Origin of the sequence: Burkholderia sp. Ac-20344 (genome assembly GCF_017104975.1) — a bacterium.
Lineage (GTDB): Bacteria > Pseudomonadota > Gammaproteobacteria > Burkholderiales > Burkholderiaceae > Burkholderia.
The window spans coordinates 1-51,353 of the sequence record NZ_JAAGPP010000035.1 but is presented as its reverse complement, the minus strand read 5'-3'; the positions used below and the strand labels follow the sequence as shown (position 1 = coordinate 51,353).

The 51,353-nt window shown below is 64.1% G+C and carries 77 protein-coding genes (1 of these 77 running past the window's edge); 38 read left to right on the top strand and 39 right to left on the bottom strand.

Annotation, left to right across the window (positions count from 1 at the left end; translation table 11 throughout):
* Positions 1-283, top strand: the 3' portion of a protein-coding gene (locus G3N64_RS14130; protein WP_205784504.1) for a hypothetical protein. 131 nt of this gene lie to the left of the window's left edge; 283 of the gene's 414 nt are visible here — the last part of the coding sequence; its start codon lies beyond the left edge, outside the window; its stop codon occupies positions 281-283.
* On the opposite strand, the gene G3N64_RS14125 is transcribed toward G3N64_RS14130, so the two are convergent.
* The 36 genes from G3N64_RS14125 to G3N64_RS39725 form a co-directional block, all read right to left on the bottom strand.
* Positions 280-1,245 (bottom strand): hypothetical protein, encoded by a 966-nt coding sequence (locus tag G3N64_RS14125; protein WP_205784503.1) that lies wholly within the window; start codon positions 1,243-1,245, stop codon positions 280-282. The genes G3N64_RS14130 and G3N64_RS14125 overlap by 4 nt on opposite strands.
* Entirely contained in the window at positions 1,245-1,559 is a 315-nt protein-coding gene (locus G3N64_RS14120; protein ID WP_205784502.1) for a hypothetical protein, read from the bottom strand. Before G3N64_RS14120 ends, G3N64_RS14125 begins: the two co-directional genes overlap by 1 nt.
* Complete coding sequence (locus G3N64_RS14115; protein ID WP_205784501.1) at positions 1,559-2,164, bottom strand: phage baseplate protein; 606 nt, start codon at positions 2,162-2,164, stop codon at positions 1,559-1,561. The genes G3N64_RS14120 and G3N64_RS14115 overlap by 1 nt, the downstream gene beginning before the upstream one ends.
* Positions 2,161-3,984: a glucosaminidase domain-containing protein gene (locus G3N64_RS14110; protein WP_205784500.1), complete on the bottom strand. Its 1,824-nt coding sequence runs from the start codon at positions 3,982-3,984 to the stop codon at positions 2,161-2,163. The genes G3N64_RS14115 and G3N64_RS14110 overlap by 4 nt, the downstream gene beginning before the upstream one ends.
* Before the next feature lie 174 nt (positions 3,985-4,158).
* Positions 4,159-4,611 carry a phage tail assembly chaperone gene (locus G3N64_RS14105; RefSeq protein ID WP_205784499.1) on the bottom strand — a complete coding sequence of 151 codons (453 nt, stop codon included), beginning with the start codon at positions 4,609-4,611 and terminating at the stop codon, positions 4,159-4,161.
* Positions 4,612-4,613: 2 nt separating this feature from the next.
* Positions 4,614-5,054 (bottom strand): phage protein, encoded by a 441-nt coding sequence (locus tag G3N64_RS14100; protein WP_205784498.1) that lies wholly within the window; start codon positions 5,052-5,054, stop codon positions 4,614-4,616.
* Between the two features lie 15 nt (positions 5,055-5,069).
* The gene (locus G3N64_RS14095; protein ID WP_205784497.1) at positions 5,070-6,881 is read right to left on the bottom strand and encodes a DUF3383 domain-containing protein; all 1,812 of its coding nucleotides are present in this window, start codon (positions 6,879-6,881) and stop codon (positions 5,070-5,072) included.
* Positions 6,882-6,890: 9 nt separating this feature from the next.
* A complete protein-coding gene (locus G3N64_RS14090; protein WP_205784496.1) occupies positions 6,891-7,481 on the bottom strand; it encodes a hypothetical protein in 591 nt (196 codons plus the stop codon).
* Positions 7,482-7,485: 4 nt separating this feature from the next.
* Entirely contained in the window at positions 7,486-7,857 is a 372-nt protein-coding gene (locus G3N64_RS14085) for a hypothetical protein (RefSeq protein WP_205784495.1), read from the bottom strand.
* Positions 7,858-7,860: 3 nt separating this feature from the next.
* The gene (locus tag G3N64_RS14080; protein ID WP_205784494.1) at positions 7,861-8,343 is read right to left on the bottom strand and encodes a hypothetical protein; all 483 of its coding nucleotides are present in this window, start codon (positions 8,341-8,343) and stop codon (positions 7,861-7,863) included.
* Positions 8,344-8,371: 28 nt separating this feature from the next.
* Entirely contained in the window at positions 8,372-8,752 is a 381-nt protein-coding gene (locus tag G3N64_RS14075; protein WP_205784493.1) for a DUF4054 domain-containing protein, read from the bottom strand.
* 63 nt (positions 8,753-8,815) lie between these two features.
* Positions 8,816-9,283, bottom strand: coding sequence for a hypothetical protein (locus G3N64_RS14070; RefSeq protein ID WP_205784492.1), 468 nt, complete (start codon positions 9,281-9,283; stop codon positions 8,816-8,818).
* A 1-nt stretch (position 9,284) separates the two neighbouring features.
* Complete coding sequence (locus tag G3N64_RS14065; RefSeq protein ID WP_205784491.1) at positions 9,285-10,376, bottom strand: DUF2184 domain-containing protein; 1,092 nt, start codon at positions 10,374-10,376, stop codon at positions 9,285-9,287.
* Between the two features lie 69 nt (positions 10,377-10,445).
* Positions 10,446-10,952, bottom strand: a complete 507-nt coding sequence (locus tag G3N64_RS14060; protein ID WP_205784490.1) for a hypothetical protein — start codon at positions 10,950-10,952, stop codon at positions 10,446-10,448.
* Positions 10,953-10,961: 9 nt separating this feature from the next.
* Positions 10,962-12,404 carry a DUF2213 domain-containing protein gene (locus G3N64_RS14055; protein ID WP_205784489.1) on the bottom strand — a complete coding sequence of 481 codons (1,443 nt, stop codon included), beginning with the start codon at positions 12,402-12,404 and terminating at the stop codon, positions 10,962-10,964.
* A 171-nt stretch (positions 12,405-12,575) separates the two neighbouring features.
* A complete protein-coding gene (locus G3N64_RS14050) occupies positions 12,576-12,860 on the bottom strand; it encodes a DUF6527 family protein (RefSeq protein WP_241020957.1) in 285 nt (94 codons plus the stop codon).
* Positions 12,861-12,870: 10 nt separating this feature from the next.
* Positions 12,871-13,626, bottom strand: coding sequence for a phage minor head protein (locus G3N64_RS14045; RefSeq protein WP_205784487.1), 756 nt, complete (start codon positions 13,624-13,626; stop codon positions 12,871-12,873).
* Entirely contained in the window at positions 13,626-13,838 is a 213-nt protein-coding gene (locus tag G3N64_RS14040; RefSeq protein ID WP_205784486.1) for a hypothetical protein, read from the bottom strand. The genes G3N64_RS14045 and G3N64_RS14040 overlap by 1 nt, the downstream gene beginning before the upstream one ends.
* Positions 13,839-13,870: 32 nt before the next feature.
* Positions 13,871-15,337, bottom strand: coding sequence for a DUF1073 domain-containing protein (locus tag G3N64_RS14035; RefSeq protein WP_205784485.1), 1,467 nt, complete (start codon positions 15,335-15,337; stop codon positions 13,871-13,873).
* 20 nt (positions 15,338-15,357) lie between these two features.
* Positions 15,358-16,911, bottom strand: coding sequence for a phage terminase large subunit (gene terL, locus G3N64_RS14030; RefSeq protein WP_205784484.1), 1,554 nt, complete (start codon positions 16,909-16,911; stop codon positions 15,358-15,360).
* Positions 16,862-17,341: a DUF2280 domain-containing protein gene (locus G3N64_RS14025; protein WP_205784483.1), complete on the bottom strand. Its 480-nt coding sequence runs from the start codon at positions 17,339-17,341 to the stop codon at positions 16,862-16,864. The genes terL and G3N64_RS14025 overlap by 50 nt, the downstream gene beginning before the upstream one ends.
* A gap of 20 nt (positions 17,342-17,361) precedes the next feature.
* Positions 17,362-18,021 (bottom strand): putative metallopeptidase, encoded by a 660-nt coding sequence (locus G3N64_RS14020; RefSeq protein WP_205784482.1) that lies wholly within the window; start codon positions 18,019-18,021, stop codon positions 17,362-17,364.
* Between the two features lie 129 nt (positions 18,022-18,150).
* Entirely contained in the window at positions 18,151-18,759 is a 609-nt protein-coding gene (locus G3N64_RS14015; RefSeq protein ID WP_205784481.1) for a sigma-70 family RNA polymerase sigma factor, read from the bottom strand.
* Positions 18,760-18,806: 47 nt separating this feature from the next.
* Positions 18,807-19,088: a hypothetical protein gene (locus G3N64_RS14010; protein WP_241020956.1), complete on the bottom strand. Its 282-nt coding sequence runs from the start codon at positions 19,086-19,088 to the stop codon at positions 18,807-18,809.
* A 56-nt stretch (positions 19,089-19,144) separates the two neighbouring features.
* Positions 19,145-19,615, bottom strand: coding sequence for a RusA family crossover junction endodeoxyribonuclease (locus G3N64_RS14005; RefSeq protein WP_205784479.1), 471 nt, complete (start codon positions 19,613-19,615; stop codon positions 19,145-19,147).
* On the bottom strand, positions 19,612-19,866 hold the full coding sequence (locus tag G3N64_RS14000) for a hypothetical protein (RefSeq protein ID WP_059638727.1): 255 nt from the start codon (positions 19,864-19,866) through the stop codon (positions 19,612-19,614). The genes G3N64_RS14005 and G3N64_RS14000 overlap by 4 nt, the downstream gene beginning before the upstream one ends.
* 11 nt (positions 19,867-19,877) lie before the next feature.
* Complete coding sequence (locus G3N64_RS13995; protein ID WP_205784478.1) at positions 19,878-20,135, bottom strand: hypothetical protein; 258 nt, start codon at positions 20,133-20,135, stop codon at positions 19,878-19,880.
* Complete coding sequence (locus G3N64_RS13990; RefSeq protein WP_205784477.1) at positions 20,132-21,241, bottom strand: DUF1376 domain-containing protein; 1,110 nt, start codon at positions 21,239-21,241, stop codon at positions 20,132-20,134. Before G3N64_RS13990 ends, G3N64_RS13995 begins: the two co-directional genes overlap by 4 nt.
* A complete protein-coding gene (locus G3N64_RS13985) occupies positions 21,238-21,708 on the bottom strand; it encodes an XF1762 family protein (protein WP_205784476.1) in 471 nt (156 codons plus the stop codon). The genes G3N64_RS13990 and G3N64_RS13985 overlap by 4 nt, the downstream gene beginning before the upstream one ends.
* Complete coding sequence (locus G3N64_RS13980; RefSeq protein WP_205784475.1) at positions 21,705-22,826, bottom strand: site-specific DNA-methyltransferase; 1,122 nt, start codon at positions 22,824-22,826, stop codon at positions 21,705-21,707. Before G3N64_RS13980 ends, G3N64_RS13985 begins: the two co-directional genes overlap by 4 nt.
* Positions 22,823-23,692 (bottom strand): hypothetical protein, encoded by an 870-nt coding sequence (locus G3N64_RS13975; RefSeq protein ID WP_205784474.1) that lies wholly within the window; start codon positions 23,690-23,692, stop codon positions 22,823-22,825. The genes G3N64_RS13980 and G3N64_RS13975 overlap by 4 nt, the downstream gene beginning before the upstream one ends.
* Entirely contained in the window at positions 23,689-23,991 is a 303-nt protein-coding gene (locus G3N64_RS13970) for a hypothetical protein (protein ID WP_205784473.1), read from the bottom strand. Before G3N64_RS13970 ends, G3N64_RS13975 begins: the two co-directional genes overlap by 4 nt.
* Entirely contained in the window at positions 23,988-24,215 is a 228-nt protein-coding gene (locus G3N64_RS13965; RefSeq protein WP_205784472.1) for a hypothetical protein, read from the bottom strand. Before G3N64_RS13965 ends, G3N64_RS13970 begins: the two co-directional genes overlap by 4 nt.
* Positions 24,209-24,826 (bottom strand): helix-turn-helix transcriptional regulator, encoded by a 618-nt coding sequence (locus tag G3N64_RS13960; protein ID WP_205784471.1) that lies wholly within the window; start codon positions 24,824-24,826, stop codon positions 24,209-24,211. Before G3N64_RS13960 ends, G3N64_RS13965 begins: the two co-directional genes overlap by 7 nt.
* Positions 24,826-25,059: a hypothetical protein gene (locus G3N64_RS13955; RefSeq protein ID WP_205784470.1), complete on the bottom strand. Its 234-nt coding sequence runs from the start codon at positions 25,057-25,059 to the stop codon at positions 24,826-24,828. Before G3N64_RS13955 ends, G3N64_RS13960 begins: the two co-directional genes overlap by 1 nt.
* Complete coding sequence (locus G3N64_RS39725; RefSeq protein WP_241020955.1) at positions 25,056-25,361, bottom strand: hypothetical protein; 306 nt, start codon at positions 25,359-25,361, stop codon at positions 25,056-25,058. Before G3N64_RS39725 ends, G3N64_RS13955 begins: the two co-directional genes overlap by 4 nt.
* A 14-nt stretch (positions 25,362-25,375) precedes the next feature.
* On the opposite strand from G3N64_RS39725, the gene G3N64_RS13945 reads away from it, so the two are divergent.
* The gene (locus G3N64_RS13945) at positions 25,376-25,663 is read left to right on the top strand and encodes a hypothetical protein (protein WP_205784469.1); all 288 of its coding nucleotides are present in this window, start codon (positions 25,376-25,378) and stop codon (positions 25,661-25,663) included.
* 39 nt (positions 25,664-25,702) lie between these two features.
* On the opposite strand, the gene G3N64_RS13940 is transcribed toward G3N64_RS13945, so the two are convergent.
* The gene (locus G3N64_RS13940) at positions 25,703-25,957 is read right to left on the bottom strand and encodes a YdaS family helix-turn-helix protein (RefSeq protein WP_205784468.1); all 255 of its coding nucleotides are present in this window, start codon (positions 25,955-25,957) and stop codon (positions 25,703-25,705) included.
* Positions 25,958-26,041: 84 nt separating this feature from the next.
* Here G3N64_RS13940 and G3N64_RS13935 point away from each other — a divergent pair, with 84 nt between their 5' ends.
* From G3N64_RS13935 to G3N64_RS13795, 30 genes are all read left to right on the top strand, one after another.
* Complete coding sequence (locus G3N64_RS13935; RefSeq protein WP_175974595.1) at positions 26,042-26,386, top strand: helix-turn-helix domain-containing protein; 345 nt, start codon at positions 26,042-26,044, stop codon at positions 26,384-26,386.
* 1,115 nt (positions 26,387-27,501) lie between these two features.
* Positions 27,502-27,924, top strand: a complete 423-nt coding sequence (locus G3N64_RS13930) for a hypothetical protein (RefSeq protein WP_205784467.1) — start codon at positions 27,502-27,504, stop codon at positions 27,922-27,924.
* Between the two features lies 1 nt (position 27,925).
* On the top strand, positions 27,926-28,048 hold the full coding sequence (locus G3N64_RS40190; RefSeq protein WP_277399106.1) for a hypothetical protein: 123 nt from the start codon (positions 27,926-27,928) through the stop codon (positions 28,046-28,048).
* A gap of 25 nt (positions 28,049-28,073) precedes the next feature.
* Positions 28,074-28,418, top strand: coding sequence for a hypothetical protein (locus tag G3N64_RS13925; RefSeq protein WP_205784466.1), 345 nt, complete (start codon positions 28,074-28,076; stop codon positions 28,416-28,418).
* On the top strand, positions 28,415-28,756 hold the full coding sequence (locus tag G3N64_RS13920) for a hypothetical protein (protein WP_205784518.1): 342 nt from the start codon (positions 28,415-28,417) through the stop codon (positions 28,754-28,756). Before G3N64_RS13925 ends, G3N64_RS13920 begins: the two co-directional genes overlap by 4 nt.
* On the top strand, positions 28,753-29,136 hold the full coding sequence (locus tag G3N64_RS13915) for a hypothetical protein (RefSeq protein WP_205784465.1): 384 nt from the start codon (positions 28,753-28,755) through the stop codon (positions 29,134-29,136). Before G3N64_RS13920 ends, G3N64_RS13915 begins: the two co-directional genes overlap by 4 nt.
* Positions 29,136-29,312 (top strand): hypothetical protein, encoded by a 177-nt coding sequence (locus tag G3N64_RS13910; RefSeq protein ID WP_205784464.1) that lies wholly within the window; start codon positions 29,136-29,138, stop codon positions 29,310-29,312. The genes G3N64_RS13915 and G3N64_RS13910 overlap by 1 nt, the downstream gene beginning before the upstream one ends.
* Complete coding sequence (locus tag G3N64_RS13905; protein ID WP_205784463.1) at positions 29,309-29,458, top strand: hypothetical protein; 150 nt, start codon at positions 29,309-29,311, stop codon at positions 29,456-29,458. The genes G3N64_RS13910 and G3N64_RS13905 overlap by 4 nt, the downstream gene beginning before the upstream one ends.
* Positions 29,455-29,598 carry a hypothetical protein gene (locus tag G3N64_RS13900; protein WP_164531162.1) on the top strand — a complete coding sequence of 48 codons (144 nt, stop codon included), beginning with the start codon at positions 29,455-29,457 and terminating at the stop codon, positions 29,596-29,598. The genes G3N64_RS13905 and G3N64_RS13900 overlap by 4 nt, the downstream gene beginning before the upstream one ends.
* A gap of 132 nt (positions 29,599-29,730) precedes the next feature.
* Positions 29,731-30,030 (top strand): KTSC domain-containing protein, encoded by a 300-nt coding sequence (locus tag G3N64_RS13895; protein ID WP_205784462.1) that lies wholly within the window; start codon positions 29,731-29,733, stop codon positions 30,028-30,030.
* A complete protein-coding gene (locus tag G3N64_RS13890; RefSeq protein WP_205784461.1) occupies positions 30,027-30,836 on the top strand; it encodes a PD-(D/E)XK nuclease family protein in 810 nt (269 codons plus the stop codon). Before G3N64_RS13895 ends, G3N64_RS13890 begins: the two co-directional genes overlap by 4 nt.
* 15 nt (positions 30,837-30,851) lie before the next feature.
* Entirely contained in the window at positions 30,852-32,147 is a 1,296-nt protein-coding gene (locus G3N64_RS13885; protein WP_205784460.1) for a hypothetical protein, read from the top strand.
* 30 nt (positions 32,148-32,177) lie between these two features.
* On the top strand, positions 32,178-33,062 hold the full coding sequence (locus G3N64_RS13880) for a DNA translocase FtsK (protein WP_205784459.1): 885 nt from the start codon (positions 32,178-32,180) through the stop codon (positions 33,060-33,062).
* Positions 33,059-34,828, top strand: coding sequence for an AAA family ATPase (locus tag G3N64_RS13875; RefSeq protein WP_205784458.1), 1,770 nt, complete (start codon positions 33,059-33,061; stop codon positions 34,826-34,828). The genes G3N64_RS13880 and G3N64_RS13875 overlap by 4 nt, the downstream gene beginning before the upstream one ends.
* Positions 34,825-35,505 carry a 1-pyrroline-5-carboxylate dehydrogenase gene (locus tag G3N64_RS13870; protein WP_205784457.1) on the top strand — a complete coding sequence of 227 codons (681 nt, stop codon included), beginning with the start codon at positions 34,825-34,827 and terminating at the stop codon, positions 35,503-35,505. The genes G3N64_RS13875 and G3N64_RS13870 overlap by 4 nt, the downstream gene beginning before the upstream one ends.
* A gap of 86 nt (positions 35,506-35,591) precedes the next feature.
* The gene (locus tag G3N64_RS13865; protein WP_205784456.1) at positions 35,592-35,951 is read left to right on the top strand and encodes a DUF1566 domain-containing protein; all 360 of its coding nucleotides are present in this window, start codon (positions 35,592-35,594) and stop codon (positions 35,949-35,951) included.
* A gap of 55 nt (positions 35,952-36,006) precedes the next feature.
* The gene (locus tag G3N64_RS13860) at positions 36,007-36,498 is read left to right on the top strand and encodes a DUF1566 domain-containing protein (protein ID WP_205784455.1); all 492 of its coding nucleotides are present in this window, start codon (positions 36,007-36,009) and stop codon (positions 36,496-36,498) included.
* Positions 36,499-36,512: 14 nt separating this feature from the next.
* Positions 36,513-36,893 (top strand): four helix bundle protein, encoded by a 381-nt coding sequence (locus tag G3N64_RS13855; RefSeq protein ID WP_205784454.1) that lies wholly within the window; start codon positions 36,513-36,515, stop codon positions 36,891-36,893.
* A gap of 136 nt (positions 36,894-37,029) precedes the next feature.
* Positions 37,030-38,235, top strand: coding sequence for an RNA-directed DNA polymerase (locus tag G3N64_RS13850; protein ID WP_241020962.1), 1,206 nt, complete (start codon positions 37,030-37,032; stop codon positions 38,233-38,235).
* A 26-nt stretch (positions 38,236-38,261) separates the two neighbouring features.
* Positions 38,262-38,567: a hypothetical protein gene (locus G3N64_RS13845; RefSeq protein ID WP_205784453.1), complete on the top strand. Its 306-nt coding sequence runs from the start codon at positions 38,262-38,264 to the stop codon at positions 38,565-38,567.
* Entirely contained in the window at positions 38,567-38,761 is a 195-nt protein-coding gene (locus tag G3N64_RS13840) for a hypothetical protein (protein ID WP_205784452.1), read from the top strand. The genes G3N64_RS13845 and G3N64_RS13840 overlap by 1 nt, the downstream gene beginning before the upstream one ends.
* Position 38,762: 1 nt before the next feature.
* Positions 38,763-39,245 carry a hypothetical protein gene (locus tag G3N64_RS13835; protein ID WP_205784451.1) on the top strand — a complete coding sequence of 161 codons (483 nt, stop codon included), beginning with the start codon at positions 38,763-38,765 and terminating at the stop codon, positions 39,243-39,245.
* Between the two features lie 102 nt (positions 39,246-39,347).
* The gene (locus G3N64_RS13830; protein WP_205784450.1) at positions 39,348-41,135 is read left to right on the top strand and encodes a DNA cytosine methyltransferase; all 1,788 of its coding nucleotides are present in this window, start codon (positions 39,348-39,350) and stop codon (positions 41,133-41,135) included.
* A gap of 15 nt (positions 41,136-41,150) precedes the next feature.
* Complete coding sequence (locus G3N64_RS13825; RefSeq protein WP_205784449.1) at positions 41,151-41,414, top strand: hypothetical protein; 264 nt, start codon at positions 41,151-41,153, stop codon at positions 41,412-41,414.
* 13 nt (positions 41,415-41,427) lie between these two features.
* Positions 41,428-42,663 carry a phosphoadenosine phosphosulfate reductase family protein gene (locus tag G3N64_RS13820; protein ID WP_205784448.1) on the top strand — a complete coding sequence of 412 codons (1,236 nt, stop codon included), beginning with the start codon at positions 41,428-41,430 and terminating at the stop codon, positions 42,661-42,663.
* Complete coding sequence (locus G3N64_RS13815) at positions 42,660-45,509, top strand: hypothetical protein (protein ID WP_205784447.1); 2,850 nt, start codon at positions 42,660-42,662, stop codon at positions 45,507-45,509. The genes G3N64_RS13820 and G3N64_RS13815 overlap by 4 nt, the downstream gene beginning before the upstream one ends.
* A gap of 1 nt (position 45,510) precedes the next feature.
* Positions 45,511-45,753, top strand: a complete 243-nt coding sequence (locus G3N64_RS13810) for a helix-turn-helix transcriptional regulator (RefSeq protein WP_205784446.1) — start codon at positions 45,511-45,513, stop codon at positions 45,751-45,753.
* Positions 45,750-46,124 carry a hypothetical protein gene (locus G3N64_RS13805; RefSeq protein ID WP_205784445.1) on the top strand — a complete coding sequence of 125 codons (375 nt, stop codon included), beginning with the start codon at positions 45,750-45,752 and terminating at the stop codon, positions 46,122-46,124. The genes G3N64_RS13810 and G3N64_RS13805 overlap by 4 nt, the downstream gene beginning before the upstream one ends.
* Positions 46,121-46,537: an ASCH domain-containing protein gene (locus G3N64_RS13800; protein ID WP_205784444.1), complete on the top strand. Its 417-nt coding sequence runs from the start codon at positions 46,121-46,123 to the stop codon at positions 46,535-46,537. The genes G3N64_RS13805 and G3N64_RS13800 overlap by 4 nt, the downstream gene beginning before the upstream one ends.
* Positions 46,530-47,006, top strand: a complete 477-nt coding sequence (locus tag G3N64_RS13795) for a hypothetical protein (protein WP_205784443.1) — start codon at positions 46,530-46,532, stop codon at positions 47,004-47,006. Before G3N64_RS13800 ends, G3N64_RS13795 begins: the two co-directional genes overlap by 8 nt.
* A gap of 2 nt (positions 47,007-47,008) precedes the next feature.
* Here the strand turns inward: G3N64_RS13795 and G3N64_RS13790 are convergent, their stop codons facing one another.
* Positions 47,009-47,269, bottom strand: a complete 261-nt coding sequence (locus tag G3N64_RS13790) for a DUF1488 family protein (protein WP_205784442.1) — start codon at positions 47,267-47,269, stop codon at positions 47,009-47,011.
* Positions 47,270-47,280: 11 nt separating this feature from the next.
* Positions 47,281-47,466 (bottom strand): hypothetical protein, encoded by a 186-nt coding sequence (locus G3N64_RS13785; protein ID WP_205784441.1) that lies wholly within the window; start codon positions 47,464-47,466, stop codon positions 47,281-47,283.
* Between the two features lie 36 nt (positions 47,467-47,502).
* Between G3N64_RS13785 and G3N64_RS13780 the strand changes: the two genes are divergently transcribed.
* The 6 genes from G3N64_RS13780 to G3N64_RS13755 are packed head-to-tail and all read left to right on the top strand — an operon-like array spanning position 47,503 to position 51,216.
* A complete protein-coding gene (locus G3N64_RS13780) occupies positions 47,503-48,063 on the top strand; it encodes a helix-turn-helix domain-containing protein (protein WP_205784440.1) in 561 nt (186 codons plus the stop codon).
* The gene (locus tag G3N64_RS13775; RefSeq protein ID WP_205784439.1) at positions 48,060-48,296 is read left to right on the top strand and encodes a hypothetical protein; all 237 of its coding nucleotides are present in this window, start codon (positions 48,060-48,062) and stop codon (positions 48,294-48,296) included. Before G3N64_RS13780 ends, G3N64_RS13775 begins: the two co-directional genes overlap by 4 nt.
* Positions 48,293-49,345 carry a phage Gp37/Gp68 family protein gene (locus G3N64_RS13770; protein ID WP_205784438.1) on the top strand — a complete coding sequence of 351 codons (1,053 nt, stop codon included), beginning with the start codon at positions 48,293-48,295 and terminating at the stop codon, positions 49,343-49,345. Before G3N64_RS13775 ends, G3N64_RS13770 begins: the two co-directional genes overlap by 4 nt.
* A complete protein-coding gene (locus G3N64_RS13765; RefSeq protein WP_205784437.1) occupies positions 49,342-49,986 on the top strand; it encodes a hypothetical protein in 645 nt (214 codons plus the stop codon). Before G3N64_RS13770 ends, G3N64_RS13765 begins: the two co-directional genes overlap by 4 nt.
* Position 49,987: 1 nt before the next feature.
* Positions 49,988-50,194 carry a DUF4224 domain-containing protein gene (locus G3N64_RS13760; RefSeq protein ID WP_205784436.1) on the top strand — a complete coding sequence of 69 codons (207 nt, stop codon included), beginning with the start codon at positions 49,988-49,990 and terminating at the stop codon, positions 50,192-50,194.
* Entirely contained in the window at positions 50,191-51,216 is a 1,026-nt protein-coding gene (locus tag G3N64_RS13755) for a tyrosine-type recombinase/integrase (RefSeq protein WP_241020952.1), read from the top strand. Before G3N64_RS13760 ends, G3N64_RS13755 begins: the two co-directional genes overlap by 4 nt.
* Positions 51,217-51,353: the final 137 nt, after the last annotated feature.

Sequence of the window (51,353 nt, the reverse complement as noted above, 5' to 3'; positions counted from 1 at the left end):
AAACAAGCCTTGCAAACTTCCGATCGCGGACGCGCCTTACATGCACAAGGCAGCGATATTCAATACGGCAAACCCGGATATTGGGTGCTGGGGTAAAACGCTCGATGCAAGCAACGCAGAGGTGTTGATCATCGGTCCGTACGGGCACAAGAGCACTGCCGCATTAACAGAGTTTTACTCAGCAACCCTAGACAAGGATGGGACCGGTCACGTCAAGGGTCGAGCGATGAGCTTTGATGAATATTTCAGCAACATCAAAAAATCACAACATCGCTCGGATTAACCGAATCTCTTGATCGCGTTCTCGGGCTGGACCACCAAATTATCTGTAATCGATCTGGCTACCGACGTTGCATCCGTGGCGAGGCATAGCGCCTCGCTATGCCACTCGTTCCCGCGCGTATCGCCACGATGGTTTACCGACATCAGGTAATAAAATCCATCTGAATCGATTTTATTTTCCAACTGCACTCGACTTTGATCAGCTTGCTGGTTGATATTCAAGCTGTACTGATACTGCTGAATACTGGCATTGTTGAGGTGAACCAAGCCGCCGATCTTCAGGCTCGGATTCAGCAGCGTCTGGAAGCTGATGCCGTTGATCATCTGCACCGGCCAGCCCACCATGCCGGTCTTCGAGTTGATCTCAGGGATGTCGTACGGTGCATACGACGTTTCCGGGATCATGATCACCTTGCCGTCCTGGATGCTCCAGACCGTCTGCGTTGCGCGCGCGATGCTGCGGAGCACGTCCCGCGCCAGGTTGAAGATCGGCTTCCCGCGCGGTAGTGGGTTGCTCGGAAGAGGCGCGATATACCCCGCTGTGACGCCATATGGGGACATTGCCTGCAGCGCGGCGTTGACCTGATCTTGATACGTCGAGCCAGCGGCGAGCGTCTGGATCACTTTCGCAAAGCAATAGGCCGAATCGCCATCCGCCGCAAGCACGTTCAGGAATGTGTCGGTCGGGTTGTCCCGGCCACGCCATACCTGCTTGATCTGTCCGTCGAAGATGATCGAGAAGTTGCCCGGATAGCCGGCCTGGATCACCATGCGCGTGAACTCTTTCTCGACGCGCTTCGACGTGTTATCCGACAGGTTGTAGATCTGGACGAGCGCGGAATTCGGCGTCTCCCGATCGCCGCGCTTGATGTCGAACTTGACTCGCAGCTCCGAGAAGTCGAGTGCATCGCCTGCATCCTGACCGATGATGAGCGAAAACTTCCGTCCAAACTGTTCAGCCATCAGTCTGTCACCCAGAAAAGATGCGAGCCGATGCCAAGGTCATCGAACGTCGGCACGTCGTCCGGATCTGCCGAGCCCTGCACCCATAAACGGCCACCGAAACCGAGATACGAGTACTGCCCGAGTAGGTCGGTCCCCGTCACCAACGGTATGCCGCTGACCAGCGGATTGCCGCTCGCATCCGCGACATCGAGAATCCAGCCAGTTCCCCCGGCGTCGCGATATTGAACCTTCATCTGGTAGTCGATTCCGCTCAGCGTGATCCTGAACGTCTGGGGGTCCGCAGTGAGCGGGATTTTGAGATACGTCGCCATCATTGCATCCATGTGCTGGCGGGAACCGATCCTCCCGGCGCCGGCGTTGCAGGCGCGGCGGACTTCACGCCGGCGTTCTGCGTCTCGGCCGTGGCGGCCGGGTTCGCCTGGTCGTCGCGCGGTGGCAGCTTCGTCGCCTGCGTGCTCACGATGGTCACCTGCTTCAGTGTCGCGGTAACCATCAGCGCGGCGCTCGTCTTCCGATCAGTGACGGTCGACAGCCCCTGAATCAGCATATTCGAGTACTTCCGGCGCGTCGTGACGACGTCGATCCGCTCGCGGTTCGCCTGCAACTGCAGCAGCTTGCTGTAGATCGCATCGACGTACGTGCCGGTCGCCATCGAGTTCGCGCCCTTCGGATCGAACGAGACGACCGCCGCGCCGAGCAGTGCCGAGTAGTCGGCATTGCTCCAGCCGCATTTGATGATGAGCTCGCGCGGCCGCATGTACGCATGGTCGTTGATAGGTGCGCCATCCTCGACCGGCTGCTCGGTGATCATGAGGTTGTCGCTGTACACCTCCTCGACAATGGCCGAAATCGTGATGCTGCCGATCTTCTTGCTGCCGACCAGCGTGACGTCGAGGATGTCAGAGATACTCGTCATCCGCTCAGCCCTCCCGCGTATCGGATCGTCTCGTTGGCCACGTTCTGCTGCTCGCGCGCCACCGACCGAGCGGTAGCATCCGGGTCGGCGCTGCCGCGCACCTCGATCCGCACATCCTGCTTCACCTCGATGTGCGTCTGGCTATTACGATCGCCAGGCGACAGCGGCGTCCACTGCGAACCCTGCAGCATGCCACCCATGATCTTCTTCAGCTTGCTCCCGTACTTCGGGTCGGTCGCGTACACGCCGGTCAGAGCGTCCGCGAACGCGAACGGATCATCTCGATGAGCGCGAGCGTTGGCGTACGGCTTACCATTCGCGAGCAGCCGCGCGTGCGCGGAAAACGCATCCGCCAACGAGTCGTAGTCGGCGAAGCGCTGCACCATCTTGACGCGCTTTCCGTTGATCACTTCGTGCGTCACGACATCGGTGCCGGCTTCTCCTGCGCGAGCTTTGATGCCGAAGGGGTTGTTCTTCCCCGACATCTTCTTGCCCCAACCGCTCTCCTGAGCCCACTGAGCGAACGTAACGAGCGCGGGGATACCCGATCGTGCTTCGGATTCCTTCGACGCGGCGATCGCATCAGCAATGCGCTGTGCGGCAGTACTCAGCGGTGCATTCGCGGCCGCCGGTTGACCCGCCGCTACCGGCGGTGCCGCGTGCTGCGCCGGCCCGGGAGAAGCCGGCGCAGCAGGTTGGGACGGCGCCGGCGCTGCGGGTGCCGGCCCATCAATCGTCGGCCCTAGCGCTTGCCGACGCTTCAGCTCTTCGTCCTCGCCTCGGTTCAGCCCTTCGCTATGGAAAAGCAGGCCGAGCGCACCGGCTCGGCCGAGAAGACGGCCGCCCCACGGCAACAACCGCGACAGCAGGCCGGCGCGCCCCGCCGCTGCGGCGGCCCCGGTGGCTGCTGCGCCCGCCTCCGTAGCGGCGGCTCCAGTGGCAGCCGTTCCTGCAGCGGTTGCGGCGGCGGATTCGGCGGCCGCGGCTGCAGCTGTTGCTGCCGCCTTCTCGACACCGACGCCCAGTGCGCGCCCGACTGCCGCCTGCACCGCCTTCTGCGCACCCATATACGTGAGCAGACCGCCGCCCAGTGCCGCACCAGTTTCGATACCGAACGTACCGACTGTACCGAACGTGCCTTCCATTCCGCTCTGCATATGGCGCAGCGCGCTCATCAAGCTGTGGCCACCGTTGTTGGCTGTATCGACACCGCTGTCCCGGTAGTCGCCTTTCGCGCGATCGTACGACGCTTGGTACTCGGAATCACGCATCCCGAGCATGTAGTTCTCGTCGATGCCGAGCTGCTGCGCGTACTGCGCACCGAACCATGCCGGCTTCTTCGCCATCGCCTTGCCGATGTCGTTGACGATGTCGACGGTGTCGCGCAGCTGCCCATTCGCGTCGCGCGTCTGCACGCCGAGGGAGCCGATATAGCTCTCGCCGGCCGGATTGTTGCGCATGAAACGCGCAACGTTCTCGATGCTGCTCTGCGCCTGGTCGGCGCTCACGCCAACGTCCTGAGCTGCGTTCGCGACGGCCTTCAGGCTGCTCGCCGCAGCGCCGGTCCGGCGAGACGCGAAGTGCAGGTTCTCCAGCTTCTGGGCGAAGTCGACCGTACGCGCCGCGACGAACGCGGTCGCTCCAACGAACGCCGCAGCCATCGTGATCGCCGACTTCCCGGCTTTCACTTGCGCCTTGTCGAGCTCCTCCGTCTTCTTCGTCGCGCCCTCGACGCCATCCCGGAATTTCTTCTCCGAATCGACATCGATCTTGAAGCCCAGTGCGACGAGGAATTCGCGGATGACGGACGATTCAGCCATGCTTCTGTTCCTGTCTGCGGCGCGCGGCCGCCTCGTTGTCAGCGCGCACCGCAATCGCGTCGTTCATCAGCGCGATGTCGGCAAGGCCGAGAGTGCAATCGAGCAGCGACTCGTATTTGCACCAGCCGCGTGCGACCGGCTCGAGCAGCCAGTCCTCGCCGCCGGGCAGCGACCTTATCCAGCTGGTGTCGCCTCGCTCGGGCTGCTCGCCAGACCGGTAAGCAGCCCTTGAATAAAAGGCCCGAGGTTCTCCATGATCACGTAGCCGGTGAGCGTCAGCATCGTACCCATGTCGATGTCATCGAACATGCACACGTCCTGCGTCGGCGACCAGACGCGAGCCCACACGGCGCCATGGTACCTCTCGACAACGCGCATGCAGGCACCGACAACGTACTCCGCGTCGTCGTCCTTCATGCCCGAGAGCGCCTCCATGACCGGCTCGATCGAGGTCGCGAGCAGCTTCAGGTTCTTCGTGAGCGGCACATCGGACGTCTGCAGATCGAGATATGACCTGATCAGCGGAGGCAGCACGGTCGCAATGCGACGGCTCACGTGGAACTGCCGCATCGCGTCCATCTTGCCGAGCTGGTACCGCTGGCCGCCGATTTCCTTTTCCGTCGCCATGGTCAGTACGCCCCGAGCAGGCTGTCGATCTTGATCGAATCGAAGATCCACTCGACGATGTCGCCGTCCTTCGCGTAGCGCAGGTCCGGCGCCTTCTTGAACGCGCAGCTGCGCGCCGTGATGACGTCGCCGGCGGCTGTCTGCGAGACCTCGATCAGGTTCTTGCCCCAGAGGGCGCTCGACAGCGACTGCGCGTCGTACATCGCCATCAGCTTGGCGTTGACGGGCGCGGTCTTCAGGTAGCGCAGCGTCACCTGGCCGGACTTGTCGGCGTGCAGGCTGTGCATGCCTTCGCCGTCGGAACCGATGGTCATCGTGTTCTTGTCGCCGGCGCGCGTGATCACGATGCCTTCCTCGGCCGTGGCTTCGCCATAGCCAAGCGAGAACACGCCCGTCGGCCCGACGATCGTCGCCGTGACGTCCACAAAGCTGTAGGTGCTCATGGTGTTTTTCTTCCTTTACCGGTTGACGGTGAGCGCGATGTCGACGTCGCCGATCGCGCCCGCCTCCTTCGCCGCGACCTGGAACGATACGGACTTGCGGGCCTCGCGATCCGCCTGCGATTGCGACGAGATCGGCGGTGCATACACGTAGTAGCCCTTCGACAGCGTCTGCCCCTGCACGATGGCGCCGAAGCCGGACGAGTTCCAGACGCCCGGCGCAAGGTAGCCGTTCGTCACGGCCTGGTCGCATACCGACGAGATGGCGCCGGCGATCAGCGCGTTGCCCGCGTCCGTCTGCGGGATCTTCGTCGGGCTCTGGTACTGCAGGTTGTAGACCGCCGTCTGGACCGCGTTCTTGAACCAGATCGCGTTGTAAATCGAGTCGACGAAGATGCCGCTCGGCGTGACGCCGTACTGCACGATCGCGGTGTTGTTCTGGTACGCGGCGAATACGTTGCAGTTCTTCGCCTGCAGCGCGTTGGCCTGCGACGTCGACAGAGTTTCCGCGACGATGCCCGGCTCCTGCTTGTAGTCCATCGTGATCGTCGTGCTGTTGCCGTTGAAATCGACGGTCAGCAGACGGCCGAGGAACGAGCTGATCGCGTACGGGCTCGCGCTCGAGTACTGGATCGCCGAGTACTGGTAGTTGAGCGCTTTCAGGCGGCTGGCCAGATCGGTCGTCACGGTCGGATCCAGCGTCTGCGGGTTCTGGGTCGTGATCCCGTAGATGTGCGCCTGGTCGGCCTCGATCATTGCCGCAACAGCGACGTGCTGGTCGTCCGTCACCGCCGTGTCCGCGAACTCGATCCCGAGGAACTTGTTCGCGAAGCGGTCGAGGAAGATCGCGACCGCCGCCGTCGGCAGCTCGGCCGAAATGCCGTTCACTGGTGCCGATGCGAGCCCACTCGTCAGGCCGAGCATCGCAGACACGTCGGTGCCGGACCCGGGCGCGGTCGCGTAGCTGACCGTCGACGCGGCGACGCCGCCGGCGAGCGTAGCGCCCGACAGCGTGATGGCGGTGCTCGACTTCGCCAGCGTGATCGCGTTTCCAGCGTTGCCCACTGCGATCGCGGTCACCGTCGTGACGGCGCCGGTCGTCGAGTAGCTGCACTGGGACAGGTTCGCGTCGGTCGACGCGGCGAGGAACGCCTGCAGGTTGGATGCCGTCGCCGCAGCGTTGGCGCCGATCAGCACCTGGCTGCCCGTCGGCGCCGACGCGACGAACGTCACGGCGGTCCCGTTGATGGTGACCGTGTCGTTCGCCGCGGGATTCGCCGTCAGCGTGATGGTGCCGCTCGCTGCGGCGCCGACGCCGCTCGACTTGCTCGTCACCTGGAACTGGCTGCCGGTCCACACGACCGTCGCATACGATGCGAGCGCCGCCTGCACGATTGCGGCCACACCATTCAGGTTCGCGGCGGCGGAGAAGTTCAGCGCGGTCAGGTTGCGCGCCGTTCCGTCGATCGTGATGTTGAAGGCGCCATTCGTGATCGCTTGCCACTGCGCGAGCGCCTGCTGCGCCGCCGACAGCGCACCACCGCGCAGCGAGCCGGACGTCGCGGTCTTCGCCCAGCGGCCGATGCATAGGCTCTGCGGCTGCGGCGTCTGGCCGAAATACAGCTGAGCAGCCAGATATTCCGGATCGACCGTGCTGTAATCGGCACCCACAGCGGTGAGACCCGTGTACGAGCGCATCCGCTCGTTCGTGTCGATCACCGTCGATGCGCCCAGAATGAGCGCGGTGTTCAGGTTCGCGCCCTGCGCCGCGAGCGCCGCGAGGCTGAGCATCACGTTGATGCGGCGCGATACCGGCAGTCCGTTGGACATGCTGATCCCCTACAGGTTGACGTTTATGGTGGATGTGATCGGCGGCGACGCGTCTGTCGTCGTCGACGCCTGCACGGACTTCAGGTTCAGGACCGCGTAGGTGCGCGTGACCTTGCGGCGCAGCTTCACGGTCATGTCATAACGCCGCACCCATTGCTGGTTGACCAGGTCCGGTGCCGCGCGGATCTCGGAAACGCCTACGAACGCCATGTCGAGCAGTTGGAGCTGCTCGCGGTTCTGCGGGAGCGATAGCCCGTCGGCCAGGCGCTGCGCATAGCCCTTGGCCTGCGGGCCGTAGAACGTGCAGAGCACGTCGAGATCCTGATGGCGGATATACGTGTCGCTGCCCTCGTTCGCGCCGTTGTGCACGATCGCCGGGCTCGCGTCAGGTGTCTGGGTCTGGATGCCGAACGCACACCAGTTGATGCTCGGCTCGGGCTGCTTCGCGACGACCGGCTGCCAGCGTGGCCGCACGAGGTCCGGCGCCAGCGCCGTGACGCCCGCGACTAGGTCGTGCACCAGGTCGTCGAGGGCATCATCCTCGTCCGGCGGCGTATCGACGGCTGGCGCCAGGTATCCGCCGGTCGAGCTGTCGGTCATGGGGTCATCCGGAGAGAGGTTTCAGGTCGCACGTCGCGCAGACGAAGCCGCGGCCGAAGTGCGAGTAGTCGTTCACGTTGACGACGGTGTAGGTGCGGCCGGCCCAGACGATCTCGTCAGCGTCCTGCCCGGCGCTGCCGTCTGACAACCGGAACATCGTGTGCAGCGTGATCGAGCCGATAATCCGGCTGCCATCGGCGTTCCGGTGCAGGATGTCGCCCTTGTCGCTCGTCACGACGGCGGCAAAGGTGGCCGTGGTCGGCGTGTTGTGCCCGCGACCTTTTCCGTCCGTGATCTGCGTCATGCGATTGCAGAGCAGGCCGGTATCCATGAAATCGGGATCGAGCAGTACTTCGGTAACGTCGAGGAAAGCCATGCGCTACCCCTTCTTGCGGATCACATAAGTGATCGAATTGCGGTACTGGCCGGTGTCGACCAGCGTGTTCTCGCGCGTGATGCCACGCCGGCGCCGCGCTTCGAGCGTCGATTCAGCCAGTTCGGGGGCGATATTGCTGTTGACCTTCGCGCGCACGCCATTTTGCCCGGCGAGGCCGGCCAGCTTCAGCCTGCGCTCGACCTGTTCGAGATCGCCGTTGAGCGCCGCTTCGACGCCCTTCTGCAGCTGCGGCTCGAACTTCGGCCGCGCGTCCTGCACGCCCGGCACCAGGTGCTGGCGCGCCGGTATGTTGTTGGCCGGCGAGCCATTTTCCATGATGTAGCCGATCTCGGCGTTGCTGAGCGGCTCGCCTTCGCCCTTCCGGCCGGCGGTGCTGTCGGGCACGCCGACGAGCACCTCCTTCTGCACGAGCCCACTGATCGACTTCAGCACCTCGTCGAGGCGGTCGATTCTCATGCTGCTCATGGGATTCTCCCGACGGGCAGCGGCAGCGTTACAGCTGAATGCCGCCCGAGCCCATCATCAGCGCGAGGCTGAGATAACGGACGCCGTACATCGTGGCGTTCCAGAAACCACCGTCCTTGATGGCGACGGCCGCGGTGTCGTAGCTCGCGCTCACCTTGTCGACAGCCTTCGATGACTGCGGGCCGGTCACCTGACCGGGTACACCGCCGACCGCCGCCGTCTTCTGGTCCTTCAACGCGAGTGCGAGATGGTGCGCAGTGACCAGCGCGACGCCCAGATCAGTCAGCTCGCCCCAGCGATCAGCGTTGACGAGCGAGACCGCCACCGTCAGCCAGAACTGCACGAGCGGATCCGGATACGTAGTTGCGTCGAACTCGGGGAACGATTGTCGGAACTGGGTGATATCCACGTGTCACCTTGCCAATAAGCGGATTCCCGGCGCGCGCCAGCATAGCGCGGCGCCGGTAGGCCATTATGCCTTCTTCCCGCTGCCGGACTTCTGGGTCGCGCCGTCAGCGCCACCATCCTTCGCGGCCGCCGCTGCGTCCTTCTGGGTTGCCTCGAAGGCGGCGACACGCGTGGCGAGATCCTGCTCGCTCGTCGCAACCGCAGCTTCGCGTGCGTCGAGCGCCGCCGCGCGGTCGTCCAGACCCTTGCCGAACCCGTCGAGCTCGGCGCGCAGCTTGTCCAAGCGATCCGACTCGGCCTGAAGATCGGCCTTCGCCGCTGCCAGCGCCGCAGCCTGATCCGCCGCCCCGTCTTGCGAGCCGTTCGAATCGCCGGATTTCTCCGGCAGCGGGCCGGTGTGCGCCTTCGCGTACCAGTGGTCGGCGATGAAGCTCTCGACCTCCTGCACGCCAGCCTCGACGCGCCGGATAACTTCCTCGCCCTCGTGGATGAGCCGGATCGTGAATGCCGTCAGAACGTTGATCTTCTCCATTTCAGATCCCGTCCCGGTAAGCAGCCGTCGTACCGTAGCGCCATTCGACCTGACCGATCCGCGACCAGTAGGTCGTGATCTGATAGAGCGAGCGGTACTCGAGCGGCGTGCGCTGCAGGTCCGTCATCGGGAACTGGACATACTTCTTGTCGCTGTTATAGGCGACCATCCGATCCACAGTGTTGAGCTGGCCCTGCGTGCCGCCCGCGCCGGCGCCGATCAGCCACTTCAGCTCGAGGATCTCCAGCGGCGTGCCCTGCTGCGTGCAGATATTGTTCTCGAGCAGATAGGTCAGGATCGACTTGCTGCCGGCGTTGCTGATGATGCGCGATGCGATACCCCCGAGCGTCGCCGGCGGAAGCATCAGGCGATTGGGTTTCACTTTCCAGCCGGTTGCCTGCCACGCCGACGTCAGGATTTCATTGACGTCCTTCAGGATTTCGTCCGGCGTCTTCGTGTTCCACTGCGGCGTGCCGGCCGCGCCGTTCGCAACGTTCGAAACGCTGCCGACGGCGCCGATCGAGTTCACCAGGCCGGTGAAGTTCAGTTGCGGATCGCCGTAGTAGACGATCTGGTCGAGGTCCATGTTGCGCTTCATGTTCATGGCTTCGACTTTCTGGGAGTCGATCGGCATGCCAAGGGCCTGCGACTTCACGAGCTCGGGCACCGTGTACTTGACCTCGGCACCCCACAGGCGCATCGGCTGCGGCGTCTTGCCGATGTCGACCGACGGGCCAGCGATCGCATTGCCCTCGTTCGAGATCCAGTTCAGGCCGTTCGGGTTGATACCGCCGCTCATCCCGAACGCCGAGTTCGTGAATGACGCGACTTCGTCGGCCGCCGACACGTCGCTGCGGATGTAGATGTCGCGCGACCACGTGTACTCGACGAGCGGCTCGTTGAGCGTCTGGTCGAGGCGTTCGAGCTGGCCGACGAGGAATGCGCCGGTCGAGTCGATCGTCTGGCGATCGTAGGTGTACTGCTGGTCCTGCGTACGCGCGCGGATCAGCCGGCGCGTCGCATCCGCGACGGCCGCCGACATCGGGATCGAGGCCCCGGCCCGGCGCAGGTGCTTCAGTTCGGACATGTCCATGTAATGGCTCCAGAAATGCAAAAGCCCCGCGATTGCGGGGCTTCGGGTGCAGCGCTGTTCAGCGCCGGATCAGATGTTGACGGCGATCTCGACGATGCCGTATGCGTCGGCCGGGCCGGTGAAGTACCAGTTCGCCGGCATCGCGACGGTGTTCGTGCCGTCGGCTGCCGCTTCGAAACCACCGAGCGGCTTGCCGGCGGCCGCTGCCGCGACGCGCACGTACACCGTACCGTTCTTCGTGGCCGGCGCGGTGCCGCCGAGCGCGACGTTCTCGTAGCCGCGCTTCAGAATGTCGGTTACGCCGCTCGTCGGCGGCGTCGACGTCCCGAGAGGATCCGTGCCGTTGCCCTGGATCGGATACGCGCGCAGGTTCACGCCGTAGACGAGCGCTGCCGTGTCGGCCGCGTTGTTGATCGGCTGGATCTTGCCGTTCACCATCTTCACGGGAACGCCGAACGCCGTCGGCGCCGCCGCCGGGTCGATCAGCTGCGTCTCGATCGTGGCGACTTCGGCGCGCTGGAGGTCACCGGCGAAGCCCGCCGGCATGCGGTACTGATAGGCTTGATACGATGGCATGTCGGCTCCTTACTTGCGGACCTTCCAGAATTCCGCGTGGATTGCGTTGATGTCTTTCCGCTCGGCTTGAGCGGAATCGTTCGTCCGGCGCTGCGAGACGCCGGAGTTCTTGCTGCGCACGACCTCCGACGCTGCGTTGAAGAACGCCGCGACGGAATCGCAGGTCATGCTGGCCACGTTCGCGCCGCCGACCACCGACTTGACCAGCTCGGCGTTCTCGTTGTCCAGCGCGGCGCGCAGCGCGCGGCGGCGCAGCACGCAGAGGGCGTCGACCGTCTTCTTTCGCGCGACCTTCGCGTCGAACGTCGGCAGTCGCACGCCCGGGGCGAGGATCTCGGCGCGCGAGAGCGCGTCCTGAAACTGGTCACGCAGCGCGGTGCTGTCGCCGGTACGCGCGCCGGTCTTGTCGTCGTCGCCCTCGCCGGAGCCGTCGTCCGTCGTACCGGTACCGAGCAGGTCATCGTCGTCCGCGTCGCCGGTCTGCGTGCCGCCGCCTTCGAGCTTCGTCACGCGATCGGCGAGCGCATCGATCTTGCCGTTGGTGGCCTGGATCGCATCGAGCACCTGCTTCAGCGGATCGCCTTCACCGCCGCCCGCGCCTTCGTCGCCTGTCGCGGAGACAGCCGCCTTCGGATCGACGCCGGTGCCGGGCATGTGGATGTGAATCTGGGGTTGGCCGTCGCCACCCTCGCCGCCTTCGTCGCCGGACATCTCGCTCGCGACCTTCTCGAACGCTTCGGAATCGCGCGTCATGAACGCCTTGCGCAACGCGTCGACGAACTTGGAGCCTTTCTTGGTTGCCATGCTTGCATCTCCTGTCGGGAGTAGGTTGGAACTGCTATCCCCGATCGAACACACGGGGCCACAGCGGGCGCTTTTCACGAGGGCGACGTGGTTGCCCACGATCACCACCTGTCGCGCCCGCCCAGGCGCAATCTGTTCGTAGTCGGCGTCGTAACCGTTGCTGACCTGTGCAAGCACCTTGAGCTGCACGAGGCGAATGGCTTCTGCATCGAAAATCAGCAGATCGGCCAGCATCAGATCGGACTGGTCGCCTTCACCGCGTCGAACGTTCATCACGAAGCCGACGACGACCGATTTGAAGTTCGCCGGCGTCACGAAGTCCGGCGGATGGTCGATCGTGATCGGCTTGCCTTCGAAGCTGGCGAGCGTCTCGGGGGCGAACAGCACCTCGGCGGTCCGCTCGGCGACGATGACGCCGTCCTTCGCCTCGATCTCGGGCAGCTCGAAGTAGGCGTAGTCCTGCGCGCCGACGCGCGCGATCGGCACACCCTCGCAGAGCAGGAAACCTTCCGGCGTGATCGACTGCCGCTCGCCGAGCTGCTCGGTCGCGTACACGCCCGACGCGGTGATGCCGTCGCGCGTGTGCGCGCGGGCGCGCGGCGCATGCGCGCCGCAGGTGCACGCGTGGTCAGTGGTGAAAATGCGCATATCAGTCTTCGATGCTGGTTCGGACACCGCGCGCGATGACGCCGCGGACTCGCTCGTAGTCGGGTTCAGTGCGCGTGAGCCGGCACCAGACCGCCAGGGATCTGGCGTACAGCGGCAACCACCATGTGGTGCGCACTCGCACGCGCAACGTCGTTCGATGTGTCGGCATGCTCAGTCCACCCAGTCAGGAATCTCGACCGTCTGTCCCGCGAGTTCATGTGTGCAGTCGCCGCAGAACTGAATGCGGCCGTCAGTGATGAAGGAATGGCAGACGTTCTGCCGGTCGACGGGGCCGGGCCACGACACGAGGATCGACGCCGACAACGTCGGGGCATCCACGCTGCCGTTCCAACTCCATCGCGCCGGGTTCGGCGAATCGCAGCCATGCGGATAGACGACGTGCAGCTCACCGCACGGACACTCGAACAGCAACGATCCGCTGCTGTCCCGTTTCATCTTCGCCATATCAGTCCGTCGGAAGCACGACTTCGGCCCAGCACCGGCAGTTGTAGATGCAGCCCGGATGGGCACGCGCCCCCGATCGCTTATCCGCGACCGGCGGCTTGTCCCATGTGAAAAACTTGCCTTCCAGCTCGCGATGGTCCTCGCGGACGTCCGAGTCGCCGGACGTCCGCCAGAAGTAACCGGGGCTGCCGACGTCGAGCGCGCGCGCCTCGGTGAGCGTCGCGGCAGTTCGACTGACCTCGGTTCTCGCGATCGTGTCGGCCCGGCTCTTCGCGACCTGCCCGGACTCCTGAATCGCCTTCGAGATCTGCGCAGCGCGCGCGCCGTCGACGATTCCTTCCAGCGTCAGCCGGTGCACACGCTTGGCCGCGTCGAGCGGGATGGACTTGATCAGCCGCACCTGCTCGGACAGGAGCGCGCGCATCGTCTCGCCAGTGGCCGCGCCGCGGATTTCTTCGCGTAGCGCGCGCGACATGTCGGCGGCCTGCTTCATCCACATCTGCTCGTCGCGCCGGTTCAGGTCGGCGATCATCCGCGCCGCGGTAGCCTCGGCCCAAGGCGCGAGCGCCTCGGCGTACCGCCGCAGCAGTTCCTCGATCGTCGGCGCGTATGACGCGTCATCAGCCGGAAAGCCGTTCACGAGCACGCCGACCTGATGGGCGATCTTTCGCAACTGGCTACCGTACTGCCGCTCGGCGCCGCTCAGCCGAACCGGGTTCTTGCGCCGATCGCGCTTTCGATCGAGCGTGAGAATCATTAGTCGTGTGCCTTCACGAGCGGCTCTCGATGTAGCGATTCAATCTCGTTCGCGTAAACCCATTCGGTGTGCCGGCAGCTGTCTACCCAGAAACAGACGCGATATTGGATGCCATCGAAGCTGTCCATGATGGCGTCGATGCGGGCATGGATGCCGGCCTCGACGATGTGCACGGTTTGCCCCAGATGAAAGCCGAAGTCACGTTTCGACATTTGCTTGCCCACAATGATGTAGATCCCCGAGCTCACCGGCGTCGGAAAAGCCTGCGAAGCAGAGAATCGTTCGTGCGCGCGCCCGCGCCCGGCGCCGGGCCGAGCGGAAGCGTCGGATCAATGCCCGGCGGGTCCTCGCCCTCTTCGTCGCGCTCGGCCTGCTTGATCGCTTCGTCAGGGATGTCTCCGAACATGCCGGTGTCAGGTGACGACGCCTTCAGCTCGCGCATGCCCTGGCTGCGCGGGATCAAGTCGGCGTCCACGGCCTTCGTCACCGAGTCGACCGTCTTGTTGCCGATCTCCGCCTTCTCCGCGGCCGACATCTCCTGCAGCGGGTTGAACTCGTACGAGAAGTCCTCGGGGAGCGGCTGGCCGATTTCCGACCGGCACATCACGTCGAGCAGCCCGTGCAGCGGGTTGCGCAGCCGACGCTCCTGACGCGTGTGCACCTTCTCGTGATACAGCAGGCGCGACCCTTCGCCGGTGTCGCTCAAGCCGGCCGGTTGCTGGCCGAAGAGGCGATCGAGCGGAATGCCGGTCGCCCCGCTGAGCTGCATTGCGAACTGGAGCATCACGTCGGACAGCCCGCTGAACGAGTACTGGTGCGTCTCGAACTTGTCGGTCGTATCGATGAGGGTTAGCCCCTCGTTGGACTGCGCGAGCCGGATGTTTTCGATCTGCTTCAGCAGGCCGTTCAGCGCCGGGCCGCCGGCCGCGATGATCTCGCGCAGCTTCTCGACGCTCAGCGTGCGCAGATGCGCCTTGTAGACGAGCTGCCCGGCGCCGACCGTCGCACTGTCGAATGCGATGAGCCGATCCCACATCGGCTCGAGGATCGACAACCCCCAGCCGTTCTCGCTGATGCGCTGGTAGAACGGCAGTGCTTCGCCGTCCATTCGCAGCACGCGCGAGTGGTGAATACGCCCCTGCGGCAATCCGATCGTCGTCGGCAGCACGTCGTAGTACTTCGGCATGCCGAGATCGGGACCGAACTCGGTCACGACTTCGCCGACCGGCGGCGCAACCATCCAGCGGTCAAGCACGAGCAGGCCCTTGAACTGGCCTTTCCCGATCGTCTCGCGCCGAAGAGGCTGCGACATGTCCTGGCCGTCGATCAGCATCACCGCGATCGCACCGCCGTACAACTGCGCCCACTTGCCGGTGTCGCAGAGCTGGTCCCAGATTGCCTTGCGCGTCAGTGCCGTCTCCATCTTCGACACGTCGGTCGGATCGAGCCCGGACATCTCGATGCCCTTACGGGTCATGTCCTCCGGGATCGCGTCCACCGCGGCACGCACGATCCACGATCCGCGATAGGCCGCTTCCAGCCAGACGCGGTTGCGGCTCTGGTACGTGAGCGTGTACTGCGAGGCCGACGACTGATTGTCGGCGCCCCAGCCCAGCCGAGCTTCGAAGTTGGCGAAAGAGTCGACCGTGCGATGGGCGTGCGTCGTCGCCGGCGCGCGCGGCGGCCGCGTCTGTTGCTTCCGTTTCGACATTCCGGGAAATCCTGTCGTGCTCAACCGGCAAGCCGCTCCCAGACCGACAGGTCTTTCGCGCCCCCCAGCATGTCGTTGATTGCGTCGACCATCGGGTCAATCTGGTCGTCGTGCTTGTGCGTGTCGTCAGCCGTGAACGAGTCGCACTCGGTGACGAAGTCGCTGACCCAGTCGGCCTCATAGGGGATCGCGACGTTGCCGGAGTCGATATGGCTCACGACGTCCATCACACGCGTCAGCTTGTCCTTCACGCGCTCAATGCCATCGATCGGGATGCCGCCCTCGGCCTGAATGTCCTGAATCAGCCCGGTACCGCTGGACTTGTCTTCGACCTTCATCTGGCGCAGCGCCGGCGCGCCCGGGTCGTCGGCACCGATGGCCGCGTGCTTGTTCCAGAAGTCGATCGCGCGGCGCTTGAGCTCGGGCGCCTTCCACTTCCCGCGCACCAGGTCGATCAGGTACAGACGGTTGTCGTACCCGAGGCCCCAGCACTCGAACACGCTGTAGTCGTTCCGCTCAGCGGTCTTCTGCGCCGTGTCGGCGAAGATCTTCCGGTACTGCAACTGCGGCAGCGCGCCGTAGCGCAGGAACTTGCCGCTCTGAATAATCCCGCCGCCCAACGGCGACGGACGCTGCATGTACTGGCCATTGAACACGTACGCGTCGGCCTTCTCGGACGCGAGCAGATCCTGCAGCGGTTCTTTGTACGGCCAATAGCTGTACCGGCCGTCCGCGGCTCGCTCGTCGCACTCGACTCGGTCGCGGATGTGCGCCGGCAGCTTCGCGACGTACTCGTCGGTGATCAGCGCCGGGATCTCGATGAACTCCCAGTCGCCCGGAAGCTTGCCGGCCTTGATGAAGCCCGTCGGGTCCTCCTCGGCGAGCCGCTGCATGATCACGATGATCGGCGTGTCCGGATTCGCCTTCCGGCTCTTCACGGTCGACAGCAGCTTGCGGTTCGCCTTGTCGCGCGCAGTCTTGCTGTACGCGTCGTCGACCTTCAGCGGATCGTCGATGATGATCGCGCCCTGCCACCCCTCGGTCATGTGCCCGGCACGGAAGCCAGTGATCTGGCCGCCGAGCGAAGTGGCGTACACGCCGCCGGCCTTGCGGCCGTTGATCATCACGTTCCAGCGCTTCTTCGACTTCGCATCGTCGGCAATCGGAAGCGGCCATAACGCCTGAAACTCGCCGGATTCGACGATGTCGCGTGCCGTCTCGCTGTTAAGCAGCGCGAGGTCGTCCGAGTAGCTAATGTGCAGGAACCGCGCACGCGGGTTCAGTGCGAGGCCGCGCGCGATCAGGTTGATCGCGACCAGCTCAGTCTTCGACGAGCCCGGCGGCACGTTGATGACGACGTTCTTCAGCTTGCCGTCGATCACGCGCTGCACCGTGTCGGCGATCAGCACGTGGTGCCAATTGACGCGGAACTTGATCGCCTGCCGATGCTTGAAGAAGTACCGGCTGAAAAACAGGTGATCCCGCTCGCACTTCGCCTTCAGGACGGCCCACTCGATGGCGGGGTCAATACTCGTCTTCGAGTTTGGCGACGGCGTCTGCGACCTGCTTTTCATCGACGACGACCGTCCTATTCACGATTGGGCCGCCGTCCTCCCCGGTATGTTCGAGGCGGCGCCGGTTCGTGAACGCGTCGCCGGCCTCTTTCGCCGCCTGTTCGAGCAGCTGCGCCATCAACGGCAGGTTGCCGCGCTGCTCAGCCAACGCGACGGCGCGATCGAGCGCGCGCAGGCGCACGGCGCGGTGCGACACGCCGATACGCGACGTGTCGCTCAGGAACTCCGCTCTCGTCCGTTCGAAGATCTCCCGATACTTTTTGCTGAGCGCCGAACCAGCACGCTTCGTCGGGTCGTACCGCTCGCACTGCTGCGGCGATACCTCGACGCCGAACTCGTCACGCACGGCCTTCGCGGCGCGCGACGGCGTGTCGAAACAGGCGAGCGCCTGCGTGACGAACACCTTGATCGGTTCGGGAAGTGCTGCCATGGCGGAAAACGTTCAGGTTGCTATGCGGCCCGCAGGATGCAGGTGCCGCAGGCCCGAGCGATGTCGGCGTGGCCGACCTCGGGCGCGCGCTGGGCCGCGGCGACGAGCTTCGCGGTATCGCCCGCGCCGCCGGCCACGCCGTAGCGCCGGACAATGCCAACGAATTCCTCGACGTCGTGCCCACGGATGCCAAGCTTCGGCATGCCGTCCTTCGTGAAGGCCGGCGCGCCGAACGCGTCGAGGCGCTGGCCGACGTGATACAGCTCGTGTTCGACGAGCGCGCACCACTGCAGGTCGTTGCACTCGCGCGCGTAGTGCGCGTCGAGCGTGATCAGGAAGGCCGGAACGCGGCCGAACCATTCGAGGTACTGCTGCTCCTGTCGGGCGCGCTGCCAACCACCGGCGCGGATCATCACCTCTTCGCACTGGCCGACGACGCGACGCATCTGGCGCACGTTCTCGACGGCTGCCCAGAGGTAGGCGACATCAGCGTCGACCAGGTGCGCGTGATCAGGGTTGTGCAGCGGCGCGCCTTCGCGCAGGAGCGTCTCGTTCACCCACTCGGAAACGCCGTCGGCCGGCACGATGCGCCGGATCCAGTTCGAATCGCCGAACAGAATGTCGGGCGGCGCCGGCCGCGACGCGCCGGATTCTACGACGATCTTCGGCGGCTTTGGCATGGCGGTGATGGCGGAAACGAAAAAGCCCGCTGGCTTGTCGGCTCAGCGGGCTTTGGTCGCAACTCTGCAATTTGGCGAAAATCTACACCCTATCCGCCACATTTGCAAGGGGAATTTTCGTCGTACCCCTTACGCCTCAACGGCCTCCGCGATCGTCACGTTGTTTCGCACGAAAAGCGGTGTCAGCCGCTTTACGGCCTGCCGCTCCAGTTCTGCGAGGCGCTTCCGGATAGTCTGCGCGTTCCGCTCGAGCGTTCGAACCGTGATATGCGTTTCCTCTGCGATCGCTTGGTACGACAATCCGTCCTGACGCTGACGCGGCTGCGAGTGGGCCGCGATGAGTGCCATGATCGCATTGCCGTTCGTCAGCGAAAGCGACGGTCGCAGGTACGTCCGCATCTCGACGAGTGCCCGCTTCCACTCGGCCGCCGGCGGGATTCCCGGGTCCGCAGCGCGCGTGGCGCTCGCGGGGCGCGCCGGCATCCCGCAGGCATAGCGCAACCACACCGCGTTGCGTTCCGGCTTCAGCAGGTGATCGCGCACCGCGCCGACGACCATCGCGCACTGGGCCCGGATTTCGTCACCGCTCAGCCCGTCGAAGTTGATCGTGCCCGACGAGGTGCCGTACAGGTAGTCGAGGAATTCAGCTTGGCGCGTGCTGAGACGGCCGACCGATTCGAGGATCTGGATCAGCGCCAGGCGGAACTGCTGCTTCTGGCGTGGCGGCAGCGACGTCACGAGAAAGCTGACGTGCAGCGCCTGTTGCGTGTTCTCGAAGATGGCGATCACCGGCCACCCCGCGTCATCATGGCCAGCGCCTGGCGCGTGTTGAGCTCGGCCATGTAGCCCGTCAGGTTGCTGGTGAAGTCCGGCCGGATGCGCGTATCGACATGCGTGCCCGGCGAGCGGCTCGTGCCCGTGAGCGAGTACATCCGGCCGCGGCTCTCCGAATGGCAGTCGAGCCGCGCGAGCGCGACGTCGAGCGACAGCAGCTGGCGCACCGACGAGACGGGATGCTTCAGACGGCGCGCGAGGTCATTTGCCGAATACCGGACGCCGGGCTTCATCTTCCCGATCATCTCGTTGATTGTGAGTTTGCATTTTGCTTTCAAGGCCCCGCTCCTTATGCTGACTTCAAATTCAACTCGATCGCCTCGATGCGCACACCCGGCGTGCGCGCGTAGCGCTTCGACACCCAGAGGTCGACGACTTGGCCGTCGTCGACGTACACCACACCGTTCATGCCGTCCTTCAACGCCTTGACAACGTTGTCGGCGTCCGGCTTCTTCGTCGCGCCGATCGCGCCGGCGGCCGCCTCGTTCTGCCGCTTCATCGACCAGCTCGCCGGAATCGGCAGGCCGATGTGCACGATCAGGCGGATCGGGCCGGCGTACGGCGACGCGCTGCGCATCGCCTCGCGCGCGGCCATCTTCACGAGGTTCTCGTACCGCTCGGTCTTCTCGGGCGTGTAGGCCGTGACATGCGCGCCTCGGCGTGCGAACTTCGGGCGCCCCTTCGCGACCGGCGTCCCGGGAACGACGAACTCGACGCGCTGCGCGACCGGCGACGCCGTGATGAGGGATTGCTGCGTCATGCCCGCCACCCTTGCCAATGCCCGGGACGAACTGAAGCCTGCGAAGCCTGCCGGCGCAGATCGGCAGCCGCGCGCGGGCTCATGACGATCGTGCGTCCTTCGACGATGTACGACACGTCGGAAGTGCCGAAGAACTCGCGCATCCACCGGTTCAAATCGCTCACGAACTCGGCGGGCATCAGCTCGGCAAATCGCGGCGAAACGGTCATGCGCGGCACGTCAGCACACAGCGGCGACTCGATCACATCCATTCCCAAGACCCTCATGCCGTCACCTCGTCTTCGACGTCGTCGGTCACCGGCACACCGCTGATCGGGCGCAGGCAGCAATCCTGAGCCGTTCCTTCCGTGCCCATCTGGCCGTCGCCATATTTCGCCGGCCGAACGGTGCGCACGTTCCACGTCGGGCCAGAGAAGGCCGATGCCGCATGGTTGAACGACAAAACCTCGAAAATTCGCCCGTTGTTCTCGGGCATTTCCGATCGCACCATGACCGCCAAATCACCAGGTTTGCAGTTCATCGCCCTTCCCCCAGCAATGCGCCGGCCGAGACAGGGCCGGCAGTGTTGCGAAACGCGCGGTTGTGGTCGTCCCACCACGGGCCGTCGCCGGCCGCGTCGAACACGCGCAGCTTGAAATCGAACGGAGGTTCGTCGCGGTCCTGCTCGACGCCGAACGTGCTGCCGTGCTCGACAATGCCGGTCCACGAGCGCCACCAGTCGCCGACGGATCGCGTGCTGCCCGAGGGCTGCGCGGTGCGCGCGGCGAGCAGATCGCCGAGGATCATGTCGAGCAGGCCGACGTTCAGCGGCTGTCCGCTACTCTCGCGCTCACGTCGCTTACGGCCCGTGGCGATGGCCGCGCGCAGGTCGTCTGCCGTCACGCCGCGGCCTGGCCAGCTCGCCACTCGTGTGTCATCGGCGGCGAAGCCGACGCCCGACGAGCGAAGGAGTTCGACGAAAGCGGCGGCGGCGATCGGCGGTTCTTCCCCGTCTCCCTGTGCTGTGCCGCCGCCGCTTGCTGTGTTTACATCTCCCTCTCCCTCTCTCTTGCGATCGGGGGGCGAATCGGGGGGCGATTGCGTTGGTGATCGGGGGGCGATCGGATCGGGATCGCGCCGCGAATCGAATACGATCTCCCGGACCTGCTTTTTGCGCAGCCATTCGGATTGCGGGGCGATGGCTTTCAGGAGGTTCGCGGCCTCTACGATCTGCGCGCGCACGGCCACGGTGTCGACCTCGATACCCCAGCGCTTCGCATTGCCGGTGGTGCCGGACAAGCTGCTGGTCAGCTTCGAGACCCAGGCTTCGAGCACCTTCTCGGCGACGACCGGGTGATAGAGGCGGCCATCGGCACACTTCACCCAGCCACGCAGCGCGTGGTCCTTCACGCGCTTCCAGTTCTTCGCCTGCGACAGGTGGCCGAGCATGCGGTCGTCGGCCGGGAGGCTCGCTGCCGGGATCTGGTGCCAGCTCTCAAGCCACAACGTGATCGCGGCCGCGCGCTCGTCGCCGGTGCCGAGGATCCACGTCTCGGACGTCAACAGACGCTTCACCTCGAGCGGCATGAACGGGAAATCGCGGAGGTTGCAGTCCGCAGGGGTGAGAGGATTCGGGAGGTCGTTCATTGGGCTTCCCACAACAATTTCTGCCCACGCAGACATGCAGCGGTGTCGATGCGCGGTCGCGCGGGCGTGTTCCAGTTGCCGCCGCCGCGCTCGCCAACGAGACGCCATCCGGCACCCCGCAAACTGGCGCCGCTCTCGGCGGGCAACGTATATGTGATGAGCCGCGCGTAACCGAGCGCACGGGCCGCGCGCCACGCCGCGCCGTAGAGCGCAGAACACGCGTTGCGCGTGCTGTCGGTGCAGCAGCGCGTCACCTCGAGCGTCCAGCCGTCGTCGTTGCCGCGCGCGACTGGGCGGCCGACGATTGCGACGCCGCAAATGCCTGCGCAGTCGTCTCGGCCCATCAGCATGTCGTCGGCGACTGCGATGCTGAACTTGTGACCCACCACGGGCGCGTGGTGACGGTGGTGCTCGGCGACGAAGGCGTTCGCTTCTTCCAGAGAGATCGGGACGATGACGAGGCTCAAAACGCCTCCAACATCAGGCTCGGCTGCCGCAAGCGGTCGCGCTGCAGCGGCTCATATTCGGGGTTCAGCTCGCAACCGACGAAGCGGCGGCCGAGACGCTGCGCGACCTCGCCCGTTGTGCCGCTGCCGAAGAACATATCGAGCACGATGTCGCCCGGCCGGCTGCCGGCGAGCACGCAGGGCTCGACAAGCGCTTCCGGAAACGTGGCGAAGTGCGCACCGCTGTACGACTGCGTCGGGATCGTCCAGACGGACCGACGGTTGCGCTCGGTCGGCATGATCGCCATGGCTTCGTCGAAGCTGCCGTTGTTCTTCGTGCCGCTGCCGTCGTCAGCCAGTTTTCGCTTCACGCGCCCGCGGCCGCGCTCGTCTGCATCGGTGCCGTGGCCAAAGCCAACGCCACGTCCGACGGCCTTCATGTTCCCGTTCGTCTTCGCACCGCCGTTCGCGCGCTCGCTGCCGATCTGCGCCTGCACGTTCTGCGACAGGCGCGCGTGCGTGTTCGGGCTGACCGGTTCGAGAATCGCGTTCTGGTCGAAGTAGTACTTCGGTCCCTTGCTGAGCAGGAACAGGTATTCGTGCGCCTTCGTGCAGCGGTCGCGCACGCTTTCCGGCATCGGGTTGGGCTTGTGCCAGATGATGTCCTGCCGAAGATACCAGCCGGCGTCCTGCAGCGCGAACGCGAGCCGCCATGGCTGGCCCATCAGGTCTTTCGGCTTCAGCCCGGTGCGCTCGCGCGAGCCGGTACCGCTGTTTCGGTGTTGCGCCGCGGCGATCTGCTGCGCGCTGATCACGGAGCGGTCCGACATCTGCCCGGTGCGGCCCTGCGCCCCCCACGAACCGGCATATGCGTCGCCCATGTTCAACCAGAGCGTGCCATCGTCGGCGAGCAACTCGCGCGCGAGATCAAAAACCTCGACAAGCGTGTCGATGAACTCGCGCAGCGTCGGTTCCTGGCCGATCTCGCGATGCTTGTCCGGGTGGCCGTCGGGCAGGTACGAGCGCAGGCCCCAGTATGGCGGGCTCGTCACGATCGTCTGCACCTTCACGCTGTCGGCGAGCATGGCGCGCATCAGATCGCGGCAGTCGCCGCGGTGGGATTTATCGAGCCAGTTCACGCGACCTCCCGCGCAATATGCGGCAGCGGTTCGGCAGCCGATTCGATCGCAACCTGGATGCGCTCGAGCTGCTGACGGAGTCGCTTGACCTCGGAATCGATGCTGACCCGGCGCGCGGCTTGCTTGCAGGCGCTGGCAATTTCCCACGCCCCAGCGCTCGCAGGCAGCCCGAGCGCACGCGCGAGTTCGATGCGTGCGCTGTCGATCTGCGCTGCATCGCGCTGCGCATGCTCCTTGGCCCGATCGAGGATCAGCCTCCGTTCGTTTTCCGCCTCTTCGGCAAGGTTTTCGAGCCGCTCGGTGGCGGCCGTCAGACGGCGCTCCGCATTCAGTTGGTCCCGAACGGCATCCGCGACAACGTCGCCGAGGCGCGCGCGAAGCTTCTTTTCGAGCGTCCATTCGTTGCACAGCCCCGTGCGCAGCTGCTCGTAGCTTTGGTCCGCGAGCCGCCCCATGCCGTCGATGATCAGCTTGATCCACGCGTCGCGCGGCAGGTTGTCGACGTTCTTCAGCGTCGGTCCCTTCAACGAGCGCCAACCGTCCGGACCGCGGACGATGAGACCGCAGCCGGCCGGGATGTCTTCCTTCTTCAGCAAACCGGCCGGCGCGGCAAAGATCACGCCGGCGGCGAAGCGCAGATACGATGTCCACTTCCCAGCAGTCACGTCGCGCCGGAAGTCGGCGACACTGATCTTGCATTCGTAGGCGACAGGCTGGAACCGCGCGAACGAGCACGGCACCGTGTAGACGTCCGGCCGCGGCGAGCCCGCCGGCCCGAGCTGCATGTCGGTCCATACGAGGCGATCGGATGCGCCACGAAGATGCGCGGCGAGATCCTTCGCGAGGTCATCGTGCGCCCAGGTCATGCCGACACCTCTGCGAGCCATTCGCGGTACCGCGTCACCTCGCGCACGAACCGTGCACGCGCGTTCTTGTGGCCGCTCGCCAGCCGATCGTAGGCGGCACGCGAACCGCGCACGCTTTCATGCTGGTCAACGTCGACGGCGTCGCACTCCTCGCGACAGGCGCGCCGCGCAGTTCGCAAATCGCGCAGCGCAGCCTCGCGCGCGGCACGCAACGTTTCGACTTCCATCGATCCGATGCCGATCGATGCCAGCCGGCTGACGTTTTCGCGCGCGATCGCGGCTTTCGACTGGCGCTTCATGATGCCTCCCAATACGGCTCAGCCGACGTCGGGTAGATGCCCTGCTCCCAGTCGTAGAAGTTGTACGGCCGCGGGCAGTCGTTCGCTGCCACCCAGCCGCGTTCCCACTGACGCGCAACGCACGCGAGCGGGCCGCGCAGCGGGTTCTCGTGGAACGGCACCCCGGCGCGCGCGGCGCGCCAGCCTGCGCGGAACGCCGCGCGCTCGAACAGTTCGGTCAGCACGAGCCACCCTCCTTCGTGTTGTCGATCAGAGTGAACCCGACCTGCAAAAGCAGAAATTGGGTAACGACGCGGTTGCCGACAGCCAGCTCGAAGTCCGCGATTTGGTCCGGATGAAGGGTGCGTTTGCCTTTTCGATCACCGCCCGACAGGACATCGGTAATGTGTGGCGCGTGAATTCCCACGCGCTCAGCCAGAGACGCACGAGTCATTTTTTGGTTCGTGCGGAGATCCCATGCAGCCCGAACAGCAGCGTGAAAGGAATCGCATGCCTCAACAATTTCGAACGGAACTAACTGCGGCTCAGAAGCAGCGTGTCGCCACTCCGCTTCTGACTCTATGGCCGCATCACGGCATTGTTCGGCAGCGTTGGTGCATGGAATTGCCTTTCCGCGACGTGCATTGCACGAATCGCAAACGGCATCGACATCGAGCGGTCTGGCATAGTCGCGATGGTCGTACGCACTCGCCGGCGCGCTGCAGTCGCAGCAGATTTGCGTGTTGGCCGGGAGAAGATCGCCACGACGAACAGCCTTCGCAACCTCGCAATGGGCGTGCTCGGCGCCCGTGAGCTTCATCGGCAGGCGGCGAGCCTGGATCAGTTCGCGCGTCATTACTCACAGCCATCACAATCGGCCTCGGACTCTCCCGCTGGCCCAACCTGTCCCAACTTGGCCCACTTTTCCAGCTGTAACGCGGCTGGGTGCATCGCGCCATACGCGCTACGGAGCACGTGCATACCGAGGTAGTCGGGAATCGGGAGGCCCTGCGCAGCTGCGCGCGTCGCGAGATCGGCGGCTTCCGCCACGGGCAATCGAACAGGCTGCTCGATCTTGTCGTTGCTCATGCCTGTGCCCGCGTCTCAACTTGTCCCAGATCGGCACTGATGCCAATCAGCTTCGCAGGCAAAGTTCCAACCACACCGAGCAGCGCCACCTCGACCACGCGATTTAATGCCGCCGAATCGGAATCGATACCGTTCAGCTCCTTGTAGACCTGGAGCGCGTCATAGACGCGGTCACGCAGACGCGTCTTTACTTCGTTTCGAAATACAGCGCGTCTTGACACACTGATCACCTTTGAAATATGGAAAAAGATGCGATCCACCGCTATGCGAAAATTGAAGGCTCTGACCTCTTCAACCACCACACAACGGGGTTCGCATGACCGACAAAGTCGAATCGCTCGAGACAGAAATCTCGAAGCTAAAAGCACACTGCATGGGGCTTGCATCGCAAATCGCGGTGCTCACCATGTTCAACAAGGCGCTCATCCATGCGGCGAATACAGATCAGCGAACCTTTCTCGAAGCAGAGTTAAAACGGGGTCTAGAAGGATTGCTGGCGCTCGCCGACCAGCAGCCACAATTCGTCGCACATCAGTCCGATGCCCTGGCGATCGCAAACGCGTTGCTTTCAGAGTTCGAGCGCCTGCGCCCAGCTGCCTCTTAATGCGGCGTCGCGGCTTGCGATACGGGATCAGTTCGATCTTCACTCCCCCTCCTTTGCCGGCTCGGCCAGCTCGGGCCAGATCAGATGCCAATCGGTGGGGCGAAAGTCCCTGTACGGGATGCCGACGGCGTTCCCGACGAGCACGCAGTTCTCGGGTCTCATTGCATTGCGGGAATGCAGCCACTTGTGGATGTGCGGCTGCTTTTTGCCGATCAGGCGGGCAAGTGCGGACTGCGACCCAGCTTTTTGGATCGCTGCCTGCAGAGCCGGCACGGAGCAATTGGTCGGTTTCATGCGGCAATACTATAACCAAAGTTATTCATCCGCAAGAACTTTGGTTATTTGCCGCCCTACAACCAAGGTTATACGATGCCCGCTATGGAAAATCCTGAATTCGGGCGCCGGGCAAAGGAGCGTCGCGAGGCACTGGGCCTGTCCCAGAAGCACATCGCGGAACTTGTCGGCGTATCGCAGCCGGCGATAGCCAAGGTTGAACGAGGCGGCAGCACCACGACCACGAACGGGTTCGCGCTCGCGCGCGCACTGCAAACCACACTGGAGTGGCTCGAATTCGGCGACGCGGCCCAGCCGGTTCCGCCCGGCTACGATCGGCTCGACGAGCTCGGCCGCGCCAAAGTCGAGGCGTACATCAGTGGGCTGCTAGCCCAGTCAGCTCCGCACGATTCGCCTGCTCAGGACGAAGACAGGCCGATTGGCGGCTGATCCGCGCAGCCTCTTGCGGAAGCGGCTCCAGCGACGCATCCCAGAACGAAAACTCCCGTGTCACGACCGGTCGCTTCATCCGCTCCGTGAAACCGAACGCGGGCTTCTCGAGCAGCACGTCCCATAGACCATCCGACCGCAGCCGCTGAATCGCCACGATCGTGCCGACCAGCGCAGGGTTCCTACTCGCCACCACCCTAGCCAAGTCCCCAGGCCTGCACCGCAGGCGCGTCTTCGATTCTTCTTTCACTGGTCGCCCTCGTCCTCGGTTTGCCACACCACTGTATGCATGTACAGTAGTTTAGCCCCACTTCCCGAAGACTTTCAACTGCCGTCAGCAGACGCTTAACAAACGGGCCGTCGCCCGCTTTGTTACAAATTTCCCGCCCGATCGATAACTTTGGTTGTTGACATGCCAATAACCTTAGTTATAATTCCCATCAACGCGACACCGACGCCGCGCCACCGCTAAGGCGGATCGCTCTCTAACAATCGAAGGTAAGCCGGGACCGCTCAAGCGGAGCAACCGGCCGGGACGATCAGTCTCGTGAGTCAGGACAGACGAACCGCGCTAGGCCGATGTCGGCTACCGGACAGAAATCTGAACGAGCCTGATGCAAGACAGCCAGCACCACGTGACCGATGGCTTCGTAATCGGCACAAACCTCGCGCGGCCCGGAGCCGGCACGGCCGGGAGTAGCCGGGCGCGCGAGTGATGCAGTCTCATGGAGCCGGAATGCGCAGGCTGATGCGCACCCAGTCAAATGCTGGGGTCCCGAAGCCGGAGATCAGCGCCGGCCCGGCTCCATGAGCCTGTCTCGAAAATGCGCCCGGGTAGATGGACAGCCAACTCCATCGGTGAGCGCGACTCGCCAGCCCTGCGAGGGATAAACGAAGTGGGCCCGTCACCTCAGAAAGCGGGCTTGGCAAGCCGACGGAAGGTCAAGAGGACGGCCGGGATGCTAACCGGCGCCGGATAACGTAACCAGCACTTCTCACAGCTCTGACCGGTGGCGGTTCTTCTTCCGAGGCGTCACCCGTGAGAGCTGCGCACGCAGCATTGCAGTTCAAGACATCAATTCAGTTAGCAATCCTACTTTCATACGGAGGATGCGATGCGCCTTCCTCAAACCGACAACAACAACATCCGGCAGCTTCCGGCGCGGATCGACCGACGCACCGACCAGCTGCAAGCGGCGGCGGACGATGCCGCGCTGGCGCGCGACGAGCGCAACGAAGCGATCGCCGACGGCGTCACGTTCGATGCCCTCCCGATCTCAACGACCGCCTGTGCCGTGATCGATGCGGCGCTCGCCCGCGGCCGTATTGAGGACGTGTACGCGGTCTGGAACATTCTCATCACCGCGCGCCGTGCAGAAATCTCGCGGCGCATCGCCGCGGCCGACGTCGCCGAATCCCGCCCGCTCGCGATGACGTACTGCTCGCAGTGCGGCTCGGCGCTCGGCCCGGGCACCGACGGCGTCAGCCATTGCAGCGACCACCGCGCGCCCGCGCTCCACCTTCTCCGCGAGGCATGACATGTCCACGACCGCCCGCGATCTGCTGGAGCTGCGCCGCGAGGTACCGCAATCGCCCGAACTGCGCCGGCTCGCGCTGAACCTGATCGCGCCCGGCGTCGCATGCATGAGCGCCGGCTGCTGACCACCACACCACACCGAGAGACCACATGGACAACATCAACGACGGCGGCCCGGCGTTTCCGCTCACCGATGCACAGTCGGTGCATCGCATCGGCGCAGCCGCGATTGAAGGAATCACTGATTCGGCCGAACGCGACCGATGCTACATCGAAGCGACGGCACGCGCTTGCGCTGGCATGACGCTTCGCGACTACTTCGCGGCGAAGGCGCTGGCGGGAATGTTGGCTGAGCCGCTCAGCGACGACACTGAGCCGAGCTCGATTTTCTTCACCCCGAATTTCGACAAAGAGCAAGCACAGCCCGGCGACCGGATCGCCGCTGCTGCATACGTGCTCGCCGACGCCATGCTCCGCGCGCGAGGTGAAGCATGAATGAGATCAACGAACAGCCGTCCGCGTTCGACTGGCTCGAAACCGAAATTTCTGCCGTCGATTGCTGGTATCGCGGCGACCCGAGCTACGAGCACGACGCATACTGGATGAAGGAACGCGCGCTGAAGCTGGTGCAGGAGGCGAAAGCCATCTTCGCGCCGGGCGTCGAGGCCGATGCACTGATGATCCTCGAAATGCTGGCTGCCGATGCCGACGCTGGCAAGGTCATGATCCCGTCCGGGCTGCGTCTGTCCATCGATGCCGCGCTGATCAAGGCCGGCCGTAAGGCTGCGCCGGTGCCGGTGCGGCACATCACGGTCGCGGGAGGTGCGCTGTGAGCGACAAGGCACTCAAGGCATGCGCAGATTACGCGCGTATCAACGCTGAAATCAAGCGGCTGACGAGCGCAATCGCCGGCGCGCTCCATTACTGCAAGGGTGTACGCGGAACCTGCGGCATCGGCGAAGACGGGACGGTGTATGGCGACCACAACGACGTCACGCACCTGAAGCATGCATTCACCCACGACGTCGACGATGTGGGTAACGCGGTCTTCATGACGGATGCCGAAATCCGCGAATACCTCTACGAGAACTGCGATTGCTGTCTGAAGGCGTACGGCTTTGTGCTCGAACGGAAAGCGGCAAAGAAGGCGTTCGGCGCAGTCAAGCGCTCGATCGGCGCCATCGGCCGCACTGAACTCGCACGGGAGGCGTGATGCGCACCCCTCTCAACAGCCTATCGCCTGTATTGCGCAATTACAAACCATCGCCTGTATCGCGCTTGCGCTACGTGCTCGAAGGATCGGCATGGGCGTTCGCGTACGGCGTCGCGATCGGCGCGCTCTGGTTCGGCGCCGACCTGGCCGGCCCCTACCTGCGGAGCCTCGGATGAAGTCCTTTCTGCGCAAGGTCGGCGAGCTGGTCGGCCTGTGGTTCGTCGTCGCGACAATCCTATTCGTCTTCGTCTGGCTCGTCGTGCCGGCGCTGATCAGTGCGCCGGACGATGAACCCGTCATCGTTCCCACGAGGCCCTCATGAGCCGCTTCACCGATCACGCCGACCTCTTCGAGCGCCGGCATCCGCGCGCCGCGCGGGCCCTCGTCGTCGCGATCCTCGTTGCGGTCGCCCTTCTCGCTGTCGCCGTCGACGGCATCAGCAAGCACTTCGGCATTCTGTAACGCCTCCTAGCGGCCCAGCTTCGCAACACGCGGCGCGCTGTTTCCGCTCACCCCGTCGAATCCAATGCCGCCGCGCCGCGAGTCTGCGTGCTGCTCGCGCACGCCCCGATCCATCTATCAGGAGCATCCCAGATGAAAACCATCGACACCCTGCCCATCGAATCGTCGCAGATCCACAGCATCGGCTACGACGCCGAGTCCGAGACGCTCGCGGTTCGTTTCAAGGATCGCAAGACTGGCGCGCCGACGTCGCTGTATCACTACACGGGCTTCACGCAGGCGAACTTCGACGCGCTCAAGGGCGCCGACTCGCTCGGCTCGCACTTCTACAAGCACATCAAGCCGTTCCCCGAGCGTTTCCCGTACGTGTGCGTCGAAAAGATGCCGGCGCCCGAAGCGAGCACGGCCGCCGCAGCAGCGAGTGAAGCATGAACCCGTCGGTCTATCCCGTCCGGGCGTCCAGTTGGGGGGCGCTGTTCGAATGCGCCTACCGATGGGAGGGAGTTCACCTGCTGAAGCTGCGCAACGTTGTCGGCCTGCGCGCTGCGCTCGGCACCGCAATCCACGCCGGCACCGCCGTCTACGACCAGAGCGTTCTGGATGGCTCGGGCCTGACCGTCGACGACGCGGCCGGCGCGTTCGTCGACAAGCTTCACGATCCGGAGAACGACTACAACCCGTTCAGCGACGACCTCACCCTCAAGGAAGCCGAGCGAATCGGCATTTCGCTGACGACGAAGTACTGCCTCGAGGTCGCACCGCGCTACAACTTCGTCGCGGTCGAAATGGAAACGAAGCCGCTCGACATCGATTGCGGTGGCGGCATCGTGATCCGCCTCACCGGAACGATGGACCGCGCGCGCATCCGACGCACTGCATTGGGCCCCGGCATCGCCGACCTGAAGAGCGGTTCGAAGGCGGTCGCGCAGGGCGTCGCCGTTACGAAGGGGCACGGCCCGCAGATCGGCACGTACGAGTTGCTCTACGAGCACACGACCGGCGAGGAAATCAGCGACACCGCCGAGATCATCGGCCTGAAAACCAAGGGCACGCCCGAAGTCGCGACCGCTCCGATCGCCAACGCAAAGCGCGTGATGGTCGGCACCGAGGACACGCCCGGCCTGATCCAGTTCGCCGCGGACATGTTCCGCTCCGGCCGTTTCTACCCCAATCCGAAATCGCTGTTGTGCGACAAGAAATACTGCCCGCGCTACGGCACCTGTCAGTTCCACGAATAACGAGAGTCCACCGACATGAGCACCCCCGTTCAACTGAAAGACGTCAAAGCCACTGGCGGCGTCCCCTCATTGACACCCGACCAAGCTGTCGACATGTTCACCGAGCGGGGCTTCTCGCTCGCGAACCGGATCGCGAAGGCTTATGCCAGCAGCGACGCCGTGCCCGCGCAGTTCCGTTCGCACAACCTGAAGAAGGCTGGAAACGAAGAGCACTGGATCGAGAATCCATCGGCAATCGGCAACTGTCTCGTTGCAATCGAAGTTGCTCGCGCGGTTCGCATGTCGATCACCGCCGTCATGCAGAACGCTGACATGATCGAAGGCAAGCTGCGCTGGTCGGGCAAGTTCGTTATCGCCGCGATCAACGCGTCGGGTCGCTTCACGCCGCTTCGCTTCCAGATGATCAATCGTGGTCGGATCACGGCCAAATACAAGGAGAAGACTGGCTGGAATCAGCAGGCTCGAAAGCCGATCTTCGAGGAGCGCGAGGTCGAGGTAGACGACATCGAGTGCATCGCCTGGGCACTTCCGAAGGGCACGCCCGAGCCGCGGCTGGCCCCCGATGAAGTGCGGAAATACGCGGGCCGCATGCTCGACCTCTATCGTGACATCGGCATGCCGGTGATCGAATCCGCACCTGTCAGCATGCAGATGGTCGTCGAAGAAGGATGGTTCGGCAAATCCGGTTCGAAATGGCAAACCGGCTTGCGGACGCTGATGTTCCAGTACCGTGCTGGCAGCTTCTTCGGCAACATCCACGCCCCCGACATCGTGATGGGTATGGGTCGCACCTCCGAGGAGGAGGCCGACGTCGTCGACGTATCGCCTGACGGTTCCTACACGGTCTACACCACTACCGTCGACGAGCTGCGCGGAGGTCGCGCACAACCGGCCGACGAGGTACCGCGCGGTGCCGCGCCGGCCCAAACCGGACCCGCGACCGAATCGCGGACGGACGGCGCACCGCCGGCTGCCGATCAGGATGATCCCGCCGACGACCAGGATGATCCTGACGCCCCGCGGGACGAGAACACCCAGAGCCAAGGCGGTTTCGCCTTCGACGTCGATGGCCTTGTGCGCGGCATTCGCGAGGACATCGAGTCCGCCAAGACGCCCGAAGACCTCGACCTCGCCCGCAGCGCAATCAGCGGCGTGCCGGATGAAACCGCCAAGGCCGAACTGAACGCCCTCGCCTCGGCGCGCATGCGCGTCATCACCGCAGCAGCTGAACAGTCGGCCGCCGGCAAGTCAACTGCCCAGACGGCCGCACCGGCCGGCCGCCGGCCGCGCAACCCGATCAGCGCCGACTAACTCGACTGATTCGCCTCCAAGGATTTCGACATGACCGACAAGAACGTTCTCCAGATGACTGCCGACAGCATCGGCAAAGACCTGCTTTCCGCGCTGGTGACCGAGATCAAGCTGATGCCGGACCTCTGGATCAAGCTATCCGAGAAGAAGCAGAACGATGTCATCGACCGGCTGCGTGCGCGCGTCGAGCACAACGTCAAGATGGCGACGCACCTGATCGCGAGCGATGGCCGCGTTGTCGTGCAGGGCGACCTCGTGCAGATCACGATCAAGGATGGCGTCAAGGCTGCGGTCGAGTTCAGCAGTGCAGCGCCGAATCTCCATGACCTGTACGACGCACAAGGAAAGGCGGTCCTGCTCGTCGTTGCGAATGCCGCCGCGCACACGGGCGGCATGGACGAGATCCGCGGCGAATCCGATCAGCGCGGTTTTGACCTCGGTCGCGAATATACGGACCAGGACGGCGATGGCATGGACGGCGATCGCCCCAACGCAGACGACGTCGTCGATGCAGAGTTCCGCGAGGTACCGAAGCTTGGCGACGGCCCGACACAGGCGCAGGTCGACGAGCAGCACCAGGCCGGCCGACAGGCGGCCGCCGAAGGCAAGCCCGAAAGTGAATGCCCCGTAATGGCCGGCGAGTTGTGCATCGCATGGGTGAAGGGCTGGAAGGAGTGGCACGAGGAACAAGCCACCTCCGGTAACGAGGATCCGCTGTACGCCCAAGTCGAAGCGTTCGTGATCGAGCAGCAGAAAGTGACGATCTCGAGCGTCCAGCGGCAGTTCAAGATCGGCTACAACCGCGCCGCGCGGCTGGTCGAGCTGCTCGAAGCGAAGGGCATCGTCAGTGCAATGGATTCGGACGGCGGCCGCACGGTGCTGCGGCCGCGCGGATCGCATGGAGATGCAGTGTGAAGATCACCGACATCTATGTCGCGAACGTCCTCGGGATTCGCACGGCCGACGTGCGGCTCTCGAAGCCGGTCGCCCTCTTCACCGGGCCCAACGGCGCCGGTAAGAGCAGCCTGCAGGAATCGGTGCGTATGGCGCTCACCGGTGATACGGTGCGCGTCGCGCTGAAAAAGGAATACGGCTCGCTCGTCACCGAGGGCGCCGAGTCCGGTCAGATCGCTGTCGCGTGCGGCGAACAGGCTAATACCGTCGCATTGCCGGGCGGCAAGATCAAGCGCGAGATCACCGAGGATCCGCGCTTGCCGCTGGTACTCGACGCGCAGCGCTTCGCGCACATGTCCGCGACCGACCGTCGGGCGTTCCTCTACGACCTGATGGGCGTGAAGATCGGCATTGACGAAATGCGCGCGCGGCTGCTCGACAAGCTGGGATTGCGTGCCGACGCGCTGCCGGCCGCATCCGCTGCGCGCCTCGCCGCGATCACGCCGATGCTGCGCGCTGGCTTCGACGCGGCTCACAAGGAAGCTGGCGACCGTGCGCGTGGCGCGAAGCAGTCCTGGCGCAACGCAACCGGAGAAACGTATGGCAGCCAGAAGGGAGCGACGTGGCGCCCGGAAGTTGTCGAGTTCGACGAGGCCGCGCTGCGCAAGCTGATCGCCGATCGAACTGCCGTCGACGACCGGCTCGGCGAGCTGCAACAGCAGATCGGGGCTGCGGACGCCGCCGACACCGCAGCGCGGGCGCGCGCGGCAAAGTTGGCCGACCTCCGTAACCGCGCCGCCGGCTATGCGAAAGCGGTCGAGTCTGCGCAGTTCGCCGACGACCAGGTCGCGGAGTTCCTTCCGAAGGTCGAGGCATTACGTGTGCGGGCCGGCGCGGCGCCGGTAGGTACCGAGTGCGCCTGCCCCGAATGTGGCGCACTGCTCCGTTACTTGAACGGCGTGCTGTCCGCCGCGACAGCGGCCGGTGCGCGCGACGAGGAAGCAGTCTTGAAGCTGCCCGAGTATGAGCAGGGTCTCAAGACGCTGCAGAACGCCGCGACGAGCCGCAAACGCGACCTCGAAGCAGCCGATGCGGCCGCGACGCAGTTGCGCACGCTTGAAGACGATGCAGACGACAGCAGCGCGGCTGCCGCGCGCGAAAGCGGCGACGCGGCGCGCAGCGAGCTTGCCGACCTGCAACAACGCAAGAAGCAGCTCGACACCAACATCGTAACGATGCGCGAGATCGAACGCCGCGCCGCCGGCGCTGAAGATCTGGCGAAGAACGCCGCCGCTCTGCACGCGGACGTCGCTGCGTATGAAGCGATCGCCGCCGCGCTCGCGCCAGATGGTATCCCGGCCGACTTGCTGCGCGAGGCTCTCACGCCGGTGAACGAGCAACTGACGGCGACTGCCGAGATGTCGGAGTGGGCGGATGTCACGATCACGCCGGAGATGGAGATCCTTGCCGATGGCCGCGCCTACGCTCTGCTGTCGGAATCGGAGCGCTGGCGCGCGGACGCGCACATCGCTGCCGCGATCGCGCACTTCTCGGGCCTCAAGCTGCTCGTGCTCGATCGTGCGGACGTCGTCGTCGGCCCGGAGCGCGATCGCCTGTTCTACTGGCTGTCTGACCTCGCAGATGCCGGCCAGATCGATACCGCCCTCGTGTTCATGAGTCTGAAGACGGCACCCAGTGGGCTGCCGGACGGAATCGAAGCATTCTGGGTCGAAAACGGACAGGTCGCGCCGGTGGGCGCACCTCGAGCTCATCGGGAGGCAGCATGAGAGAGGACATCGTGCGCTTTCTCAGCACGACGACCGAAGCGACCGCGAACTCAATCGCAACCGGAACCGGGCTGCCTCAACTCGACGTCAAGAAGGAGCTCAACCGCATGCTCGGCGAGGCGGTCGTCGAGCGAGAGAAGCGCACGGGCGGTGGCAACGAATACGTGTACTGGCTCGCCGGCCGCGCGCCAGCGCCGGCACCGGTCAATTCGGCTGCCGAAGCTGAAGCCGAGGTCACCTACGCGGTAGAGCAACGGCCGCTCGACGTGGCTCAGGTTGCGCTTGAGCATCCACCCGTCTTGGCCAACTTCCCGTGCGTCGCAAGACCGGTAGTGCCGGACGGTGTCGTCGACGCCGAGATTCGAATGTCCGACCTGCTGGCGGTCATCAAGACGTTGACGGCCCAGCGCGACGCCGCAGTTGCCAAGGCTGAAACCTGGCGCGCTAATGCCGCGACACTCGAAGCGCGTATCGACGAGCTGACGCTCGGTCCGGTCGGTGCGCGCGCACCACTGTTCGTGACCGTCGGTAGATATTGCAAGCCGAAGCGTCACACGTCACTCGAGAAAGCACAGAGGCGCGGCAGCGCTCTCGTGCGCACCGAAAAGGAATCCGAGGTGCTCGTGCTCGAACCGGTTGGCCGGATCGTGCGCGGCACGCAGTGGCTTACTCGCTAGCCGCCCTCACCCCGTATTTCAGTTTTTCCCGGAGCAGCACCTATCGGGCGTCCAGTGCGACGCCCGCGCCTTTTTATGGAGATCCCATGCAGATCCAGATTCCCCCGCTCGCCGAAGGCGAGACCTATCTCTTCGGCCTCGTCGATGCCAATGGCGACATCGAGCACACGGTAATCGTCGACGTCGTCAATGACCGTGCCGACTGGCATAAGCAAATGGATGCCGCCAAGGCGCGAGGTTGCGACCTGGCCAACGCCATCGAATACGCGGCCATCCGTCTCAAGCATCCCAAGTTGGTCGATGAAAACAAGTCCTACTGGATGAACGAGACGGTCGACTGGGATTCCGCCGACGCGCGGTATCAGGACTTCCTCTACGGCCACCAGGACAGCATCCGCAAGAGCGCGTCGCTTTGCGCCGTGGTCGTCCGCAGATTCAAAAATTAACTCATTCGGTCATTCGCTGAGCTGATCGAACCACCACCTCTATCTGGAGTCATCCATGACCGTAGTAACCCTGAAGGAGATCGAGGCCAAGCAGCAAAGCCTCAACGCGGACCACGTTCGCATGAACGAGATGATCGAGCGCTTCAAGGCGCAGTCGCAGGCATCCGAATTTCATCTTGATGCCGTCGCCATTCCTCTCGCGCCTGGCGAGCATTGTGCCGGCCCGGTGTTCAACGAAGACGGTTCGCTGAGCCATTACGTGATCCTGATGTCGGTCGGCGACGACGATATGGACTGGCGGGCAGCCGGAGAGCATGCCGCGAAGCTCGGCGGCAAGCGGCCGGACGATCAGGAAGGCAGCCTGTTGCGCGCCAACCTGCGGCATGTGCTCCGGGATAGTGGGGCCTTCTGGCTCGATGACGAAGACTCGGACGATTCCGCCTACGCGCGGTGTCAGAACTTCTACTACGGCTCCCAGTACGACAACCGCAAGAGCGCGTCGCTTTGCGCCGTGGTCGTCCGCAGATTCATTCCTTCGGTAATTTAATCATTCAGTAAGCCATGGCTCTCCATACCGAGCTCGACATTTACAAGACGGGTTACGACCTCTTCGCCCGCGTTACGAAGATCGTCGAAAACATGAAGCGCCCGTTCAAGCATCTCATCGGCGAGGAAATTGTTCGCGAGACGGCCAAGCTATTGATTTTGGTCTATCGAGCGAACGTCGCCGATGACAAGGTGCCGCATCTCTCGATGTTGATCGAGAGGGTGAAGCTGATCGAGCTGCTCCTGCGCCTTTCTCTGGACGATGAGAAGATTTCGCCGCGGCAATATCACGGCACGATCTCGCTCACACAGAGCATCAGCAAGCAGGCGGTCGGGTGGAGAAAGTCATCGTCCGCCAAGCGCCCGTTGCATGGAGGTCAAGGCCGCTATGCCTGAGCGCCGTTTCAATCTGGTCGTGCCGCTGGCTTACGAGGCCACCGCCATGCGCAATGAGGATACCGTTCGCCACGGTGCGGATTGGTCCAGCGCAGTTTCTCGGCCGAGCAATCGGTCGGGCGACGTAGATAGCACGATGGTTCCGCCTACGCGCGGTATCAGAACTTCAACAACGGCAACCAGAACAACAACCACAAGAGCGCGTCGCTTTGCGCCGTGGTCGTCCGCAGATTGGAATGTAGACGCCGAAGCCCTGGGTGCCAAATTGGTTACGGCATACCGGGACTGTCGGCGGACGAAACGCAACAGCACGAGTGCACTGGCGTTCGAAGCGGACCTCGAGCGCAACCTTGTCGAGTTGCACGAAGGGTTGGTGTCCGGTACCTATGTGCCGGGCTCCACAAAGTGCTTTGTCATTACGCGACCGAAGCCCCGCGAGGTATGGGCTGCTGGCTTCCCGGATCGGGTCGTGCAGCACCTGCTTTACAACGAGATCCGCGAGCGGTTCGAGCGGACTTTTATCGCCGATTCGTGTGCATGCATCAAGGGGCGCGGGACGCTGTACGGAGCGATTCGTCTCGAATCGAAGATCCTGTCGATTACCGAGAACTGGCAGTGTCCGGCGTACTACCTGAAGTGCGACATTGCAAACTTCTTCGTGAGTATTCCGAAGCCGCTGTTGCTCGAACTATTCCTCGCGAAGATCGACGAGCCGTACTGGCGATGGCTGACCGAAACCGTGCTGATGCACGATCCACGGGCCGACTTCGAATACCTGGGCGATCCGGCTTTGATGTCGCTGGTGCCCGCGCACAAGCGACTGCTCGAACAGCCGGATCACTTCGGACTGGCTATCGGCAACCTGATCAGCCAGTTCGCGGCCAACGTATTGCTGAACGAGCTTGATCAGTTCGTGAAGCATGTCCTGCGCGTGCGGCATTACAGCCGGTACGTGGACGATTTCATTTTTCTCGACAAATCGCCGGCACGGCTGAACGAGATCCTCGCGGAAGTGACAGCGTTCCTGCCGCGCAAGCTCGGTGTGCAGTTGAACCCCCGCAAGACCATTCTGCAGCCGGTCGACCGTGGCGTCGACTTCGTCGGCCAGGTGATTAAGCCGTGGAGGCGATCGACGCGGAAGCGAACACGCAACGAAGCTTTGAACCGAATTTCGGCCGTGCCGGACGGTGACGTTCATCAGGTCGCCAACAGCTACTTTGGACTGCTGCGCCAGGCGACGGCGAGTCATCACGATCGAGCGCAGCTGGCGAATATTGTTCGCTCGCGAGGCTATGCGGTTGACCGAGATTTCACAAAATCCTATCGGAGAAAAGTGAAGTGAAGCGATATCCATGCATCGGATCCGTGATGAAAGCACAGACGAAGTTCTGTTCGTGCTGCGAGAAAGAGGCCGTCAAGCGGATCGACATTCAGACCGACTGGATGCGCGGCAACGACGACGTGATGCAGGTGTGTGACTCGCACCTGATGATGGCGCGCGCTGGGAAGTGGCGTGATCTGTATCGCGACAACGAATCTACTCAAGCTCGGCGCCGCGCCGCGCATGAAATCGCGACACTCGTCCTGCGCGTGCACTGCCCCGCCTGCAACCGTCGCGTAAAGGAAACCGGCCTCATAGATCACATGCGCGACTCACATGGAGTGCTGAAATAATGACCGATACACAAGATCCGCTCTGGCGCGCGCTCGCGCGCCTCGAACACGCTGAGCTGAGCGACACCGATCGCAACTTGCTGCGGCCGGCATTCGCCGCCCTGCACGGCAGCTCCGCGATGCGTATTCCCGAGACCATCGTAGCGCGCATCCGGCACCTCGACGCGACGCTGCCGAAGACTACGGAGGCCTGACATGCTCCGCGTCCTCCTTTTCTGCATCAGCGGCCGCCTGCCGTGCCGAATCATCAGTGACGCCGGCCGGCCGTACCTCGAGCGCTACTACCTGTTCACGCTGCTCGGCGTGCGCGTGTACCTGCACCGCTTCGTCAACAGCGATCCGGATCGCGGCCTGCACGATCACCCGTGGCCGTGGGCAGTCTCGCTGATCCTAGCCGGGTGGTACTACGAGCAGACACGTGCCGGCACGAGGATCGTTCGCTGGTTCAACGCGCTGATCGGCGACTCGTTCCATCGCGTGATCCTGCCGCGTGACCACGGCGTGCACGAGTGCTGGACGATCTTCGCGCACCGCGCGCGCCGCACCAAGGAATGGGGTTTCCTGCGTGACAAGGGTCAGCTGGGCCGCGTGTACACCGCCCACAAGCCCGGCGCGGAGGATCAATGGTGGAAGCGTGCCGCGCGCGGCCGCGCCGAGCCGCAGCGAATGCCTCGCTGACAATTCAGGGCATCACCGCGTGGCTTACCTCGGTCCGCGCGGCATTCAAGGGGGCGCCGATTTTCGGCGCCCTTCTTTTTTCCGATTTCACCTGTGGCACCTATGGACAATCAGCGCGTATACAACAGCTTCGGTTTCTGCTGCGGCCTCGGCGGCGGCGCCAAGGGCTTCACCAAAGCCACCTCCCGCGTCGGCAACATGACCGCGACGTGGCGTTGCATTGGCGGCATCGATAATGATCCGGCGGCCGCGCGCGACTTCGAAACGCTCGTCGGCACGCCGTGCACGGTCATGGACCTGTTCACGCGCGAGCAGTACACCGCATTCCATGGCACCGAGCCGCCGGCCGGTTGGCGCGAAGCCACACCCGACGATGTGCGGCGCGCCGCAGGCTATCAGCATCCGCACTGCGTGTTCATCTCGTCGCCTTGCAAGGGCGCGTCCGGTCTGCTGTCCGAAACGCTTAGCCGCACGCCGAAGTACCAGGCGCTCAATGAACTGACGCTGCGCTGCGTGTGGCTGATGTGCGAGGCATGGAAGGACGACCCGGTCGATCTGATCGTGTTCGAGAACGTGCCTCGGCTCGCGACGCGCGGGCGGCACCTGCTCGACCAGATCGGGCAGATACTGCGGCACTTCGGCTACGCGGTAAACGAGACGACGCACGACTGCGGCGTAATCGGCGGTCTCGCGCAGAGTCGGAAGCGATTCCTGCTCGTCGCGCGCCACATGGCGAAGGTGCCAGCGTTCCTGTACGAACCACCCGTGAAGCGACTGCAAGGCGTCGGTACGCTGCTGGGCCGCATGCCCCTGCCGGGCGACGTCGAGGCCGCCGGCCCGATGCACCGCGTGCCGTCGCTGCAGTGGAAGACGTGGGTGCGGCTCGCGTTCGTCGAGGCTGGCAGCGACTGGCGCAGCCTCAACAGGCTCGCGATCGAGAACGGCAACCTGCGTGATTACCTCATCGTGCCGGACATGCACAACGGCGTGCTCGGCGTGAACCGCTGGGAGGAACCCAGCGGCGTCGTCGCCGGCGCGAGTCGGCCCGGTAACGGGTCATTCTCGGTAGCTGACCCACGATTCGCCCAGAGCGCCAAGTGGAACGACGGGCACGCGTATGGCGTGCTTCCGTGGGATGACCATTGCGGCACGATCGCAGGGCAGCAAACACCGGGGCAGGGCTACTACACCGTGGCGGACCCGCGCCACGCCGGCCCGGAGAAGCACAACAATGAATTCAGGATCGTGCCGTGGCGCGACGCGTCCGGTGCGGTCACGAGCGCGCATGGAACCGGCCAGTGCGTGCAGGATCCGCGCGCGAACACTGGGTTCGAAGGTGCGGGCAAATACCGCGTGATCGGCTTCGACGAGCCGGCCGGCACGGTCATCGCGCGCAGCGATAGCGGCCAAGGCGCATTCGCAGTCGCAGACCCGCGCCCGGGCATGCGACGTGAGCGCGGCGATGCGTACCTGACGGGCGGCCACTACGGTGTCGTCGACTGGAATCAGCCCAGCGGCGCCGTGTCGGCGGCCGCTGGCCACGACAACGGCCGCTGGTCCGTTGCCGATCCTCGGCTGCCCGCGGCAAACGAGAAGACCGTCGCCGTGATCCGCGCGCTCGACAACACGTGGCATCGACCATTCACGACGCTGGAACTGGCCGTGCTGCAGTCGCTCGTCGAGCCGGAAGAACAGTTGGAGCTCGACGGCCTTTCCGACCAGGCATGGCGTGAACGCATTGGCAACGCCGTGCCGCCCGACGCCGCGCAAGCGATCGCCGAGGTGATGGGCACGACGCTGCTGCTCGCGGAATCGGGCGAGACGTTCCAACTGTCATCGACGCCCGTCTGGGTGCGACCGGTCGCGATCGCGCTGACCGTCACCTTCTGAGATCGAGGCCATCTGATGCCCTGCACCCCGTTTCGCTTTCCCGGCGGCATGTCCGGAATCGTCTGTACGCGCGGCCGCAAGCGCGCACCGCGTTGCTCGGTTCCGGGATGCCAAGCGTCGAGCGCGTTCCAGTGCGACTTCCACACGACCACGGTGAAGACGTGCGACCGGCACCTGTGCGCAGTGCATGCGCATCAGGTCGGCGACGACGTCCACTTCTGCCCGACGCACCTGGCCGAGTCGAGCGGCAAAAAACAGGCCCAGGGCGAGCTTTTTTGAATTGAGGATGCAGATGAATCACCAGATCGACATCTTCGCCGCAGGCGCGCAGCGCCTGCAGATGACCGAGTCCATCGAGCTAACGATCCAGTCGATGCAGGCTTACGGGCCCTCGCATGCAAATTGGGGCATTGCCTGGTCAGGCGGCAAGGACAGCACCGCGACGCTGACGATCGTGTGCTGGCTGATCGACACCGGCAGGATCGCCGCACCGAAGACCCTGACGGTCTTTTATGCGGATACCCGACAGGAGCTACCGCCGCTGGCGATCTCGGCGCTCAAGATCATGGATGAGCTTCGCGACCGTCGGATCCAGGTCGAAGTAGTGCGCGCGCCGCTCGACAAGCGGTTCATGGTGTACATCCTGGGCCGCGGTGTTCCTCCGCCGAACAACAACACGCTCCGCTGGTGCACACGCCAGATCAAGATCGATCCGATGGAAGAAGCGCTGCGCCAACGTCTCGATGGCGTCGACGGCGGCATCCTGATGATCACCGGCGTGCGCCAGGGCGAAAGCGCGATCCGCGATCGTCGTATCGAGATGAGCTGCGGCAAGGATGGTGCCGAGTGCGGCCAAGGCTGGTATCAGCAGGTTTTGCCGAACGCGCGCGGCCTCCGCGGCCGCATCGCGACGCTCGCGCCGCTGCTGCACTGGCGAGTCTGCCACGTGTGGGAATGGCTCAAGCACTGGGCACCTGAAGCCGACTTCGGCGACTGGTCCACGCGCGCGATCGCGGACGCCTATGGCGGTGACGAGGCTGAAGAGCTGAACGCTCGCACGGGTTGCATCGGGTGCCCGCTGGCGCAGGAAGAAAAGGCGCTGGAGACAGTACTCCGTAACAGCCAGTGGGCCTATCTCGCCCCGCTGCGCGGCATCAAGCCCCTTTGGCGTGAGCTGCGCGAGCCGCAGCACCGTCTGCGCAAACCGGGCCTCGAGAAGCTGAAGAGCGGAGGCGTCGCGAAGAACCCGCAACGCCTCGGGCCACTCACGCTCGAAGCGCGCCTGATGGCGCTGGATCGGATTCTGTCCATCCAGGCCGAGTGCAACGAGATCGCGCGCGCCGGAGGCCGGCCTCTGATCGACCTGATCGACGACGAGGAAGAAGCCCGAATCCGTGAGCTGATCGCCGCAGAGACATGGCCGCAAGGATGGGAAGGCGACGAGCCGACGGGTGATGTCGTGCTCGACGTCATATATGCCAACGGCGCGGTGCAGCCGCGCCTCTTCAGCGAGGAAGATGCAGCATGACCACCAACACCTACGGCGGCTATACGGTCGCGCAGCTGCGCGAGTTCATCCGTCACCACTACGACGCCGAGCACGGCGGCGACAACATCGATGAGCTCACACGCGACAATTCGGCAAGCGTCAAGATCGTTCGCGATTTGCTCGACGCGATCGAGCCACAACGAGACGGTGACCTCCTCCGTCCGGTCGCGCGATGGGTCTACAACGCGGTACGCGTGAACCTCGACCTGCTGCATGGAATCTGCATGGAGTTCGGCTGCCAGCCTGGCGACGACGTTGCGTTATGGCTGCGCGATCACCTCTCCAGCATAAAGAGCCCCGCTCCCGAACAGGCGAGCGAGGCGACGGCTCAGCGGCAGAGTACGGAGAACCCGACCGCCGAAGACATTCTCGGCTCGAGCGCCGGAATCGGCAATGGGACGAGTTCGAAAGTGAGCCGCGCTGATGCGCTGACGGCACCTACGATCTCGCGCGATGCGTTCTATGACATCGTGCGGGCCGCGATGAAGAAGTACCGCGGCGACAACCCATCCCGCTACCTGAACGATGATCAGGTCGACGCCAACGACGGCGAGTTCGTACGCGCATTGGCGGATCAGCACGCGAAACTCATAACGGGCCGCCCTGTCGAGCAGCACGAAGCAGCGCCGGCCAGTGGCATGGAACTCGCATTCAGCAGTGCGGCGATGAGCCGCCGGGACGAGCTGGAATTGCCGGGCGCGACGGTCTACATCGACCGGTTCGTTGCCGCCTTGGGCCTTCTCTGCCGCAGCAAGCCGCCCAAGGAGTTGTGTGAGCAATGGCTGAATGGCGAAAGCGACGAACTTCAGTCGTGGACTATCGACAACCGCCGCATCTACTGGCAGACGGGCATCGGAGCGATCGAGGCCGCGCAGCACCTTGCAGACAACCCCGAGGAAGGCGAAGGGCACGAAGGATTCACCAGCGACTACGTGCGTGATATGGCCGGAGCGCAGCCCGAACCGGAAGCTCCGGCCATGTACATCGCAGATACCGAGTGGCCGGTGAGGCAAATCGGCATCCCGCATCCCGACGATCCGCCGACGATCATGACGGCCGCGCAGCCCGAACCGCCAGTGGCGGACGAGCGGGCGGCGCTTCCGGAAATGGCACGCAAGGCATTCGCGACGGCTGGCGCAAATCGCTGGCACCTGTCCGACCCGCCGATGGCCGAGGCAATCGTCCGCGCTGTATTGGTCGCCCGCGCCTCGTTGCCCAATGCGGCGGGGGCGGAAGATCTGAACGAGCGCGCAATGCTCGCGGCCGGCCAGTGGGCCACATCTGACACGCCGATCGCAGAAGCGCTCGCGTATCGCGACGGCTTCATCGCTGGTGCCCGCGCCCCTCGCACTGATGTGGCGGGCGAATACGTGTTGGTGCGTCGTAAGCCGACAGAAGCGGACATCGAGGCTTTGGGCGAAGTGAGTCCGTTCGACGACGATGTCTATGTCGTTGACATGTGGGATCTGATTATCGAACAGGCCGCGTTGCCATTTCCCGCAAATCCGGCCGCGATGGACAGTGACACAATATATTCGCCTCCCTCCGCAGATGCAGCGGCAGCGCCGGCATACGAGTGCGAGTTGCCGATGATGCGCAAAGCATTCCGCGTCACCGAGGTTAGCGGCGATCCTGATCCGGCGAAGCAGCGTTTCGCTATGCGGTTTTCCTTTCCGTCGATTGAAGCCATGTATGCGGCCGATGACGAATGGAACAAGTTCATTGCGTCAGGACCAGCAGACGCGCAGGAACCGGTGGCATGGGTTCGCAAGCATCCGGACACGGGCGAGCTTTCGGGCGACTGGCTCTGGAATGACGCTATCGAGCAATGCCGAAAGGATTCCGGCGTCTGGTTCCCGCTGGGCTTTCTGGCAGTAGGACCCGGCGGGACCACGATGCACGAATGCATGTCGAGCCTGCTGGATCAATTGGATGAGGCGCGAACCTACGCAGCGCGGTATAGCTGGCTGCGCGACCGCAGTCTTGATGCGATCAACGCGGGCGGCGTTTTCGCCGGCAAGACGCCCGATAACGTCGTGCTGAACGGTGCTGATCTGGATGCCGCGATCGACGCCGAAAGCGGGATTCGGTTCTACGGGAAGCCGGCAGACGCGCAGGCGGTGGAAGCGGCGACGTGGCGCGAGCTTGCCCGTCGCTTGTATGTCGAGCTGTTCCACTGCGACCAACAGATGCGATCCACGCGTGACGAGGACGGCGAACCGCATTGGACGCAGAGCTCGGTTGTGCGCGATGTGCTGGCTGATGCAAAGGCTGCGCTCGACGCCGTGCCACAACCTTCCTCCGCAGATGCAGCGGCAGCGCCGGCAGACGCGCAGGCGGAACAACCGGTAGCGATACCGGAACGGACGCGCGCCCTCCTCCTGAACGTTCTGTGGCATCACCAAGGTGGCAAGTCAACAATTGGTCAGCCGATCCGCGAGATGCTCGGGATCGGGCCTCACGACCACTTGACCGGCGACCAGTTGACCGAGGCAAAGCGTATCGAGAAGCTCGTCGCGAACAAGGCCATGGAAGACGTGCTGCAGGCCGAGAATGACCTCCTGCGTGCCGACCTCAAGCGCCGAAGCGACGTCGAGGCCGGCCACGTTTGGCACTGGATCGGAGATGGCACCGACGCGCTTGAATCGCTGAACTGCCAGGTCATCATCAAGGCAACCGATCTGCGCGCCCTTCTCGACGCCCCGCAGCCTCCCGCCCCGGCATCCGCTCCTGTCGGGCTGACGGCCGAGGCAACGGACTGCGGATGCGCCACGAACGAGGCATGCAAGATGAAGGCGGACGGGTCTTGCTGGAGGGCCGACTGATATGAAACTCGGAGAACTGCTCAAGAGCCGGCGCGAAGCGCTTGGCATGACACTGGATGATGTGGCCGATGCGACGGGTTCGTCGAAGTCCTACGTCTGGGAACTGGAGGCCGGCCGCTCGTACAAGATGGGCCTGCCGCTTGCCGTACGGTTCGCGGTCGCCCTCGGGTTGCAGGTCAACATGATGGCGGCATCCGCAATTGAGTCGGAAACCTCGGCCCTTCTCAAAGGTGACAAGCAATGAGTGAATACCACCGCTACCGCTCGATCGCGGACGACCTGAAGGCATCCGGCAACCATGTTGCATCCGAAGCCATCGACGAGCTGCTGACCGGCGCCATGTCCGCGCACGACGCCAAGCAGGAAGTCGCGCGCCACGCGAAGCGCATCGCTGAACTGGAAGCCGCACTGGAAATGGTGCGCGGCATCCGGTACCAGGAGATGCGCTTGCATCTTCCCGAAGGCGGCCACGTCAGCCTCCGATGGCCCGAATCGATGTCGCTGGAAAGCGCCGAGATGCTGCGCGAGGTGTTCGATCTGCAGATGAAGGCGCATGCCAAATACATGGCGAATCGGCCTGTGAAGCCGGAAACCGCTGGAGGTGACAAGCAATGAAAGCACTTTCGATTCGACAGCCGTGGGCGTGGCTGATCGTCAACGGGCATAAGGACATCGAGAACAGGACGTGGCCGACGAACTTTCGCGGTCGCGTGCTGATCCATGCCGGCGTCAATTACCCGAAGCGTGACTATCTCGATGATGTCGATTCGCTCGCGCGCTATGGCGATCTGCCTGCGCGCGAGGAAATGATCGGAGGCATTGTGGGCGTTGCAACCATCACTGGATGTGTGAGCGAAAGCGATTCCGAGTGGTTCAACGGGCCGTACGGCTTCGTCTTGTGTGATGCGAAACCGCTGCCGCTCATCCCATGCAAGGGCGCACTAAGTTTCTTTGATGTACCGCCCGATGCTGCTCAGTGTTTGCGCGAGCTCCACGCAGCAATGACCCACGGAGCCAAGCATGAGTAAGACGCTGACGGGCGCCGAGCGCGCCACGATCATGGACGCCTGCCAGAGCATTTCACGCAGCGCCGATGCGTTGAGGGACTGCCATACCGTCGATGGCGATTGGGGCGATGACGTCGACGCGAAGGCATTCTACGACGCCGAGTTGCAGCCACTCGAACGACTGACCGCCCTCCTCGGCACCCAGCAGCCGGAGCCGCGCGAATTCATCCTGTACGAGCACGACGACGGCCGCTTTGCCGTCTCAGCGAGCGCTGATGTCGCCCACTTCACTCGAGGCGATCCTGCATGGCATCGCGTCGGGCCGGTTACGGTGTATGGGCCGCAGCCGGAGCCGCGAGACGAGGTGACGGCCTTAATCGAGGCCGCAGAGCGCGTCGTCGAGGCCGATCGCGCTTGCGCACTCGACGATTCCGAAATCAACGTGCTGGCTTCCGCCATCGACGCCGTGCGTGCAGGAGACGGCCAATAAGGTCAGAAATCGAACGTGCCCACGACGAGAACGCCGCTCGCCGGAGCGCCCAGTTTGCCGGCAGCCGCCTGGTAGATCCGCTCTTTCCCGCGCTCGAACGCGGCCAGCCGATCCGAAGCGGTTCCGGGCGGGTCGCCGAAGTGATCCTCCAGCGCCTCTCGAGAAACGCAGAAACGCTGGACGATACCGTCGACGGTCAGCGAGAAGTGAACGTCGCCGCCTTTTTCAAACGGTTCTGTGCCTGGTGTCGGTTCGTATGCCACAGCCGTCTCCTCTATTCGTCTTTCATGCACTTCAGCGGTTTGCCTTGGGACGCGAACTCGACGAAGCACATGTCGTGGCTCCATCGGTCCCAGACCATGGAGTTATTGATCGGCGTGTACCGCAGCATCCACGCGGCGACCACGATCGCGAACACAACGACGATGAGTGCGCAGGCGCCGAGTGAAATCTTCCCCATATCTACCCCGAGTTGTTTTGTGCGAGGAATCGTAGCATGTCAACGTCGACACACAACCTGTGGACGACCGCCGAGGCGCGCCTGCTCGCCCGCCTCTATCCGTCCCCCATCCAGTCCAAAGCTCTGTACGCAGCATTTCCGCGTCATTCGCGTAAGTCAGTCCAGACCTTTGCCACCAGGGTGCTCAAGATCAAACGGACGCAGCGCGACTACAGGTCGTGCGCGACGCCGGCGTGGGACAGGATGCGCGCCATTCTCGAACGGGAGCCGCTGTCGGTTCGCGAGTTGGTGAAGCGCTGCGGCGTCTCACAGCAGCGCGTCAGCGAGCTGCTGACGATCCACCGAACCGAAGTGCACATCGTCGACTGGATCCCGCCCGTCGGCCGAGCTCAGTGGCGGGCGGTCTGGGCGGTCGGAACCGGGCCTGACGTGCCGTGCCCAGCAGCCATCAAAACGGAAGCTGCTTGCGCGGCGCGCAGGGCCATGAAGCGCAATCCGTTCCTCGCCGCGGCCGGTCTCGTGACGATCCCCGTCGGCGAGCGCGGCCGCGTCTTTCAGCAACCCATGGACGACACCGATGAGGAGCTCGCCGCATGAGCACACGAACCATCATCGAGATCAATCACGACTTTCTGCTGCGGCTGCTCGACGACCCGGTGGAACTCGCCGTCACGTTGCGATCGGTCTGCTGCGACCACCAGGCCGAGCTGAACGACGACAACGGTCGCGGGCACCAGCTCGACCTTGGCGGTGGCATCCGCATCATCTACCGCCGTCACCACAGCGAAGACGCGCGCTTCGTCACCAAATACATGGGCATCGACCTATGAGCGAGAACAGCAAAATCGAGTGGTGCGACCACACGTTCAACCCGTGGGAAGGTTGCCAGAAGGTCGGCCCGGGCTGCGACCACTGCTACGCGGAGGCGCGCAACACGCGCTTCGGTGGCGGCACGGCCGCGAACTGGGGACCAGGTGCACCGCGCCGCCGCACGTCGCCGGCGAACTGGCGCAAGCCACTGCAGTGGAACCGCGACGGCACGTTCTACGCGATCCACGGCCGGAGGCAGCGCGTGTTCTGCGCGTCGCTCGCCGACGTGTTCGACAACGCCGTCGATCCGGTGTGGCGCGTCGACCTGTTCAGGCTGATCGCCAAGACACCGAATCTTGATTGGCTGCTCCTGACGAAGCGGATCGGCAACGCCCGCGCCATGCTCAACGAAGTTATCGGCGAGCTGTCGTGCGGGCTCAACACGTGGGACGAGTTGCCGTGGCCCGGCGTATGGCTGGGTGCGACCGTCGTGAACCAGGCCGAAGCGGATCGCGACATCGAAAAGCTTCTCATGACGCCCGCCCGTCGCCGGTTTCTGTCCATGGAGCCGCTGCTTGGTCCCGTCGATCTCCAAGCGTGGTTCGATCCGACTGGTGGCTGCTGCATGCGGGAAATGCAGTCCTGCGAAGACTGCCCTGCCGACGCGCCATGGATCCACGGTCCGACCACTGAATACGCCGAGGATGGTTCGGGATATAGCTCGCCCGAAATCGACTGGGTAATCGTCGGCGGCGAAAGCGGCCCCGGTGCGCGGCCGATGCACCCTGACTGGGCCCGCTCGCTGCGCGACCAGTGCGCGGCCGCCGGCGTCCCGTTCCTGTTCAAGCAATGGGGCGAGTGGGCGCCAGGCGAGAACGCCGGTCCCCAGAAGCGCACCGAGGCGACCGCTCACTGGTGGGACGGCGAGTGGTCGTTCAGTTCGATCGCGCCGCGCGCAGCCGAGACGCTGCACTGCGACGACTCGCCCGACCTGTGGCGTTGCGGCAAGCACGCCGCCGGCCGCCACCTCGACGGCCGCACTCACGACGAATTCCCGGAGGCACTGTGACCGAGCACCCTATCCTTTTCAGCGCGCCTATGGTGCGCGCCATCCTCGAAGGCCGGAAGACGCAGACGAGGAGAATCGTATCGCCTCCGAACGGCTATCGGTGGCTCGACCTCAATGTCGGGACGATGGTCAACGATGGCGGACACAAGAAGCACCTCACCGATTTGTCGCAGCGCCACGGCGTCGCCAGAGATCGGCTGTGGGTGCGCGAGACCTGCCGCGCGGACGAACTCGACAGCGGACTCGACGGCGTGCGCTATCCAGCCGACGGTGCTTTCCTCACAATCGAAGAATCGAGCGACGCGGCCTGCCGGTGGGTCGAACTGTACGGATACCGCGGCCAGAAAGGCGCGACCGTTCCGGCGATCCACATGCCGCGCTGGGCATCGCGCATCACGCTCGAGATCACCGGCGTGCGCGCCGAACGCCTGCAGAGCATCAGCGAGTCGGACGCGCGCGACGAAGGTGTGACGATCGCCGACCATCACATGCGCGGATATTGCGGCGGCGCCTTCCGGCCGCCGAGCATCCGCGCATTTCATGACCTGTGGGACAGCCTGAACGCCGCGCGCGGGTATGCCTGGGACGCGAACCCATGGGTCTGGGTCGTTGAATTCAAGCGCTTCGGCGCGGGAGAGTGATATGCCGATCGTGACGAACGACGAGCTCGTCGAGCTGACTGGCGGCCTGAAGCAGGGAGCAGCGCAGGCCCGCTGGATCAAAAAGGCGCTGGGTATCGACGCACCGCGGAAGGCAGACGGCCATCCGATGCTGACGTGGGAGCAGATCAACCAGCCACGCGCCGAAGCCTCGCCGCGCACGCAGCCGAAGTGGAGAGTCGCAGCATGAAGAAGCACCGGGAACGTGATGGCCTCCTGCCGCGCATGGAGGCGCGGAAACGGAAGGAGGGTTTCACGTACCGCTATCACCCAGTCGGAAAGAAGCCCATCAACCTCGGCCAGGACCGGATCGTCGCGATACGCAAGGTACTCGACTTGCTCGGTGCTGGCGACGACGTCGGCACGATCGCGCGGCTCTGGGAGCAGTTCCAGGAGACGCCCGGCTGGCAGCGATATTCGCAGTACACCCGCAACGACTACAAGCAGTGCAGCGGGCCGCTGCTCGAAACGTTCGGCGACATGCGTGCGGCCGACATCGACGCGACGCATGTCTCGCGCTACCTGCGCATCGAGCGCGCCGCCGCGCCGGTGCGCGCCAACCGCGAGGCCGCCCTGCTCTCGAACCTGATCGGTCTGGCGATCGACCGCGGCGAGGCGAAGCACAACCCCTGTCGTGAAGTCCGACGTAACGAAGAGCAGCCGCGCACCGAAGCGCCGGATCCGGAAGACTTCCAGGCGTTCGCCGCTTGGGTCGCATCGCTCGGCGGACAGAAGGCAGTCATCGGCATGGCCGCGGAATACGCGGCGCTCGCTGGCAACCGAAAGGTCGAGTTCCTTGATCTGGCATGGCCGCAGATCGACGAGGCAGCAGGCGAGATCCGAGTGAAGCGCGCGAAGCAGCGCGGCAAGAAGCGCGGCGAGGTGATCGAGCACATCGAGATCACGCCGGCGCTGACAGAGCTGATCGCGCGCCTGCGCGCCGTTCGCAAGGACGACTGCCTGTACGTGTTCTCGAATCGATACGCGACGCACTACACGCCGGCCGGCTTCAAAACAGAATGGTCAAAGCTGATGAGCAAGGCGCTCGAGCTGAAGAAGATCGGGAAGCGCTTTACGTTCCACGACCTGCGCGCGTATTACGTGACGCGGCATAAGGCGGAACGCGGTGCATTGCCGGACTTGCATGCGAATCCAGCAACGACAGCGCGCGTCTACGATCGAACGAAGATCGTAAAGCGGAGAGGTATGTAATTCCCAAATTGGGAATTTAAAAACAAAAACGGCACTGGATAAAATCTCAGTGCCGTTTCCTAACTACTTGATGCTGCTTGGAATTCTTTGGGGTGGCTGATGGGACTCGAACCCACGACGACAGGAATCACAATCCT

What these genes read in the sequence shown, in the direction of transcription:
- G3N64_RS14085 (WP_205784495.1), bottom strand. Translation starts at nt 7,857, where the DNA reads ATGGCTTTCCTCGACGTTACCGAAGTACTGCTCGATCCCGATTTCATG.
- G3N64_RS13960 (WP_205784471.1), bottom strand. Translation starts at nt 24,826, where the DNA reads ATGACGCGCGAACTGATCCAGGCTCGCCGCCTGCCGATGAAGCTCACG.
- G3N64_RS13920 (WP_205784518.1), top strand. Translation starts at nt 28,415, where the DNA reads ATGAATGAGATCAACGAACAGCCGTCCGCGTTCGACTGGCTCGAAACC.
- G3N64_RS13760 (WP_205784436.1), top strand. Translation starts at nt 49,988, where the DNA reads ATGCCGATCGTGACGAACGACGAGCTCGTCGAGCTGACTGGCGGCCTG.
- G3N64_RS13775 (WP_205784439.1), top strand. Translation starts at nt 48,060, where the DNA reads ATGAGCACACGAACCATCATCGAGATCAATCACGACTTTCTGCTGCGG.
- G3N64_RS14095 (WP_205784497.1), bottom strand. Translation starts at nt 6,881, where the DNA reads ATGTCCAACGGACTGCCGGTATCGCGCCGCATCAACGTGATGCTCAGC.
- G3N64_RS13995 (WP_205784478.1), bottom strand. Translation starts at nt 20,135, where the DNA reads ATGAACTGCAAACCTGGTGATTTGGCGGTCATGGTGCGATCGGAAATG.
- G3N64_RS13940 (WP_205784468.1), bottom strand. Translation starts at nt 25,957, where the DNA reads ATGAAACCGACCAATTGCTCCGTGCCGGCTCTGCAGGCAGCGATCCAA.
- G3N64_RS13780 (WP_205784440.1), top strand. Translation starts at nt 47,503, where the DNA reads ATGTCAACGTCGACACACAACCTGTGGACGACCGCCGAGGCGCGCCTG.
- G3N64_RS13850 (WP_241020962.1), top strand. Translation starts at nt 37,030, where the DNA reads ATGGTTCCGCCTACGCGCGGTATCAGAACTTCAACAACGGCAACCAGA.
- G3N64_RS13885 (WP_205784460.1), top strand. Translation starts at nt 30,852, where the DNA reads ATGAGCACCCCCGTTCAACTGAAAGACGTCAAAGCCACTGGCGGCGTC.
- G3N64_RS14115 (WP_205784501.1), bottom strand. Translation starts at nt 2,164, where the DNA reads ATGACGAGTATCTCTGACATCCTCGACGTCACGCTGGTCGGCAGCAAG.
- G3N64_RS13800 (WP_205784444.1), top strand. Translation starts at nt 46,121, where the DNA reads ATGAAAGCACTTTCGATTCGACAGCCGTGGGCGTGGCTGATCGTCAAC.
- G3N64_RS13970 (WP_205784473.1), bottom strand. Translation starts at nt 23,991, where the DNA reads ATGAAGCGCCAGTCGAAAGCCGCGATCGCGCGCGAAAACGTCAGCCGG.
- G3N64_RS14090 (WP_205784496.1), bottom strand. Translation starts at nt 7,481, where the DNA reads ATGACCGACAGCTCGACCGGCGGATACCTGGCGCCAGCCGTCGATACG.
- G3N64_RS13890 (WP_205784461.1), top strand. Translation starts at nt 30,027, where the DNA reads ATGAACCCGTCGGTCTATCCCGTCCGGGCGTCCAGTTGGGGGGCGCTG.
- G3N64_RS14055 (WP_205784489.1), bottom strand. Translation starts at nt 12,404, where the DNA reads ATGCGCATTTTCACCACTGACCACGCGTGCACCTGCGGCGCGCATGCG.
- G3N64_RS13815 (WP_205784447.1), top strand. Translation starts at nt 42,660, where the DNA reads ATGACCACCAACACCTACGGCGGCTATACGGTCGCGCAGCTGCGCGAG.
- G3N64_RS14065 (WP_205784491.1), bottom strand. Translation starts at nt 10,376, where the DNA reads ATGGACATGTCCGAACTGAAGCACCTGCGCCGGGCCGGGGCCTCGATC.
- G3N64_RS14080 (WP_205784494.1), bottom strand. Translation starts at nt 8,343, where the DNA reads ATGAGCAGCATGAGAATCGACCGCCTCGACGAGGTGCTGAAGTCGATC.
- G3N64_RS14025 (WP_205784483.1), bottom strand. Translation starts at nt 17,341, where the DNA reads ATGGCAGCACTTCCCGAACCGATCAAGGTGTTCGTCACGCAGGCGCTC.
- G3N64_RS13835 (WP_205784451.1), top strand. Translation starts at nt 38,763, where the DNA reads ATGCTCCGCGTCCTCCTTTTCTGCATCAGCGGCCGCCTGCCGTGCCGA.
- G3N64_RS14120 (WP_205784502.1), bottom strand. Translation starts at nt 1,559, where the DNA reads ATGGCGACGTATCTCAAAATCCCGCTCACTGCGGACCCCCAGACGTTC.
- G3N64_RS13855 (WP_205784454.1), top strand. Translation starts at nt 36,513, where the DNA reads ATGGCTCTCCATACCGAGCTCGACATTTACAAGACGGGTTACGACCTC.
- G3N64_RS13830 (WP_205784450.1), top strand. Translation starts at nt 39,348, where the DNA reads ATGGACAATCAGCGCGTATACAACAGCTTCGGTTTCTGCTGCGGCCTC.
- G3N64_RS13770 (WP_205784438.1), top strand. Translation starts at nt 48,293, where the DNA reads ATGAGCGAGAACAGCAAAATCGAGTGGTGCGACCACACGTTCAACCCG.
- G3N64_RS13755 (WP_241020952.1), top strand. Translation starts at nt 50,191, where the DNA reads ATGAAGAAGCACCGGGAACGTGATGGCCTCCTGCCGCGCATGGAGGCG.
- G3N64_RS13910 (WP_205784464.1), top strand. Translation starts at nt 29,136, where the DNA reads ATGCGCACCCCTCTCAACAGCCTATCGCCTGTATTGCGCAATTACAAA.
- G3N64_RS14060 (WP_205784490.1), bottom strand. Translation starts at nt 10,952, where the DNA reads ATGCCATCGTATCAAGCCTATCAGTACCGCATGCCGGCGGGCTTCGCC.
- G3N64_RS14035 (WP_205784485.1), bottom strand. Translation starts at nt 15,337, where the DNA reads ATGTCGAAACGGAAGCAACAGACGCGGCCGCCGCGCGCGCCGGCGACG.
- G3N64_RS13895 (WP_205784462.1), top strand. Translation starts at nt 29,731, where the DNA reads ATGAAAACCATCGACACCCTGCCCATCGAATCGTCGCAGATCCACAGC.
- G3N64_RS13905 (WP_205784463.1), top strand. Translation starts at nt 29,309, where the DNA reads ATGAAGTCCTTTCTGCGCAAGGTCGGCGAGCTGGTCGGCCTGTGGTTC.
- G3N64_RS13825 (WP_205784449.1), top strand. Translation starts at nt 41,151, where the DNA reads ATGCCCTGCACCCCGTTTCGCTTTCCCGGCGGCATGTCCGGAATCGTC.
- G3N64_RS13865 (WP_205784456.1), top strand. Translation starts at nt 35,592, where the DNA reads ATGCAGATCCAGATTCCCCCGCTCGCCGAAGGCGAGACCTATCTCTTC.
- G3N64_RS13785 (WP_205784441.1), bottom strand. Translation starts at nt 47,466, where the DNA reads ATGGGGAAGATTTCACTCGGCGCCTGCGCACTCATCGTCGTTGTGTTC.
- G3N64_RS13935 (WP_175974595.1), top strand. Translation starts at nt 26,042, where the DNA reads ATGGAAAATCCTGAATTCGGGCGCCGGGCAAAGGAGCGTCGCGAGGCA.
- G3N64_RS13955 (WP_205784470.1), bottom strand. Translation starts at nt 25,059, where the DNA reads ATGAGCAACGACAAGATCGAGCAGCCTGTTCGATTGCCCGTGGCGGAA.
- G3N64_RS14100 (WP_205784498.1), bottom strand. Translation starts at nt 5,054, where the DNA reads ATGAGCACCTACAGCTTTGTGGACGTCACGGCGACGATCGTCGGGCCG.
- G3N64_RS13860 (WP_205784455.1), top strand. Translation starts at nt 36,007, where the DNA reads ATGACCGTAGTAACCCTGAAGGAGATCGAGGCCAAGCAGCAAAGCCTC.
- G3N64_RS13930 (WP_205784467.1), top strand. Translation starts at nt 27,502, where the DNA reads ATGCGCCTTCCTCAAACCGACAACAACAACATCCGGCAGCTTCCGGCG.
- G3N64_RS14070 (WP_205784492.1), bottom strand. Translation starts at nt 9,283, where the DNA reads ATGGAGAAGATCAACGTTCTGACGGCATTCACGATCCGGCTCATCCAC.
- terL (WP_205784484.1), bottom strand. Translation starts at nt 16,911, where the DNA reads ATGAAAAGCAGGTCGCAGACGCCGTCGCCAAACTCGAAGACGAGTATT.
- G3N64_RS13845 (WP_205784453.1), top strand. Translation starts at nt 38,262, where the DNA reads ATGAAAGCACAGACGAAGTTCTGTTCGTGCTGCGAGAAAGAGGCCGTC.
- G3N64_RS13990 (WP_205784477.1), bottom strand. Translation starts at nt 21,241, where the DNA reads ATGAACGACCTCCCGAATCCTCTCACCCCTGCGGACTGCAACCTCCGC.
- G3N64_RS13880 (WP_205784459.1), top strand. Translation starts at nt 32,178, where the DNA reads ATGACCGACAAGAACGTTCTCCAGATGACTGCCGACAGCATCGGCAAA.
- G3N64_RS13810 (WP_205784446.1), top strand. Translation starts at nt 45,511, where the DNA reads ATGAAACTCGGAGAACTGCTCAAGAGCCGGCGCGAAGCGCTTGGCATG.
- G3N64_RS14050 (WP_241020957.1), bottom strand. Translation starts at nt 12,860, where the DNA reads ATGAAACGGGACAGCAGCGGATCGTTGCTGTTCGAGTGTCCGTGCGGT.
- G3N64_RS14110 (WP_205784500.1), bottom strand. Translation starts at nt 3,984, where the DNA reads ATGGCTGAATCGTCCGTCATCCGCGAATTCCTCGTCGCACTGGGCTTC.
- G3N64_RS14040 (WP_205784486.1), bottom strand. Translation starts at nt 13,838, where the DNA reads ATGTCGAAACGTGACTTCGGCTTTCATCTGGGGCAAACCGTGCACATC.
- G3N64_RS14020 (WP_205784482.1), bottom strand. Translation starts at nt 18,021, where the DNA reads ATGCCAAAGCCGCCGAAGATCGTCGTAGAATCCGGCGCGTCGCGGCCG.
- G3N64_RS13975 (WP_205784474.1), bottom strand. Translation starts at nt 23,692, where the DNA reads ATGACCTGGGCGCACGATGACCTCGCGAAGGATCTCGCCGCGCATCTT.
- G3N64_RS14045 (WP_205784487.1), bottom strand. Translation starts at nt 13,626, where the DNA reads ATGATTCTCACGCTCGATCGAAAGCGCGATCGGCGCAAGAACCCGGTT.
- G3N64_RS13870 (WP_205784457.1), top strand. Translation starts at nt 34,825, where the DNA reads ATGAGAGAGGACATCGTGCGCTTTCTCAGCACGACGACCGAAGCGACC.
- G3N64_RS14105 (WP_205784499.1), bottom strand. Translation starts at nt 4,611, where the DNA reads ATGGCGACGGAAAAGGAAATCGGCGGCCAGCGGTACCAGCTCGGCAAG.
- G3N64_RS14010 (WP_241020956.1), bottom strand. Translation starts at nt 19,088, where the DNA reads ATGAAGCCCGGCGTCCGGTATTCGGCAAATGACCTCGCGCGCCGTCTG.
- G3N64_RS13925 (WP_205784466.1), top strand. Translation starts at nt 28,074, where the DNA reads ATGGACAACATCAACGACGGCGGCCCGGCGTTTCCGCTCACCGATGCA.
- G3N64_RS14000 (WP_059638727.1), bottom strand. Translation starts at nt 19,866, where the DNA reads ATGGATGTGATCGAGTCGCCGCTGTGTGCTGACGTGCCGCGCATGACC.
- G3N64_RS13945 (WP_205784469.1), top strand. Translation starts at nt 25,376, where the DNA reads ATGACCGACAAAGTCGAATCGCTCGAGACAGAAATCTCGAAGCTAAAA.
- G3N64_RS40190 (WP_277399106.1), top strand. Translation starts at nt 27,926, where the DNA reads ATGTCCACGACCGCCCGCGATCTGCTGGAGCTGCGCCGCGAGGTACCG.
- G3N64_RS13900 (WP_164531162.1), top strand. Translation starts at nt 29,455, where the DNA reads ATGAGCCGCTTCACCGATCACGCCGACCTCTTCGAGCGCCGGCATCCG.
- G3N64_RS14125 (WP_205784503.1), bottom strand. Translation starts at nt 1,245, where the DNA reads ATGGCTGAACAGTTTGGACGGAAGTTTTCGCTCATCATCGGTCAGGAT.
- G3N64_RS13840 (WP_205784452.1), top strand. Translation starts at nt 38,567, where the DNA reads ATGACCGATACACAAGATCCGCTCTGGCGCGCGCTCGCGCGCCTCGAA.
- G3N64_RS13805 (WP_205784445.1), top strand. Translation starts at nt 45,750, where the DNA reads ATGAGTGAATACCACCGCTACCGCTCGATCGCGGACGACCTGAAGGCA.
- G3N64_RS13795 (WP_205784443.1), top strand. Translation starts at nt 46,530, where the DNA reads ATGAGTAAGACGCTGACGGGCGCCGAGCGCGCCACGATCATGGACGCC.
- G3N64_RS13820 (WP_205784448.1), top strand. Translation starts at nt 41,428, where the DNA reads ATGAATCACCAGATCGACATCTTCGCCGCAGGCGCGCAGCGCCTGCAG.
- G3N64_RS14005 (WP_205784479.1), bottom strand. Translation starts at nt 19,615, where the DNA reads ATGACGCAGCAATCCCTCATCACGGCGTCGCCGGTCGCGCAGCGCGTC.